Origin of the sequence: Spirillospora sp. NPDC048823, assembly GCF_043198445.1 — a bacterium.
In the GTDB taxonomy this organism is placed as follows: domain Bacteria; phylum Actinomycetota; class Actinomycetes; order Streptosporangiales; family Streptosporangiaceae; genus Spirillospora.
In genome coordinates this window covers 634004-690089 of sequence record NZ_JBICUT010000002.1, presented here as the reverse complement: position 1 = coordinate 690089, position 56086 = coordinate 634004, and the positions used below count along the sequence as shown (strand labels likewise).

Annotated in this window: 54 protein-coding genes (2 of these 54 cut by a window edge); 22 read left to right on the top strand and 32 right to left on the bottom strand. The window is 71.3% G+C overall.

What is annotated here, in order from left to right:
- From ACGFK0_RS06695 to ACGFK0_RS06650, 10 genes are all read right to left on the bottom strand, one after another.
- Positions 1–3056, bottom strand: the 5' portion of a protein-coding gene (locus ACGFK0_RS06695) for a glycoside hydrolase family 38 C-terminal domain-containing protein (protein ID WP_392901158.1). 61 nt of this gene lie to the left of the window's left edge; only the first 3056 of its 3117 coding nucleotides appear in the window; it begins with the start codon at positions 3054–3056; its stop codon lies beyond the left edge, outside the window.
- 30 nt (positions 3057–3086) lie between these two features.
- Positions 3087–3941 carry a carbohydrate ABC transporter permease gene (locus ACGFK0_RS06690; protein WP_392901156.1) on the bottom strand — a complete coding sequence of 285 codons (855 nt, stop codon included), beginning with the start codon at positions 3939–3941 and terminating at the stop codon, positions 3087–3089.
- On the bottom strand, positions 3938–4912 hold the full coding sequence (locus tag ACGFK0_RS06685; protein WP_392901154.1) for a carbohydrate ABC transporter permease: 975 nt from the start codon (positions 4910–4912) through the stop codon (positions 3938–3940). Before ACGFK0_RS06685 ends, ACGFK0_RS06690 begins: the two co-directional genes overlap by 4 nt.
- A gap of 7 nt (positions 4913–4919) precedes the next feature.
- Positions 4920–6191, bottom strand: coding sequence for an ABC transporter substrate-binding protein (locus tag ACGFK0_RS06680; RefSeq protein WP_392901152.1), 1272 nt, complete (start codon positions 6189–6191; stop codon positions 4920–4922).
- 165 nt (positions 6192–6356) lie between these two features.
- Positions 6357–7058: a FadR/GntR family transcriptional regulator gene (locus ACGFK0_RS06675; RefSeq protein WP_392901150.1), complete on the bottom strand. Its 702-nt coding sequence runs from the start codon at positions 7056–7058 to the stop codon at positions 6357–6359.
- A 30-nt stretch (positions 7059–7088) separates the two neighbouring features.
- Complete coding sequence (locus ACGFK0_RS06670) at positions 7089–8051, bottom strand: alpha/beta hydrolase (protein WP_392901148.1); 963 nt, start codon at positions 8049–8051, stop codon at positions 7089–7091.
- A 116-nt stretch (positions 8052–8167) separates the two neighbouring features.
- On the bottom strand, positions 8168–9478 hold the full coding sequence (locus ACGFK0_RS06665) for a DUF5005 domain-containing protein (RefSeq protein WP_392901146.1): 1311 nt from the start codon (positions 9476–9478) through the stop codon (positions 8168–8170).
- Positions 9479–9582: 104 nt separating this feature from the next.
- Complete coding sequence (locus ACGFK0_RS06660) at positions 9583–10380, bottom strand: SDR family NAD(P)-dependent oxidoreductase (protein WP_392901144.1); 798 nt, start codon at positions 10378–10380, stop codon at positions 9583–9585.
- A complete protein-coding gene (locus ACGFK0_RS06655) occupies positions 10377–11426 on the bottom strand; it encodes a DUF4432 family protein (RefSeq protein ID WP_392901142.1) in 1050 nt (349 codons plus the stop codon). Before ACGFK0_RS06655 ends, ACGFK0_RS06660 begins: the two co-directional genes overlap by 4 nt.
- Positions 11427–11436: 10 nt before the next feature.
- Positions 11437–12204, bottom strand: coding sequence for a phytanoyl-CoA dioxygenase family protein (locus tag ACGFK0_RS06650; protein WP_392901140.1), 768 nt, complete (start codon positions 12202–12204; stop codon positions 11437–11439).
- A 149-nt stretch (positions 12205–12353) separates the two neighbouring features.
- On the opposite strand from ACGFK0_RS06650, the gene ACGFK0_RS06645 reads away from it, so the two are divergent.
- From ACGFK0_RS06645 to ACGFK0_RS06635, 3 genes are all read left to right on the top strand, one after another.
- Positions 12354–13328, top strand: a complete 975-nt coding sequence (locus ACGFK0_RS06645) for a sugar kinase (protein ID WP_392901138.1) — start codon at positions 12354–12356, stop codon at positions 13326–13328.
- Positions 13329–13473: 145 nt separating this feature from the next.
- Positions 13474–13902 (top strand): anti-sigma factor, encoded by a 429-nt coding sequence (locus tag ACGFK0_RS06640; protein WP_392901136.1) that lies wholly within the window; start codon positions 13474–13476, stop codon positions 13900–13902.
- 62 nt (positions 13903–13964) lie between these two features.
- Positions 13965–14723 carry an RNA polymerase sigma factor SigF gene (locus ACGFK0_RS06635; RefSeq protein ID WP_392901449.1) on the top strand — a complete coding sequence of 253 codons (759 nt, stop codon included), beginning with the start codon at positions 13965–13967 and terminating at the stop codon, positions 14721–14723.
- A gap of 51 nt (positions 14724–14774) precedes the next feature.
- Here ACGFK0_RS06635 and ACGFK0_RS06630 read toward each other — a convergent pair whose 3' ends face one another.
- Positions 14775–15356, bottom strand: a complete 582-nt coding sequence (locus ACGFK0_RS06630; protein ID WP_392901134.1) for a hypothetical protein — start codon at positions 15354–15356, stop codon at positions 14775–14777.
- A 100-nt stretch (positions 15357–15456) separates the two neighbouring features.
- Here ACGFK0_RS06630 and ACGFK0_RS06625 point away from each other — a divergent pair, with 100 nt between their 5' ends.
- The gene (locus tag ACGFK0_RS06625) at positions 15457–16398 is read left to right on the top strand and encodes a diacylglycerol/lipid kinase family protein (protein ID WP_392901132.1); all 942 of its coding nucleotides are present in this window, start codon (positions 15457–15459) and stop codon (positions 16396–16398) included.
- A 316-nt stretch (positions 16399–16714) separates the two neighbouring features.
- Complete coding sequence (locus tag ACGFK0_RS06620; RefSeq protein WP_358454760.1) at positions 16715–16969, top strand: WhiB family transcriptional regulator; 255 nt, start codon at positions 16715–16717, stop codon at positions 16967–16969.
- Between the two features lie 197 nt (positions 16970–17166).
- On the opposite strand, the gene ACGFK0_RS06615 is transcribed toward ACGFK0_RS06620, so the two are convergent.
- Entirely contained in the window at positions 17167–18822 is a 1656-nt protein-coding gene (locus ACGFK0_RS06615) for a sensor histidine kinase (protein ID WP_392901129.1), read from the bottom strand.
- Positions 18823–18897: 75 nt separating this feature from the next.
- On the opposite strand from ACGFK0_RS06615, the gene ACGFK0_RS06610 reads away from it, so the two are divergent.
- From ACGFK0_RS06610 to ACGFK0_RS06600, 3 genes are all read left to right on the top strand, one after another.
- Positions 18898–20070 (top strand): 8-amino-7-oxononanoate synthase, encoded by a 1173-nt coding sequence (locus ACGFK0_RS06610; protein WP_392901127.1) that lies wholly within the window; start codon positions 18898–18900, stop codon positions 20068–20070.
- A 112-nt stretch (positions 20071–20182) separates the two neighbouring features.
- Positions 20183–20911, top strand: coding sequence for a GntR family transcriptional regulator (locus ACGFK0_RS06605; RefSeq protein WP_392901447.1), 729 nt, complete (start codon positions 20183–20185; stop codon positions 20909–20911).
- Between the two features lie 112 nt (positions 20912–21023).
- The gene (locus ACGFK0_RS06600) at positions 21024–21701 is read left to right on the top strand and encodes a Uma2 family endonuclease (RefSeq protein ID WP_392901125.1); all 678 of its coding nucleotides are present in this window, start codon (positions 21024–21026) and stop codon (positions 21699–21701) included.
- 32 nt (positions 21702–21733) lie between these two features.
- Here the strand turns inward: ACGFK0_RS06600 and bioB are convergent, their stop codons facing one another.
- Positions 21734–22729: a biotin synthase BioB gene (gene bioB, locus ACGFK0_RS06595; RefSeq protein ID WP_392901123.1), complete on the bottom strand. Its 996-nt coding sequence runs from the start codon at positions 22727–22729 to the stop codon at positions 21734–21736.
- Positions 22730–22732: 3 nt separating this feature from the next.
- Positions 22733–23458 carry a dethiobiotin synthase gene (bioD, locus tag ACGFK0_RS06590; RefSeq protein WP_392901121.1) on the bottom strand — a complete coding sequence of 242 codons (726 nt, stop codon included), beginning with the start codon at positions 23456–23458 and terminating at the stop codon, positions 22733–22735.
- A gap of 189 nt (positions 23459–23647) precedes the next feature.
- On the opposite strand from bioD, the gene ACGFK0_RS06585 reads away from it, so the two are divergent.
- Positions 23648–24376, top strand: coding sequence for a hypothetical protein (locus ACGFK0_RS06585; protein WP_392901119.1), 729 nt, complete (start codon positions 23648–23650; stop codon positions 24374–24376).
- A 1-nt stretch (position 24377) separates the two neighbouring features.
- On the opposite strand, the gene ACGFK0_RS06580 is transcribed toward ACGFK0_RS06585, so the two are convergent.
- On the bottom strand, positions 24378–26054 hold the full coding sequence (locus ACGFK0_RS06580) for a carotenoid oxygenase family protein (protein WP_392901117.1): 1677 nt from the start codon (positions 26052–26054) through the stop codon (positions 24378–24380).
- 110 nt (positions 26055–26164) lie between these two features.
- Between ACGFK0_RS06580 and ACGFK0_RS06575 the strand changes: the two genes are divergently transcribed.
- Both ACGFK0_RS06575 and ACGFK0_RS06570 read left to right on the top strand, forming a co-directional pair.
- Positions 26165–27829 (top strand): acetolactate synthase, encoded by a 1665-nt coding sequence (locus tag ACGFK0_RS06575; protein ID WP_392901114.1) that lies wholly within the window; start codon positions 26165–26167, stop codon positions 27827–27829.
- On the top strand, positions 27822–28316 hold the full coding sequence (locus ACGFK0_RS06570) for a GNAT family N-acetyltransferase (RefSeq protein ID WP_392901112.1): 495 nt from the start codon (positions 27822–27824) through the stop codon (positions 28314–28316). Before ACGFK0_RS06575 ends, ACGFK0_RS06570 begins: the two co-directional genes overlap by 8 nt.
- A gap of 10 nt (positions 28317–28326) precedes the next feature.
- Here the strand turns inward: ACGFK0_RS06570 and ACGFK0_RS06565 are convergent, their stop codons facing one another.
- Positions 28327–28524 (bottom strand): hypothetical protein, encoded by a 198-nt coding sequence (locus ACGFK0_RS06565; protein ID WP_392901110.1) that lies wholly within the window; start codon positions 28522–28524, stop codon positions 28327–28329.
- Positions 28517–29881, bottom strand: coding sequence for an acetyl/propionyl/methylcrotonyl-CoA carboxylase subunit alpha (locus ACGFK0_RS06560; RefSeq protein WP_392901108.1), 1365 nt, complete (start codon positions 29879–29881; stop codon positions 28517–28519). Before ACGFK0_RS06560 ends, ACGFK0_RS06565 begins: the two co-directional genes overlap by 8 nt.
- A gap of 404 nt (positions 29882–30285) precedes the next feature.
- On the opposite strand from ACGFK0_RS06560, the gene ACGFK0_RS06555 reads away from it, so the two are divergent.
- The gene (locus ACGFK0_RS06555; protein ID WP_392901106.1) at positions 30286–31239 is read left to right on the top strand and encodes a hypothetical protein; all 954 of its coding nucleotides are present in this window, start codon (positions 30286–30288) and stop codon (positions 31237–31239) included.
- The gene (locus ACGFK0_RS06550; RefSeq protein WP_392901103.1) at positions 31236–31670 is read left to right on the top strand and encodes a DoxX family protein; all 435 of its coding nucleotides are present in this window, start codon (positions 31236–31238) and stop codon (positions 31668–31670) included. The genes ACGFK0_RS06555 and ACGFK0_RS06550 overlap by 4 nt, the downstream gene beginning before the upstream one ends.
- Before the next feature lie 147 nt (positions 31671–31817).
- Here the strand turns inward: ACGFK0_RS06550 and fusA are convergent, their stop codons facing one another.
- Positions 31818–33854, bottom strand: coding sequence for an elongation factor G (gene fusA, locus ACGFK0_RS06545; RefSeq protein ID WP_392901101.1), 2037 nt, complete (start codon positions 33852–33854; stop codon positions 31818–31820).
- A gap of 110 nt (positions 33855–33964) precedes the next feature.
- On the bottom strand, positions 33965–34633 hold the full coding sequence (locus ACGFK0_RS06540; RefSeq protein ID WP_392901098.1) for a GntR family transcriptional regulator: 669 nt from the start codon (positions 34631–34633) through the stop codon (positions 33965–33967).
- 45 nt (positions 34634–34678) lie between these two features.
- Between ACGFK0_RS06540 and ACGFK0_RS06535 the strand changes: the two genes are divergently transcribed.
- On the top strand, positions 34679–35440 hold the full coding sequence (locus tag ACGFK0_RS06535; RefSeq protein ID WP_392901096.1) for a DUF1932 domain-containing protein: 762 nt from the start codon (positions 34679–34681) through the stop codon (positions 35438–35440).
- On the opposite strand, the gene ACGFK0_RS06530 is transcribed toward ACGFK0_RS06535, so the two are convergent.
- The 5 genes from ACGFK0_RS06530 to ACGFK0_RS06510 form a co-directional block, all read right to left on the bottom strand.
- Positions 35437–36384, bottom strand: coding sequence for a catechol 2,3-dioxygenase (locus tag ACGFK0_RS06530; RefSeq protein ID WP_392901094.1), 948 nt, complete (start codon positions 36382–36384; stop codon positions 35437–35439). The genes ACGFK0_RS06535 and ACGFK0_RS06530 overlap by 4 nt on opposite strands.
- Entirely contained in the window at positions 36381–37433 is a 1053-nt protein-coding gene (locus ACGFK0_RS06525) for a 4-oxalomesaconate tautomerase (RefSeq protein WP_392901091.1), read from the bottom strand. Before ACGFK0_RS06525 ends, ACGFK0_RS06530 begins: the two co-directional genes overlap by 4 nt.
- A complete protein-coding gene (locus ACGFK0_RS06520) occupies positions 37430–38134 on the bottom strand; it encodes a 4-carboxy-4-hydroxy-2-oxoadipate aldolase/oxaloacetate decarboxylase (RefSeq protein WP_392901089.1) in 705 nt (234 codons plus the stop codon). Before ACGFK0_RS06520 ends, ACGFK0_RS06525 begins: the two co-directional genes overlap by 4 nt.
- Entirely contained in the window at positions 38131–38871 is a 741-nt protein-coding gene (locus ACGFK0_RS06515) for a PIG-L deacetylase family protein (RefSeq protein ID WP_392901087.1), read from the bottom strand. The genes ACGFK0_RS06520 and ACGFK0_RS06515 overlap by 4 nt, the downstream gene beginning before the upstream one ends.
- Before the next feature lie 270 nt (positions 38872–39141).
- A complete protein-coding gene (locus ACGFK0_RS06510) occupies positions 39142–40356 on the bottom strand; it encodes a YncE family protein (protein ID WP_392901085.1) in 1215 nt (404 codons plus the stop codon).
- A 138-nt stretch (positions 40357–40494) separates the two neighbouring features.
- On the opposite strand from ACGFK0_RS06510, the gene ACGFK0_RS06505 reads away from it, so the two are divergent.
- Both ACGFK0_RS06505 and ACGFK0_RS06500 read left to right on the top strand, forming a co-directional pair.
- Positions 40495–41142 (top strand): TetR/AcrR family transcriptional regulator, encoded by a 648-nt coding sequence (locus tag ACGFK0_RS06505; protein ID WP_392901083.1) that lies wholly within the window; start codon positions 40495–40497, stop codon positions 41140–41142.
- 160 nt (positions 41143–41302) lie between these two features.
- Positions 41303–42193, top strand: coding sequence for an alpha/beta fold hydrolase (locus tag ACGFK0_RS06500; protein ID WP_392901081.1), 891 nt, complete (start codon positions 41303–41305; stop codon positions 42191–42193).
- On the opposite strand, the gene fxsT is transcribed toward ACGFK0_RS06500, so the two are convergent.
- Positions 42179–43459 carry an FxSxx-COOH system tetratricopeptide repeat protein gene (gene fxsT, locus ACGFK0_RS06495; RefSeq protein WP_392901079.1) on the bottom strand — a complete coding sequence of 427 codons (1281 nt, stop codon included), beginning with the start codon at positions 43457–43459 and terminating at the stop codon, positions 42179–42181. The genes ACGFK0_RS06500 and fxsT overlap by 15 nt on opposite strands.
- On the opposite strand from fxsT, the gene ACGFK0_RS06490 reads away from it, so the two are divergent.
- Both ACGFK0_RS06490 and ACGFK0_RS06485 read left to right on the top strand, forming a co-directional pair.
- Positions 43398–43697, top strand: a complete 300-nt coding sequence (locus ACGFK0_RS06490) for an SLATT domain-containing protein (RefSeq protein WP_392901077.1) — start codon at positions 43398–43400, stop codon at positions 43695–43697. The two genes, fxsT and ACGFK0_RS06490, sit on opposite strands and share 62 nt — an antisense overlap.
- Before the next feature lie 14 nt (positions 43698–43711).
- Positions 43712–44209 carry a hypothetical protein gene (locus tag ACGFK0_RS06485; protein WP_392901075.1) on the top strand — a complete coding sequence of 166 codons (498 nt, stop codon included), beginning with the start codon at positions 43712–43714 and terminating at the stop codon, positions 44207–44209.
- A 6-nt stretch (positions 44210–44215) separates the two neighbouring features.
- Here ACGFK0_RS06485 and ACGFK0_RS06480 read toward each other — a convergent pair whose 3' ends face one another.
- The 5 genes from ACGFK0_RS06480 to ACGFK0_RS06460 all read right to left on the bottom strand — a co-directional run bounded on the left by ACGFK0_RS06480 (position 44216) and on the right by ACGFK0_RS06460 (position 49547).
- Positions 44216–45013 (bottom strand): VOC family protein, encoded by a 798-nt coding sequence (locus ACGFK0_RS06480; protein WP_392901073.1) that lies wholly within the window; start codon positions 45011–45013, stop codon positions 44216–44218.
- Positions 45014–45111: 98 nt separating this feature from the next.
- Positions 45112–45666 (bottom strand): hypothetical protein, encoded by a 555-nt coding sequence (locus tag ACGFK0_RS06475; protein ID WP_392901071.1) that lies wholly within the window; start codon positions 45664–45666, stop codon positions 45112–45114.
- Between the two features lie 94 nt (positions 45667–45760).
- Positions 45761–47011 carry an alpha/beta hydrolase-fold protein gene (locus tag ACGFK0_RS06470; protein WP_392901069.1) on the bottom strand — a complete coding sequence of 417 codons (1251 nt, stop codon included), beginning with the start codon at positions 47009–47011 and terminating at the stop codon, positions 45761–45763.
- Between the two features lie 144 nt (positions 47012–47155).
- Positions 47156–48757: an FAD-dependent oxidoreductase gene (locus tag ACGFK0_RS06465; protein ID WP_392901067.1), complete on the bottom strand. Its 1602-nt coding sequence runs from the start codon at positions 48755–48757 to the stop codon at positions 47156–47158.
- 310 nt (positions 48758–49067) lie between these two features.
- Positions 49068–49547, bottom strand: a complete 480-nt coding sequence (locus ACGFK0_RS06460; RefSeq protein ID WP_392901065.1) for a hypothetical protein — start codon at positions 49545–49547, stop codon at positions 49068–49070.
- A gap of 585 nt (positions 49548–50132) precedes the next feature.
- On the opposite strand from ACGFK0_RS06460, the gene ACGFK0_RS06455 reads away from it, so the two are divergent.
- On the top strand, positions 50133–51479 hold the full coding sequence (locus ACGFK0_RS06455; protein ID WP_392901063.1) for a M14 family metallopeptidase: 1347 nt from the start codon (positions 50133–50135) through the stop codon (positions 51477–51479).
- Positions 51480–51507: 28 nt separating this feature from the next.
- On the opposite strand, the gene ACGFK0_RS06450 is transcribed toward ACGFK0_RS06455, so the two are convergent.
- Both ACGFK0_RS06450 and ACGFK0_RS06445 read right to left on the bottom strand, forming a co-directional pair.
- The gene (locus ACGFK0_RS06450; protein ID WP_392901061.1) at positions 51508–53127 is read right to left on the bottom strand and encodes a serine/threonine-protein kinase; all 1620 of its coding nucleotides are present in this window, start codon (positions 53125–53127) and stop codon (positions 51508–51510) included.
- 82 nt (positions 53128–53209) lie between these two features.
- Positions 53210–54178, bottom strand: coding sequence for a TIGR03557 family F420-dependent LLM class oxidoreductase (locus ACGFK0_RS06445; protein WP_392901059.1), 969 nt, complete (start codon positions 54176–54178; stop codon positions 53210–53212).
- 216 nt (positions 54179–54394) lie between these two features.
- On the opposite strand from ACGFK0_RS06445, the gene ACGFK0_RS06440 reads away from it, so the two are divergent.
- From ACGFK0_RS06440 to ACGFK0_RS06430, 3 genes are all read left to right on the top strand, one after another.
- Positions 54395–54733 carry a hypothetical protein gene (locus ACGFK0_RS06440; protein ID WP_392901057.1) on the top strand — a complete coding sequence of 113 codons (339 nt, stop codon included), beginning with the start codon at positions 54395–54397 and terminating at the stop codon, positions 54731–54733.
- A gap of 99 nt (positions 54734–54832) precedes the next feature.
- Complete coding sequence (locus tag ACGFK0_RS06435) at positions 54833–55078, top strand: hypothetical protein (protein ID WP_392901055.1); 246 nt, start codon at positions 54833–54835, stop codon at positions 55076–55078.
- Positions 55078–56086, top strand: the 5' portion of a protein-coding gene (locus ACGFK0_RS06430; RefSeq protein WP_392901053.1) for a hypothetical protein. 353 nt of this gene lie beyond the right edge of the window; the window shows 1009 of its 1362 coding nt (coding positions 1–1009); the start codon lies at positions 55078–55080; the stop codon falls past the right edge of the window. The genes ACGFK0_RS06435 and ACGFK0_RS06430 overlap by 1 nt, the downstream gene beginning before the upstream one ends.

Sequence of the window (56086 nt, the reverse complement as noted above, 5' to 3'; positions counted from 1 at the left end):
TCCCGGACGGGCAGCTCCGCCGGGTCACGCTCCAGACCGCCGCTCAGCAGCGCGCCGGTGACGCCCGGCACGTGCAGCCGCGTCTCCACCGCGTCGGCGGCGAGCGACTGGAGCCGGATGGCCAGCCCGTCGCCGGCGCGTGCGCGGCCCACCGAGGTGACGAGCACGTCCGGGTCGTCCACGTGCAGGAACGTCCCGTTCGCCGGTGCGCTCGCCGCGGGCGGGTCGCCCGTGGCGAAGGTGGCGACGAACGGGTCGGTGAGGCCGGCGGCGGTGCGGGCGCCGAGCCTGCGGCCCGACCCGGCGGCGCCGGACGCGAAGGCGTAGCGGAAGGTGGTCTCGCCCTGCTGCTGGGACGGGAAGTTGGTGTCCCAGATGTTGTTCAGCGCCCACGAGTAGACGGTGCCGTCCTCGTTGTCGAGAGTGGGCGGGAACGGCGCGTACGGCATGTGGATGGAGCCGAACTGGACGAGCGGCGCCTCCAGCGTCGCCCACGCGACGGTCAGGCCGGGGTCCTCGAACGCGACCCAGTGCCGGATGGGGCGCATGTGCTCGGCCGATCCGGGGACGCTCGGGACCGCGGTGCCGCCGACGCCGCCGGTGAGCTCCCAGGCGGCCGGCGGCCCGTCCACGGCGAACGGGAACGCGAAGAACACCGCCTCCTTGGCCGCCGTGGGCTGCTTGCCCAGCTGGTAGCGGACGTCGACGCGCGGGACTCCGGCGTACAGGTCGATGGTGGTGCGCAGCCAGTCGACGCCCTTGCCGTGCTGCTCGATGACGAGCCGTTCGCCGGCGGGGGTGCGCTCGCACGCGGTGACGGTCGCGTGGGTGCCGACGGCCCGGTCGCCGAGCATGGTCTTGTCGTGGACGAGCATGTGCCCGGACATGTGGTTGAAGTGCGGCGCGGTCGCGTACCGGTCGTAGACGTACTGCCCGAACCCGGCGACGGAGCCGGAGTTCACCAGTTCACGGCCGGCGACCTTGTCGAACACCGAGCCGATGTGGCCTTCCCTGACGTCGTAGGCGACGCGGTAGAACTCGTTCTCGATCGTCCCGTCGGAGCCGAGGTCGATCGGCTCGGGCGCGGCGGCCCCGCCGCGGTCGGCGCCGGCGCGGACCACGTCGACGCGGACGTGCCCGTGGCCGGGGACGTCCGGTACCACCGCCTCCAGGTGGCGCCCGATGGGACGGGTGGGCCACTCGTCCGGGTCGACCTCCTCCTCGCGGTGCGGGACGGGCTCGCCGGTGCGGGCGTCCACGAGTGCGACCGGGACGTCCACGGCGACGACGTCGCGGGGCAGGAACGCGCGGGCCACGTCGGTGCGGGCGGCGGTGCCGGGGTTGACGACGAGGAACGACGCGAGCGCGTCAGGCGCCGCCCCGAACGTCGCGCCGAGCCGCCGGGCGCCGGACTGGAGCAGGTCGAGCGCGTCGTCGTGGGCCTGGTAGCCGACCTGCGACTTGCGGGTCCACTGCAGGCCGCCGGAGTCGCCGCCCTCTTCGGCGTCCTCCCACGGGTTCGCGGCGCCCCAGGTGTGCTCGTCGAACAGCGCGGCGCGGTCGTACGCCTCGTCGATCGCGGCGGGTGCGCCCGTGCGGTCGCCGCTGCGGTCGTCGGCGAGGGCGTGCAGCGTCTCGGCGGACCGCAGGATGTTCTGCGCGCGGCGGACGTGGCCGAGGGGGCGGGCACCGGAGCCGAGGCCGTCGGCCCACCAGTCGGTCCAGTCGCCCTCGTGGGTCTGGAGCCGGTCGCCGTGGTGCTCTTCGACGTACTCGAAGAAGTCGGCGTTGGTCGCCATCCGAAGCCGGGGGTACGCCCACGTCTCGTTCCACCGGTGCGCGATGTCGGCGGGGACGATCGACGGCCCGGCGTTGTCGGCGTGCGCGCCCTGCACGCGCAGGTGGACGGCGTCCAGGAAGTCGGGGTCCTTGGCGGCGCCGACCTGGCCGGGCGCGGCGTACCAGCCGAACGTCCCGGGCCCGTACGGGTAGGGGCGGTCGGCGAGGGAGCCGAGGTAACGGGGCAGCAGGTCCTCGGCGAGGTCGTAGCCGTCGACGAGCCCGACGGTGTTGCCCTCCATGTAGGCCATGCCGTGCGGGGTGTCGGTGAACCAGACGATCAGCTCGCCGCCGCCGGGCGACCGCCACCGGAACGGGCGGGCGAGCTTGTCGCCGCCCGTGATGTAGGGGACGGACCGCCCGGCCCAGTTGTGCGCCGCGGCCAGGTAGCGGACACCCGCCGCGTTCAGCGCGTCGACGGTCCCGGCGACCGCGCCCGGGATGTCGGTGTGCATGGCCGAGCGGACCTCGATGCCGTACTCGTGCCGCAGGTGCTCGACGAAGCGGAGCTGCCGGTACAGCTCTTCCGTCGAGCACGCCTCCGTGTGCAGCTGCATCGGGAACGCGGTGACCTCGATGGCGCCCGCGCGGACCCGCTCGGTGAACTCGGCGACCTGGTCGCCGGGTCGGGTCGCGAGCCAGCGCAGCGCCGGCATCGACGACTCCACCGACCACCGGAACCGGGCGTCGTCCGGGCGCCCGTCGGTCTGCCGCGCCAGCCGCAGCGCCGCGTCGAGGTAGTCCAGGTGGTGCCGCAGGACGGTGCCCTGCGTGTCGGTGTAGCCGATGTCCAGGTGCGAGTGGTGGACGACGAAGACGTTCCACTTGCGCTGCGGGAGGATGTCGAGCGGCGCGGCGCCCACGAGACCGTCCGCTCCGCCGGCGCCCGGCCGCCGCACCTCCAGGGTGACGCGGCGCGGGCCGTCCGCCTCGGGGACGAGCAGCGTGACGGTCTCGCCGGCGGCGGCGGTGGCGCTCGCGACGACGGTGTCACCGTCCTTGAGCGCCAGGTCCACGGGGCCGCCGCCGGCCGGTGTCAGCCGGACGGCCTGCCGGAGCTCGCCGGTCTCGTCCCGCTTGAACAGCGGCAGCACGGCGGCGCGGACGGACAGCCCCCGCACCGCGAGGACCTCGGTGGAGGTGTCCTCCCGCAGCGCTTCGCGGATCCCGTCATAGTCGGGCGAACCGAGGCTCGCCTGAAGCAGACGACTCGTCATCGTTATGCGTCACTCTTTCTCTGGGGAGCGTCAGAACTGGGCGAGGGTGAGCCCGCGGGTGAACAGCCGCTGCGTCGCGAGGAACAGCAGGACGGTCGGCAGCGAGACCACCAGCCCGGCGGCCAGCGCGATCGGCACGGGCGTCCCGGCGTACACGTCGGTGGTGAGCGCCGACAGCTCCGCCCACACCGGCCGGACGTTCTCCGACTGCGACAGCGTCAGGCCGAACAGCAGGTCGTTCCACACGAAGGTGAACTCCAGGATGAACACGGCGGCGAGGGCCGCCGAGGACAGCGGGAGGTAGATCCGCCAGAAGATGCGGAACGTGGACGCGCCGTCCAGCCGCGCCGCCTCGAAGATCGACATGGCGACGTTGCCGAAGAAGTTGCGCATCACGAGCGCGGCGAGCGGGACGTTGATCGCCGAGTAGATCAGGATCAGCCCGAGCCTGTCGTCGTACAGCGCGACCTTGCTGTAGCCGACGAACAGCGGGATCAGCAGCATCTGGAACGGCACCACGGTCCCCGCGAAGATCACGATGAACCAGGTGAAGCCGTGCTTGAGCCGCAGCACCACGATCGCGTAACCGGCGAGCGCGCCCAGCAGGACGGCCAGTGCCGGGGAGACGACGCTGTAGAGCAGGGTGCTCAGCAGCGAACTGCCGACGGCGGTCTGCTCCCACGCCTGCGAGATGTTGTCGAACAGCCCGATCGACGACGGCGGCGACACCGAGTCGGACGGATCGTAGTCGCCGGCGGGCCGGACGGCGTTCGCCACGATCAGGTACGTGGGGAACAGCCACACCACGCCGAGCACGGCCAGCACGGCGCGGCGCACCGTCCGGTTCAGCGCGCCCGCTCTCCGGCCGCCGCTTCGCTCCGTCACGACATCTCCTCCTTGCCGATCTGGCGGCGCAGGTAGACGTACGAGGCCAGGCCCGTGATGGTGGTCAGCAGCACCGCGACCGCCGAGCCGTATCCGTACTCGTTGGCGACGAACACGTCGCGGTACATGGTCACGGCGAGCGTCTCGGACGAGCGTCCCGGCCCGCCCTGCGTCATCACCCAGACGATGTCGAAGTTCTTCAGGCCCGCCACGAGCGCGAGGCCGAGCACGACGGTGGTGATGGGCCGCATCAGCGGCCAGGTGACGTGCCGGAACATCGACCATCCGGACGCGCCGTCGATGCGGGCGGCCTCGATGGGTCCCTTCGGGATCGACTGCAGGCCGACGACGAACAGCAGCATGTTGACGCCGAGCTGCTGCCACGTCCACACCACGATCATCGCGAGGGTGTTGCGCGGGCCGTCCTGGAGGAAGGCGGTGTCGCCGCCGGGCATGCCGAGGGTCGTCAGGATCTGGTTCACCATGCCGTCCGGCTGCAGGATGAAGCCCCAGATCACGCCGAGGCCGGCGCCCGACATCGCGTACGGCAGCAGGAACGGCAGCCGGAACCAGCCGCCGCCCCTGACGTCGTAGGACAGCACGGCGACGAGCAGCCCGCCTCCCACCGGCAGCGCGACGGTCCCGACGACCCACAGCAGCGTGTTGCGGATCGAGATGAGCAGGGCATCGTCCTCAAGGAGCCGCCGGTAGTTGTCGAGGCCGGTGAACTCCGGCGACGCGAGCCCGTCGTAGGAGGTGAAGCTCAGGTACGCCGTCCACAGGAACGGCAGGTAGAGCAGGACGGCGACCAGCAGCACGGCCGGTGAGATGTAGACGTGCCGGAACCGGCCGTGCAGCGCGAAACCCTTCCCGGGACGGCCGCCGCGCGAGCCGCGGCGGCCGGTCCCCGGACGGTGCCCGCGCTCCACCGCCGGCGCCGGAGGGTCGGCGGTGGCCTTGTGCGTGCTCATGAATGGATCAGCTTCCGCCCTTGTGCGACTTCCAGTAGTCCTCGTTCACCTTCTGGATGTTCTTGAGGACGTCCATGTACGAGCCGGGCTCGTTGAGGAACTTGTCGAACCCGCTGAGCGCCTCGGTGAGGACGGGCGGGGGCGCCGCCTCGAAGTAGCGCAGGATGAGCCGGTTCTCGTTCGACGCGGCCTCCTTGGTGACCTTGTCCAGCTCGGGGTCGGCGACCTTCACCTTCGGGTTGCCGGACACGTCGCCGCGCGCGTTGGACCACTTCTCCTGCGCCGCGGGCGTGATCCACCACTTGAGGTACTTCGTGCTGGCCTCCGGGTCGGGGGCCTTGCGCAGCGAGCACAGCGGCCCGCTCTCGAAGATCAGTGACCGCTTCTGCAACTGCGGGTTCACGTTCGGGATGAAGAAGAACCCGTAGTCCTCGCCCTGCTTGAGGCCGCGCTGGGTCATGCTCGTGTTGAACCACGTCCCGTTGATGACCATGGCGGCCTCACCCGACTTGAAGTGGTCGGCGGGATCGGACTTGTCGCCCGGCTTGGTGAAGTAGCCGGCGTCGATCATCGACTTCCAGCGCTCCATCACCTTCACCACGCCGGGGTCGGTGTAGGACGCCTCGCCCTTCGACAGCCGGTCGTACAGGTCGGGGTCGCTGCCGGCGAGGAGCTGCTCGAACCAGGCGAAGGAGAACAGCGACGTCGGGGTGGTCTGGTTGAAGGGCACCTGGCCCTTCGACTTGAGCGTCCGCGCGACCTTCTCGAGCTCTGCCCAGGTCGTGGGCGGCTTCAGGTCGTGCTCGGCGAAGAGCTTCTTGTTGTAGAACATGCCCCAGTAGGCGGTGTTCAGCGGGACGCAGTACTGCTTGCCGTCGACCGTGTAGTAGGTCTTCAGTTCCTCGGTCAGGTCGCCGCTCTTGATGGCGTCCTGCCAGAGCTTCGTCGTCTCGGCGACCTGGTTCTGGTCGACGATCTCCTTCAGCCGCCCACCGGTCGTCCAGGTGAACAGGTCCGGTTTGACGTTGGTGCGGAACGAGCTCTTGATGAACGCCGTGTAGGTCGGTTCGTCGGTGTAGCCGACCGGTTTCATGTCGAGGCCGGTCTGCTGCTTGCCGAGCACGGCCATCTGCTCGAAGAAGGGCTTCCATGCGCCCTTGTCGTTGTAGAGCTTCAGTTCGGACTTGTCGCCGCCGCCGTCGCCGGATCCGCAGCCGGCGGCGAGCAGCAGCGCGCCCATGGTGAACGCGGTCACCCGCAGTCGCTTGGACGACAACATGGTGAGCCTCCTTCATCGGGTGGGTGCCCGATCGGGGTGGTCGAAGGATGAACAGACCGCGCGGCGCGTCCGCCGGGCGGCAGGGTGCGGGGGTGCGGGGGTGCGGTGATTACGGGGTGCGGGGGTGCGGGGGTGCGGGCTACGGGGTACGGAGATGCGGCTCGCTCAGCCGAGCCGCTGCTCGATCACGTGTTTGACGTCGGCGAGGTGGGAGCGCATGAGCTCCTCGGCCTCCCGTTCCGCTCCGGTCTCGATGGCACCGAGGATCGCCCGGTGCTCCTCGTAGTCCCGGGTGCGGTCGTCGAAGATCCGTTGTATCTCGCGCTGCTCGGTGGAGTGCACCATCAGCAGCGAGTCGATGACCTCGCAGAGGACGGAGTTGCCGGCGGCGCCGGCGGTGGCCCGGTGGAAGGCCATGTTGGCGTCGTGCAGCCGCGCCTCGGCCTCCTCGCCGGAGGTCAGGTTCCGGGCCGCATCGGCCAGGACGGTGCGGAGCCGTTCGAGGTCGCCGGGCTCGGACCGGTGGGCGGCCTGGGCGGCCAGCGGCGGCTCGATCAGCAGCCGGGCGTCCAGGAGCTGGAGCAGCCGGTCGCCGTCCAGCGTCCGGGCGTTCGGGTTCGGGATGATCACCCGTTCGAGGTCGGCGCCCACATAGATGCCCGAGCCGTGCCGGAGCTGGATCGCTCCGGTCGCCTCCAGCCTGCGCAGCGCCTCCCGCAGCGTCGGCGTGGTCACCGCGAAGCGCTGCGACAGCTCGCGCGCCGACGGCAGCCGGTCGCCGGCGCTCAGGCCGTCCGACCTGATCAGCTCCAGCATCCGCTCGGTCAGCGCATCCGCCAGGCTCGGCCGGGCCACATCGTGTGACATCGCCACCTCGTTCCCAAGAAGTAAAGTCATCTAATCACTTAGCGACTGGTCGTGTCCAGCCTTTCCTGCCAGGTCACCGGCGAGGTTCCGCCGCAGGACGGCCCGCTCCTCCTCGAACGCCAGCCGCCCCAGCCGCGCGGTCATGATGCCGTCGAACCCGTGGCACGCGCCCGGCACATGGTGAACCTCGGTGGAGACCCCCGAGACGATCAGGCGGTGCGCGTAGTCGAGATCCTCGTCCCGCAGCGGGTCGAACTCCGCGACCAGCACGTACGCGGGCGGAAGGCCGCTCAGGTCGGTGGCGCGGGCGGGCGCCGCATACGCCGGGACGCCGGCCCGCCCGCCCAGGTAGTGCCGCCACATGTGCTCGACGTCGGTGCGGTTGAACAGCGGCGGCTCGGTGAACGCCCGCATCGACGGGGTGTCCATGCGGTCGTCCAGGACGGGATAGAGCAGCATCTGGAACACCAGCGGCGGACCGCCCTCGTCCCGCGCGCGCAGCGCCACCGCGGCGGCCAGCGCGCCCCCGGCGCTCCCCCCGCCCACCGCGACCCGCTCCGGGTCGCCGCCGAATCCGGCCGCGTGCTCATGCGCCCACACCGTCGCCGCGTAGCAGTCCTCGAACCCGGCGGGGAACGGATGCTCGGGCGCGAGCCGGTAGCCGACCGACACGACCGCGATCCCGTCCTCGGCGGCGAACTTCACGCATCGGCCGTGCTCGTTGTCCAGGCCGCCGGTGACGAACCCGCCGCCGTGGAAGTACACGAGCACGGGCGCCGGACGCGCGGCACGCCCCGGACTGTAGATCCGCACCGGCACGGGAGGCGCACCCGGCGGCCCCGGGATCATCCGGTCCCGGATCTCGGCGCCCGCCCCGGCGACGGGTTCACTCAGGGCGGCGACGAGGTCGCGCATCGCCGTTCGGGCCTTGAGCGGGTCGGCCAGCCCGACATGGGGCATTCCGTCGAGCGCGGCGGCCAGGTCGGCGTCCATGGGACCTCCATGTCCGAAGGGGATGGACGCGCCCCCGGGCGGGAGGTCACCCGGGGGCGCGTGGGGAGCGGTACCGCCGTGGACGGAACGGCGATGCCGCGGCATTGCGGGCGGTGTCAGCCGGAGACCGGCAGGTTGACGTAGCGCGCCCGGTAGATGGTGACGTCCCGGTAGTTGTCGTTCTCGGGGCCCTTGGTGGCGTCCAGGCTGTTCACGTTGTAGGAGATGACCAGGTTGCCGCTGGACGACAGCGAGGCGTGCTGATGGGCGTTGTAGGTGTAGACGTCCGGGTCCCCGTAGGAGCCCCAGGCGCCGGTCTCGGGCGTCGAGTAGACGGTCTGCTCGGCGGTGAACGGCCCGCCTGCCGAGCAGGACAGCAGCACGTCGATCTCCGCACCGAAGGCGATCTTCGTGTCCTGGTTGACCATGATGTAGTGCGGGCCGCGCCGGGTGACGCTGAACTCGTTGGACACGTCGCTCATCAGCCGCGCCGACGCCGTCTCCGTCCACGACCAGCCGGCCGCCGTCCGGTACTCCCACCTGCCGCGCAGGTCGGAGCCGAGCACCCGCGCGACGTGCAGGTACTTGGTGTTCACCTTCGTTTCGGGGTCGGTGTAGTCCTCGGTGCCGTAGATGTAGGTGTGGCCGCCGTCCTTGAGCAGCGCCGAGCCCCACTGGACGCCGTCCGCCGAGGGCATCGCCCTCACCTGCGTGGGCTCGGACAGGTCGCCGGTGGAGAAGCGTGCGAGGACGTTGCCCTTGAACTTCATGTCCCACCCGGTGCCGTTCGTCGGGTCGGGGTCGTAGTACTCGCGGTAGACCTGCTGGATCTCCGAGCCGCTCTGGGTGAGGTCACCGGCCCAGTACCAGTGGGCCGGCTGCGGGGGCGGCATGACCGCCTCCGGGGCGGCGGCCGTCCCGCCGTGGACGGTGCTGAGCCCGCCGCCGGCGGACTGCACGACGAAGGAGCTGTTGATGAACGGGGTCGTCCCGCCGTCGTCGACGGTGAGCGGGCGGGAGCCGTCCGCGTTGACCTTGCCGAGGAACGTGTCGGAGTAGGCGTAGACGAGGCGCCCGTCCGACAGCTTCAGCGAGTACGTGGTGTCGGCGCCGGTCCAGTCGTCCAGGAGGGCGTTGCTGTTGCCGTAGGCGGTGAACTTGCCGTTCACGGCCGTGTTCGGCGCGGCCGTGCCGAACGTCGGCGCTGGGCGGCCGGAGCAGACCGGCCCGGCGGCGCTGTTCCCGGGGCCTTTGCCGTGCCCCTTCGCGTAGCCGTTTCCGGCCGTCCCGGCCGCGGCCGGGACGGCCGGAACGGTGGCCAGCCCGGCGCCGAGCACCAGGGCGGACGTGATGGCGGCGGCACGCGTCCGCCGCCGGCGTCGTGGCCGGGCGGGAGAGGAGGGCTGGGAGGGGACGGGATCCTGCATGGAAGCCTCCGCGAGCGCACACCGTGTGAACCAGGGGACGGATGGGGTTGGCGGTTCACACGCGGCCCGTGCGCCACATCATTATTCATTAGATGACTTGGTGTCTAGATCTCTGGGAGAGCGGCGGGGTTGCGGGCGAGAAGGCCGCCGTCCACGCGGTGCTCGGCGCCGGTCACGAACGACGAGCGCGGCCCGGCGAGGAACGCGACCATCTCGGCGACCTCGGCCGCGTTCGCCACCCGTCCGAGCGGATGCGCCCGTCCCCACTCGGCGACCTGCGCGTCCTGGCTCGACTCCCCGCGGAACAGGTCGGCGGCCCAGCGCAGCATCGGGGTGTCGACCGACCCCGGGCAGACCACGTTGGCGCGGATGCCGTCGGCGGCGTGGTCGAGCGCCATCGCCCGCGTCAGCGCGTTGATCGCGGCCTTGCTGGCGCTGTAGGCGGCGACCCGGTCCTGCGAGACGAAGGCCTGCACCGACGACATCGTCACGATCGCCCCGCCGCCCCGGCGCCGCAGCTCGGGGACGGCGGCACGGCAGGCGAGGAAGACGCCCTTGACGTTGACGCCGAGCACCTCGTCCCACAGCTCCTCGGAGGTCTCCTCGACCGTCCCGTAGCGCTGGACGCCGGCACAGGTCACCACCACGTCGAGCCCCCCGTGCCGGGACACGGCCGTCTCGACCAGGCCGCTCATCTGCGCGGCGTCGGTCACGTCCGCCACCGCGCCGGTGACCTCCAGGCCGTCCGCGCGCAGTTCCCGCTCCGCCCGCCCGACGCCGTCCGCGCCGAGGCCGCAGAACACCACCGCGGCGCCGTCCGCCGCGAGCCGCTCCACCACGGCCCGTCCGATCCCCAGCGACCCGCCGGTCACGATGGCGACCCTGCCGTCGAACTCCTTCATGTGTCCCCCTCGATCACGCCCGCGCTCAGCCGGAGCCTCCGGGTGCAGTGCGGCTCCAGCCGGAGCGCGGTCCCGTTGGCGGCCGCCGCCGCGAGCCCGTCCGTCGGATATCCGGCGAACGGTTCCAGGCCCATCACGTACGCGCGGCCCCACCACGGATGCCCGGTGGTCGCGCCGGACTCCTGCCACAGCCACAGATGCGGCAGGACGGACACGTCCCAGCGCACCCGCATCCCGAGGCCGCCGTCCGGATCGACGACCTCGTAGCGGCCCTCGTCCAGGCCGGCGAGGTAAACGATCTCACTCGGCGCACCGCGGCCGGGAACGACGTCGAGGTCGACGACCCCGCCGGTGTCGCCGGGGACACGCGGCCACGCGTGCGGCCCGCCTCCCGCGACGCGGCGGCCACCGGGCCCGATGGCGGTCTCGTGCGGGACGACCCGGGCGGCGCCGGGCAGCCTGATCCGGTGCCCCGGGCGCAGGAAGGGCGCGCCGAACACGATGTGGTGCCCCCACATCACGTCCAGCGGCACACCGGACTCGTTGGCCAGTTCCTCCTCGATGACCAGCTCGGGCTCGCCGGACCGGAGCCGGAGCGTCTTGACCAGCCGGAGCGGCATCCGCCTGGCCCGCACGCCGAGCCGGACGGCGACCTCGCCGGGGTCGTCGGCCACGATCTCGGCGTCCCACGGAAGGCCGGCGACCTCGCCGTGCTGGGCGAACGCGGCACCCCGGTAGGTGCTCGGGGCGCCGCCGTTCGGCAGGACCTCCTGCCACCCGCCCTCGTAACCGTCGAGGAACACGGCGGTGTCGTCCGCCGCGCCGCCGGCGACGTCCCGCGGGTTGCGCAGGCCGCCGGGCGACAGCCACACGAAGTCCATGTCGCGCGGCTTGAAGCAGAACTCGGCGATGTCGCCGCCCTTGCCCGCGAGGACGGTCACCCTCAGCAGTTCGTTCTCCAGCACCAGGGCGTCCACGCCCGCCCAGGTGATCTCGTGGACGCGGGCGCCCCAGTTCCGGGACGGCCGGTGGCGTCGATACGTCATCGGCGGCCGGTCAGCCCCAGGTCTCCGCGCCGCTGAAGGCGAAGTGCTCGCCGGGCGTGTAGCGGGGCCGCGGCTGGTACTCGTTCACGCCCGGCTCACCGCGCAGCAGCAGCGCGGACGGGAACGGCAGCGGCTCCTCGGTGATCCGGGTCGAGGTCGGGATGTAGCGGATCGTGAGGCCGCAGCGCCGGTGGGGCGAGTTGTTGGCGTTGCTGCCGTGCATGATGTTCGGGTGGTGGACCTCGACGTCCCCGGGTTCGAGGACGAGGTCCACGGCGCGGGACTCGTCCACCCCGACCGCGCTCTCCACGCCGAAGACGGCGCCGGCGTCGTCGCGCTCCCTGACCTCGTGCAGGTCGTCCTTGTGGCTGCCGGGGACGACGCGCAGGCAGCCGTTCTCCGGCGTCGAGCGGTCGATGGCGAGCCAGAGCGTCACGACGCGCATCGGTTCGAGCGGCCAGAACGCGCCGTCCTGGTGCCACAGGACCGCCTTGCCGGTGTAGGGCGGCTTGGAGATGTAGGCGGAGGCGAACAGGGCGATGTCGGGTCCGATGAACCGCTGCGCCACGTCCAGCAGCCGGTCGTCGGAGACGAGCCGCACCCAGAAGGGGTCCTTGGCGACCAGTTCGGTGGACAGGTCCTCACCGGTCCGGTCGGGGTGGCGCTCCTGCAGCCAGCGGACGTGCTGGTCGGCCTCGGCGATCAGCGCGGAATCGATGACGTTCCTGAAGATCGCGTATCCGTCGTCGTCGTAGCCTCGCATCGGATCGTCGTCCATGGGCGTCCCTTCTGTGTCCAGTCTGTGTCCGGCCGAGGGCGGGGTCTCGCGCGGGTGGTGTGCATCGGCACCCGCAGTCTTAGTCATCAGATCACTTGTTGTCTAGATGTATCGTCGCCCTATCGCGGCCGCCCCGCAGAGAGGACCCCATGAGCACGCTGGACACCGTGGTCCCGGCGAACCCCGGACGACCCGCCCGGATCGCCCTGATCGGCGAGTGCATGATCGAACTGAGCCATGTCGCCCCCGACCGGCTCGCGCTCGGATACGCCGGGGACGTCTTCAACGTCGCCGCCTACCTCGCCCGGAGCACCGCCCCCGGGACGGCCGACGTCCAGTTCGCCACCCTCATCGGCGACGACCCCTACAGCGCCTTGATGGCCGAGTCCTGGGCCGCCCACGGCGTCGGGGCACGGCACACCCGCGCCGTCCCCGGCGGGCAGGCCGGCCTCTACCTGATCCGCACAGACGGTGACGGTGAGCGGACGTTCCACTACTACCGGTCGCAGTCGGCCGCCCGGGGCCTTTTCGGGCCTTCCCAACCGGACGAGGTCGACGACGCCCTCGCCGGTCACGACCTCGTCTACCTCTCCGGGATCTCCCTGTCGATCATGACCGGCCGGGCACGGGAACGGCTGCTCGCCGTCCTGGACGAGACCCGGCGGCGCGGCGGGCTGGTCGCGTTCGACGGCAACTACCGCCCGGCGGGGTGGTCCTCGCCCGCCGCCGCGGCCTCCGCCATGTCCGCGGTCCTGTCCCGCACCGACATCGCGCTGCCGACCCTCACCGACGACCGCGCCGTCTTCGGGGACGCCTCCGCCGCCGACTCCGTTCGCCGTCTGCGAACGGCCGGGGTGGCCGAGATCGCCGTCAAGACCGGCGAGCGCGGGTGCGTGATCGCCGACGGCGACGTCCAGGAGTCCGTCCCGGCCGTGCCCGGCGTGGCCGTGGTCGACACCACGGCGGCGGGCGACGCGTTCAACGGCGGCTACCTCGCGGCCAGGCTCGGCGGCGCCGGGCGGCGGGCGGCGGCCGAGACGGCCTGCGTCCTCGCCGCCCGCGTCATCGCCCACCGGGGCGCGCTGCTGCCCGCCGAGCCCCGTCCGGCCGGGTCGCACACGTGATGCACGCCTCCCTCGCAGGAGGTTTGGAACACGTCGTTTCACGTCGGCGCGGACATTGGTGAGAAAGCCACGCGCGCCGGAGTCTCCCACAGTGCTTCGCAGGCGGTAGTTTCGAAGCAGCGGGACCATCCTGCGAGGGAGTGACGTGACCGAGGAAACCGCTGCGATGCCGACCAGTACGAAGTTGTCCGTCCGCGACGTGGTGACGGTGAAGCTGCCCGCCGCGAGCGCCTACCTGTCCGTCCTGCGGACCGCCACCGCGGGGCTTGCGGCCAGGCTGGACTTCACGCTGGACGAGATAGAAGACCTGCGCATCGCCGTCGACGAGGCGTGCGCGATGCTGCTCGCCCAGGCCGTCCCTGGGACGGACCTGGTATGCGAGTTCGAACTGACCGGGGACGCCATGCGCATCTCCGTGTCGGTGCTCACCGTGGACGGCGAGGAGCCCAGCCGCGACACCTTCGCCTGGACGGTCCTCTCGTCGCTGGCGGGCGAGGTGGACGCCCAGGTGGGCGCCGACGACAGGGTCACCGTGACGCTGCAGAAACGGCGCGGTACGGCGGGGTCCCCGTGACGGAGAAGACGACGACGGAGCAGACGGTCGCCGACGTGAGCACCGAGCGGACCGAGAGCGCGGTGCCCGACCGGGCCCGTGCACGTGCCCTGTTCGAGCGCCTTGCAGTGCTCCCCGAGGGCGATCCGGAGCGCCAGCGCATCCGCGACCAGCTCGTGGAGCTCCATCTGCCGCTGGTGGAGTACCTCGCCCGCCGCTTCCGCAACCGCGGCGAGTGGCTGGACGACCTGATCCAGGTCGCCACCATCGGCCTGATCAAGTCCATCGACCGGTTCGACCTGGAACGGGGCGTGGAGTTCTCCACCTACGCCACCCCCACCATCGTCGGCGAGATCAAGCGGCACTTCCGCGACAAGGGCTGGGCCGTGCGCGTCCCGCGCCGGCTGCAGGAGCTCAAGCTGTCGCTGACCAAGGCGATCAGCGACCTCGCCCAGCGCGAGGGCCGGGCGCCGACCGTCAGCGAACTCGCCGCGCACCTGCAGATGAGCGAGGAGGAGGTGCTGGAGGGCCTGGAGTCGGCGAACGCCTACTCCACCGTGTCCCTGGACGCCCCCGACTCCGGTGACGAGGACGCCCCGGCGGTGGCCGACTCGCTCGGCATGGTCGACGAGTCGCTGGAGGGCGTGGAGTACCGCGAGTCCCTCAAGCCGCTGCTGGAGAAGCTGCCCGCCCGGGAGAAGAAGATCCTGCTGCTGAGGTTCTTCGGCAACATGACCCAGTCGCAGATCGCCGCCGAGCTCGGCATCTCCCAGATGCACGTGTCGAGGCTGCTCGCCCGCACCCTGGCCCAGCTCCGCGAGGGCCTCACCGCCGACGAGTAGCCGACGGTGCCGGACGGTGCCGAGGGGCCTTGCGGCTCCCTCGGCGCCCGATCACTTCTTCGTGTCGTCGACCTTCAAGCGGTCCTTGAGGCGTTGCCCCAGAGAGCGCGATTCCGTGGGCGGCGCCTCCGCGGCGGCGGAGCGTTCGCCGCCCCCGCGGCCTTCGTCCCCGTCTCCTTCGTTCCCGTGGCCGTCGGCGCGGTCGCCTTCGTCCCCGTCCCTCTCGTCCCCCGCGTCCGGTGCGTGTTCCTCGTCGTGGTCCTCGATGAGCCAGGCGGTGCTGGGCGGGCTGAGCACGGCCACCAGGGCGAGGACGGCCATCGCGGCCATCGGGATCGCGATGGCGGGACGTTCGCTCTGCCACAGCGACCATGCGACCGGCAGCGCGAACAGCTGGGTCAGCACCGTGGGCGCGCGGCTCCACTGGTCGGCGCGCAGCAGCCCCCGGGCGCAGGCCAGCATCCCGAGGCCGCCGGCGAGGGACAGGACGGTCACCCCGATCGCGCTGGCCGGATCGACGGCTGCGCCGCGGGCGGTCTCCACGCCGGTGTAGACGCCGAATCCGACGGCGGCGACGCCTTCCGCGGCTTCGAGAGCGGCGGCGGCCTGCACGGTGAAGGGACGCTTCGACACAACCCGAAACCCTACTCCCGTGCCGCGCCGCCCCCGTGCGCACCCGGATCGGAGGCGAACGCCGGGCGAACGCATCCGGAACGCTCGGTACGCTGACGCCGTGCGCGCCATGCTCATCGCCAATCCCAAGGCGACCTCCACCTCCCGGCGGGCCCGCGACATCCTCATGCGGGCGTTCACCGGCGACCTCGACCTCGTCCTCGCCGAGACCGGCCACCGCGGCCACGCGACCGAACTGGCCCGGCGGGCGGCCGTGGACGGCTACGACGTCGTGATCGCGCTCGGCGGTGACGGCACGGTGAACGAGGCGGTCAACGGGCTGCTCGCCGACGGGCCGTCCCCCGATCTGCCGGCCCTGGCGGTGCTGCCGTCCGGCAGCGCGAACGTGTTCGCCAAGACGCTCGGCCTGCCCGCCGACCCGATCGGCGCGACGAAGTCGGTGCTGGAGGCGCTGCGGGCGGGCCGGTACCGGACGGTCGGGCTCGGGACGGCGAGCCATGACGGCGGCGCCGAACGCTATTTCACGTTCTGCGCGGGCGTCGGGCTGGACGCGGAGGTCGTCCGGGAGGTGGAGCGCCGCCGCGCCGCCGGGGCCACGGCCTATACGTCGCTGTACGTCCGGACGGCGATCCGGCATTTCTTCTCCGGTACGGATCGGCGGCGTCCCGCCCTCACTTTGGAGCAGCCCGGACGTCCCCCGAAAACGGGGCTGTTCCTGGCATTTATCTCCAATACCTCTCCGTGGACTTACATGGGCCATGTCCCGGTGAATCCGAGCCCGAGGGCGAACTTCGCGCGCGGCCTGGACGTGTTCGGAATCCGTTCGCTGGAGGTGGGTCCGACGCTGGGGGCGGTGGCGCAGATGCTGACGGCCCGCGCCCGTCCCCTCCAGGGCCGCCACGTGGTGAACGTGCACGACGCGTCGGAGGTGACGCTGCGCGCAGACCGTCCGGTGGCGTTTCAGCTGGACGGCGACTACCTCGGCGAGCAACGCAGCGTGACGTTCCGGTCCGTTCCCAAGGCGATACGCGTCGTCATTTAAGGCGCGTCCTCTCACTCCGCAGGGTCATGGTGTGCCAGGTGAGAGCCAAGTAACACGCCCGTCCCGCGGGTGTGACACATGCGACACCCATACTTTGAGAATCCTTTCTCAAAGGTCTTGCGTCCGCCTGCGCCGCCCTGACAGGCTCAAAGTGCGTTTTCCGAGACAGGAGCCCCAACGCCGTCGGCTTCCCTGCTCGCAAGCGCCGCCGAACATTCACCCCTGGACCTGGCTACCGCCACCCCGGGAGTTCGCGACATGTGAAATCGTTCACAAAAGTGGAGCAACTCCACCACCTGACGAAGGAGTGGACCGCATGGACTGGCGCCACCGCGCAGCCTGCCGTGACGTGGACCCCGAGCTGTTCTTCCCGATCGGCAACACCGGGCCCGCGATCCTGCAGATCGAAGAGGCCAAGCAGGTGTGCCGGCGCTGCGACGTGACCGACGCCTGCCTGCGCTGGGCACTGGAGTCCGGCCAGGACTCGGGCGTCTGGGGTGGAATGGGCGAAGACGAACGCCGCGCCCTCAAGCGCCGTGCCTCCCGCATCCGAGCCCGCACCAGCCTCTGACCCACGCCCGGCCTGCCCCCCGGTCGGCCCCGTAGCGGCGCCGCCTCCGAGCCTCCCGGCCGGAGAGCGAACCGCCCCCATGAGACTCTCCCGAAGCACCCGTGACCACCACCGGCCGCGGGTGCTTCGCCGTCCCCGCCGAGAACGGAGCCGCCTCCCGAGCCCCGGGCCAGGCTCCGGGGAGGAGGGAAAGGCGATCAGACTCTGGGGCGGTGGTGGTCCAGGGGGACGTCCACGACGACCTCCGTGCCGCCGCCGGGGCGGGGACGGAAGTCCAGGCGGCCGCCCAGTTCCCCCACGATCAGGGTGCGGACGATCTGAAGGCCGAGGCTGTCGCTGCTCTCCACGTCGAAGTCCGCCGGGAGCCCGACGCCGTCGTCCGCGACCACCGTGACGAGACGGCGCCCGGCGGGCTCCTCGACGGGGGCCTCGCGGGACTCGTGATCGCCGGCCGCCGGCCATTCACCCCAGACCGCCACACCGCCGCGCTCGCGCGCCTCGCCGCCCTCGCCGTGGCGTTGCGCGACGACCTCCAGGGTCCCGAACCGGCTGGCGAAGCCGTGTTCCAGGGCGTTCTGCAGCAGTTCGGTGAGCGCCATCGCCAGCGGCGTCGCCACCTCGGCGGGCAGGACGCCGAAGCTCCCGGTCCGCTTGGGCGTGACCTTCGTCTCCGGGGTGGACACCTCCGCCGCCATCGTGATCACCCGGTCCGCGATGTCGTCGAAGTCGATCAGCTCGTCGGGGGTGTGCGACAGCGTCTCGTGCACGATCGCTATGGATCCGACGCGCCGGACCGCCTCGTCCAGCGCGGCCCGTCCCTCCGGGACCTGCAGCCGCCGCGCCTGGAGCCGCAGCAGCGCCGCGACCGTCTGCAGGTTGTTCTTCACCCGGTGGTGGATCTCCCGGATGGTGGCGTCCTTGGTCAGCAGCTCCCGGTCCCGCCAGCGCAGCTCGGTCACGTCCCGGCACAGCACGATCGCGCCGATCCGCGTCCCTCCGACGACCAGCGGGATCGTCCGCAGCTGCATGATCGAGCCGCGTGACTCGACCTCCACCTCGCGGGGCGCGCGGCCGGACAGGACGACGCTCAGCGCCTCCTCCATCGGCTCGCCGGTGTCGCACAGGTCGGCGGTGACCTGCCCCAGCGCCTCCCCGACCAGGTCCGCCGGGTAGCCGAGCCGCCGGTAGGCCGACTGGGCGTTGGGGCTGGCGTAGGTGACCCGGCCCGAGCGGTCCAGCCGCATCAGCCCGTCGCCGACGCGCGGCGAGCGGACCATGTTCGGCTCGTCCCCCGGCACCGGGAACCGCCCCTCGGAGATCATCGTCGCGAGGTCGCTGGCGCTCTGCAGGTACGTCAGCTCCAGCCGGCTCGGGGTGCGGGCCGAGCTGAGGTTCGTGCTGCGCTGGATCACGCCGAGGACCTTGGCGCCGCGCCGCACCGGGATCGACTCCTCCCGGACGGGGATGCCGCTGCCCCACTCCGGGTCGCCCTCCCGGACGATCCGCCGCTCCCGCCACGCAACGTCGATCAGCCCGCGCCGTCCCGTCCGGACGACCTTTCCGACGAGGTCCTCCGGGTAGGCGGTCGGCCCGGTCGTCGGCCGCATCTGCGCGATCGCCACCCAGCCCGGCACGGTCGCGCCGGTGTCGATCGCGCCCCGCTGCCCCCGGCCCCCGCGGGAGGCCGCGTCGGCGGGCAGCGCGTCCGCCGACCGCAGCGGCACCCAGAGCAGCAGGTCGGCGAACGACAGGTCGGCGAGGAGCTGCCAGTCCGACACGAGCGCGTGCAGCCACTCCAGGTCGGCCTCGGTGAGGTCGGTGTGATCGCGGACCAGATCGGTCAAGGTAGGCACGCGACCATCATCGCCGATCGCCTTTGGCGCCGGGCCCGGTCCCCCTGCCCGCGGGCGGCCTGACAGGATTCTCGGATGACCGCAGGACGAGACTCTCTGGCCCGGCTCCGGGACGCGGCCGCGCGGCGCGCCGAGGCCGGGCTGCGGCGGACGCTGCGTCCCCGTCCCGCCGGACCCGGCGGACTCGCCGACCTGGCGTCCAACGACTACCTCGGGCTCTCCGGGGACCCGCGCTTGGTCGAGGGGGCCGTCGCCGCGGCCCGCGCCTGGGGCACCGGCTCCACCGGCTCGCGTCTCGTCACCGGGACCACCGAACTGCACGCCGAGCTGGACCGGCGGCTCGCGGCGTTCGCCGGCAGTCCCGCGGGGCTCGTCTTCTCCTCCGGCTTCCTCGCCAACCTCGGCGCGGTCACGGCCCTCGCGGGGCCCGGCGCGCTCGTCGTGTCCGACCAGGTCAACCATGCCTCCATCGTGGACGCGTGCCGGCTGTCGCGATCCCGCGTGGTGATCGTCCCGCACCGGGACGTCGCAGCCGTGGAGCGGGCGCTGGCCGGACGCGAGGAGGACGACGCCGTCGTCGTCACCGACGCGGTGTTCTCCGTGGACGGCGATCTCGCTCCGCTGGGGGCGCTGCACAGGGTCGTCCGTGCGCACGGTGCGCTGCTGGTGATCGACGAGGCGCACGCGCTCGGCGTCGTCGGCGACCACGGCCGGGGTGCGGCGCACGCCGCCGGCCTCGCGGGCGAGCCGGACGTCATCCTCACCCTGACCCTGTCGAAATCGCTGGCCTCCCAGGGCGGCGCGGTCCTCGGCGCCCCCGAGGTGATCGGAACGCTGGTCGACACCGGCCGGTCGTTCATCTTCGACACCGGCCTGAACCCGCCCGCCGCGGGCGCAGCGCTCGCCGCCCTCGACGTCCTCGAGTCCGACCCGGAACTGCCCGCCCGCGCCCGCGGCCGCGCCCGCCGCATCGCCGGGCTCGCGGCCGGTTCCGGCCTGGAGACCCGCGAACCCGGCGCGGCCGTCGTCCCGGTCTTCCTCGGCGAGCCGCACGCCGCCGTCCGCGCCGCCGGGATCTGCGCGGAGCACGGGCTTCACGTCGGCTGCTTCCGCCCGCCCTCGGTACCGAAGGGCCGCGCCTGCCTCCGCCTCACCGCACGCGCCACGCTGCGGGAGTCGGACCTCACACGCCTCGGGGAGGCCCTGGCGGATGTGGCGTCTTCTACCGCCCGTAGTCTTCACGCATAACATCGGGGAAAACCGATGGTGAACGTGAGGAGATGCCGTGACGGAGGTCAGGGGCGGGCCCCGGCACGGGGGCGGATTCGAGCACGGATTCGATCGGGCCTCGCTCGGCGACATCGGTAAGCGCCACCCGAATCAGGCACCCCGTATCCCCAAGTACTACAAGCTCAAAGAGCTCCTCGTCGAGCTGATCCAGTCGCTCCCGCCGGGCAGCCCGCTGCCGCCCGAACGGACCCTCGCCGAGAAGTACGAGACCTCCCGCACCACCGTCCGCCAGGCCCTCGCCGAACTCGTCGTCGAAGGCCGCCTGCAGCGCATCCAGGGCAAAGGCACCTTCGTCGCCAAGCCGAAGGTGTCGCAGGAACTCCAGCTCGTCAGCTACACCGAGGACATGCGGCACCACGGGCTGCGCCCCGAGACCCGCATCCTGGAGGCCGGATACGTCAGCGCGGACGAACAGCTCGCCACCCTCCTGGCCATCCGCCCCGGCGGCCGGGTGCTGCGCATCCACCGACTCCGCCTCGCCGACGGCGAGCCCATGTCGATCGACACCTCCCACCTCCCCGCCCGCCGCTTCCCCGGCCTGCGCCGCGAACTCCCCCGCCACCGCTCCCTGTACGAGACGCTCGCCACGGCCTACGACGTCCACCTGACCGAGGCCGAGGAGACCATCGAGACCGTCCTCGCCACCCCCCACGACGCCCAGCTTCTGGGCGTGGACGTCGGCCTCCCCATGCTGCTGCTCTCCCGCCACGCCTTCGACACCACCGGCCAGCCCGTCGAATGGGCCCAGTCCCTCTACCGAGGCGACCGCTACAAGTTCATCACCCGCCTCCGCCGCTGACCTCCGGCCTCGTCCCGCCTCACCCTCGGCGCCCTCACGATTCTCGACCACAGGTTCGAAGGATCTGGCTACGCTGGGTGCATCCCTTCTCTACGCTGACTGGGAGCAGATCGTGAGGGAGGAGTCACGGATCGTGAGAGTCCTGTCTGAAGACGAATTGTCGAAATTGCCCGACACGCCCTACAACCTGTGGGCACGCGGTGAACTCGATGACTACGTCGACGCCCCCGAAGGATCCCGGATCGAGGTCATCGGAGGAAAGGTCGTCGTGTCACCACCGCCCGGGCTCCCGCACAACGCCATCGCTGGGGACATCAACTACGCCCTGGTTCGTGCACACGTGCTTCAGCCCGACTACGTCTGGAAAACGGACCAGGGGACCGGTATGTCCCTCGTTGGTGTCGGTGAAGGGTTCGTCCCGGACCTGATGATCGCGGACCAGGACGTATATCTGGCCGCGCGACGCTCCGGGGTGCGGACGCTCGTGCCTGACCAGGTCGAGCTGGTCGTGGAAGTGACTTCGCTCAGCAACGCCGAGTACGACCAGCAGCCAGCCAAACGCCGGCACGACAACAACAAATGGAACGGCTACGCCGCTGCCGAAATCCCCTACTACCTCCTGGTCGACCGCTCCCCCAAGGTCGCGCGCTCCATCCTGTACTCCATTCCGGACCAGAGCTTGGCCGCATACCTGCACCAGGAGTCCTGGGAATTCGGAGAGACGATCCATCTCCCCGACCCGTTCGACATCGAGATCGACACCGCCGAATGGAAGCCCTGGGACGACTGAGCCCAGCGGAGGCATCCGACCAGTGACTCGCCCTACAAGGTCTGGCTTAGGGCCTTGATGGGCATTTGCAGGTCGGTGAGGAGTTCCAGGTCCTTCTCTGCGGGGCGGCCGAGGGTGGTCAGGTAGTTGCCGACGATGATGGCGTTGATGCCGCCGAGCATGCCGTCGCGGGTGCCGAGGTCGCCGAGGGTGAGTTCGCGGCCGCCGGCGTAGCGGAGGATGGTGCGGGGCAGGGCCAGGCGGAACGCGGCGATGGTGCGGAGCGCGTCGGCGCCCTCGACCAGCGGGAGGTCGGCGAACGGAGTACCGGGGCGGGGTGCGAGGAAGTTCAGCGGGACCTCGTCGGGCTCCAGTTCGGCGAGCTGTGCTGCGAACTCGGCGCGCTGCTCGATGGTCTCCCCCATGCCGACGATTCCGCCGCAGCACACCTCCATGCCGGCGTCCTTGACCATGCGGAGGGTGTCCCAGCGTTCCTCCCACGAGTGGGTGGTGACCACGTTCGGGAAGTAGGAGCGGGCCGTCTCCAGGTTGTGGTTGTAGCGGTGGACGCCCATCGCGGACAGCTCGTCCACCTGCTCCTGGGTCAGCATCCCGAGCGAGCAGGCGATGTTGATCTCTACGGCGTCGTTGATGGCCTTGATGCCGTCGCGGACCTGCGACATGAGGCGCTCGTCCGGTCCGCGGACGGCCGCGACGATGCAGAACTCGGTGGCGCCGGTCTTCGCGGTCTCCTTCGCGGCCTCGACGAGTTCGGGGATGTTCAGCCACACCGAGCGGACGGGCGACTCGAACTTGCCCGACTGCGAGCAGAAGTGGCAGTCCTCGGGGCAGCCGCCGGTCTTGAGCGACACGATCCCCTCGACCTCGACCTCGGGTCCGCACCAGCGCATCCGGACGCCGTGGGCGAGCGCGAGGAGGTCCCCCACCCGGTCGTCCGGGAGGGTCAGGCATTCGAGGACCTGGTCGGCGGTCAGGCCCCTGCCCTCGTCCAGCACCTGACGGCGGGCTACGTCGAGGATGTCGCTCACGTACTACTCCTTGTCGAGGCCGAAGCTGTCGCGGAACGCGGCGGCGTCGAAGCCGCCGCCGAACGAGGGGGCCAGGCCGCGGTGTGCGGCCAGGAGGAACTCCGCCGGGTCCAGCGCGCCCGCGCCGGCGGGCAGGGCGCCCGACAGCGGCCGGGCCGCGATGGTCTCCAGGTCGCGGATGTTGCTGCGCATCGCGAGGTCCGGGTCGTCCGGCCATTCGCCGATGACGACGCCCGCGAGCTGCACGCCGCGGTGCGCCATCGCCTCCAGGGTGAGGGCGGTGTGGTTGAGGGTGCCGAGGCCGGGGCGGGTCACGACGACCACGGCGGCGCCGAGCCAGCGGGCGAGGTCGGCGATCGTGGTGCCCTCGTCGTCGTAGCGGACGAGGAGGCCGCCCGCCCCCTCGATCAGCACCAGGCGGCGGTCGCCGGACAGTTCCCGCACGCGTTCGGCGACGTGGGGCAGCCGGACGGGTGGGACGCCGGCGCGGCGTGCCGCGGCGGCGGGCGACAGCGGGTCGGGGAAACGCGCGAACTCGTGGACGTCGTCGAGGCCGGCGAGCCTCCGGACGTCGTCGAGGTCGCCGGGCTCCCCGTCGCGGGTACCGGTCTGGCCGGGCTTGACGACGGCGATGGGCGCGCCGCGCGTGGCGGCGACCGCGGCCAGAGCCGCGGTGACGACGGTCTTGCCCACGCCCGTACACGTCCCGGTGACCACGAGCACACTCACAACGCGTGACACTAGCGCGGGGCCGTCGCGCGGACGGTCGCCGAATCCCACAGTCTTCCGCGGCCGTTTTTGTAAGAGGTTCGGTGGGCGGAACCCAGGGGGTGGGGCGGGCGTCCAACTGTCATGGCCGGTCCGTACACGCGTACCCGCCGGGCGCCGTTGCTCGCCTGCACGGCCTTGGCGGCCTGCATGGCGCTGACCGCGTGCGGCGACGACTCCGGGACCGCAGGGCCGCCGCCCCCGTCCCCCGCACCGACCTCGTCCTCGTCCCCCGCCAAGGAGCCCGCCGGTGAGCAGCTCGTGCTGCGCTGGCGGAAGACGGGCGGCATCGCGGGCATCGGCGGTCCGGGAAGCGTCCCCGACTTCTCCCTCTACTCCTCGGGACGCGCGGTCGCCGCGTCCGAGGGGGCGCGGGGCGGGCTGACGGAGTACCGCCTGAAGCCGGAGGCGCTTCAGCGGCTCCTGGACGGGGCCCGCGCGGCCGGTTTCGGCCGTTCTCACACGGTCGGCTCCGACCGGATCGCGGACGCGATCATCACCGTGGTCACGATGGGCGAGGCGAAGACCCGGATCATCCAGCCCGAATCCCAGGCGGGCGCCGAGTCGGCGTTCCTGAAGCGCCTCGACCCGGCGGGCTGGCCCGCGTCCGACCAGGCCGCGCCGCCCGAGCCGTACACGCCGGGGAGGACGGCGGTGCTGGCGGGCGAGACCCTCGGGACGGGAACCGTCAAGGAGTGGCCGCTCGGCCCGCTCGGCGACGGGGTGGAGGCGGCGGGCGGCATCTGCACGCTGGTCCCGTCCGGGAAGGTCCCCGAGACCCGCCCGGGCATCGCCTGGCGCAGCGGGGGCAAGACGTACTCGGTCCGGCTCCGCCCCCTCCTCCCCGGCGAGTCGTCCTGCCGGGACCTGAACACCTAGGTCAGCGGGCGTCGAGGTCGGCGGCCACCTCGTGGGCGGTGGCGGCCAGGTCGGGGTCCAGCTGGTCGAGGCGGGCGTCCAGGTCGTCGGCGAAGCGATGCCGTTCCAGGTCGGGGGCGGGGACGGCTTCGGGCATCCATGCGGAGTGGATCAGGAACGGCATCGTCGTCCCGCCGGGCGGTGCCAGGACGGCGACGGGGCCTCGCCCCACGTCGGCGGCGTCGAAGAGTTCGATGCGGAACCGGTCGTCGTTGTGGACGGCCACGACCAGGTATCCCTCGTGGCCGCCGGGATTCGCGCCGGCATAGCGGGTTCCGCCTCGGCCGCGTGGGACGAACGACGGGGACGTGGGGTAGTCGTCCACGGAGAACGTCCACTCGGACAGGGCCTTGAGGTCTTCGCGGTCGTGGGTGACCAGGACGGCCGGCGTTTCCTCCGCCGGGAACAGCGACGGGTCTATGCGGCCCTCGTAGTTGCTCATGGCCCGCCGGTTGACGGCCTCCGGGTGGAAGCCGAGGTAGACGAGGTGGTGCCGGGTCGGGTCGGTCTGGCCTTCGATGCTCCAGTCGATGGCGGACAGCTCGGCCTGCCACCACCGTTCCGGATCGCGGGCGCGGGCTCGTTCCCGCACCCGGCCGGTTTCGGGGTCGAACTGCAGGACGGTCGTGAGCGCGGGTGTCATGCCGTGGCAGTACATGCCGCGCAGCGCCGGGTCGATCGGGTGGCCGTGCACGTCGATGTCGTCTTCGCGCAGGTACATCCCGATGTCCACGCCTTCGCTGTGCTCCATCACGACCTGGACGCCGTCGGTATCGTCGTAGCGGGCGTAGAAGTGGTTGACCTCGGGGGCGATGCGGAACTCCTTGCAGGTGACGGTTCCGCACCCCGGGGCCAGGTCGTCCTTGCGGATGAGCAGCACGGGACCGTCGGGGTTGTTGGCGACGGTCCGCTCGCCGCCGAACACCTCCTCGGGGTCGATCTTGTAGGCGGTGTCGGCGAGGACGAGCCAGTCGCGGGTCTGGGTGATGGTGTGCGTGGCCTGCGGAAGAGCCGCGTTCTCGACGTCCCAGCGCTGGACGCGGGTTCCCGTGCCGTCGTATCTGATCACGGAGACGGCGCCGGACAGCACGTCCCGGCTGATGCTCCACAGGCATCCGCGCTCGGGGTCGACGACCGGGTGGGCGGTGGTGGAGATCAGCGGCAGGACGGCCTGGTCCATGGCGGGTTTCCAGTCGTCGCGGTGCCCGACCTCGGCGACGAACTCCAGCGTGACGGGGTCGACCTCGACCGGGCGGCCCGCGTCCCAGGTCGCGAAGAGCCGGTCGCCCCACGGCAGCGGCGCGGTGTTGGCGGCGTTGACGAACCCCCACGGTGAGCTGGTGCCGACCGGACCGGCGGTGAAGAGGTCGGGACGTTTGGCCCGCAGCCGGACCGACGGGGTGTCGACGACGCGGGCGCGCCAGGCGAAGCGGCCGGCGGGCGCGCCGTCCGTGCCGGGCCGGAGGGACAGCCTGGCCATGATCCCGTCGCCGAAGAACGCGTGCAGGGGCCGGGTCCGCTGGTCGGACGTGCTGACGACGTAGTGGCCGCGGACGTCGTCCGGCCATGAGCCGGCGACGACGTCCAGGTCCATGTCGGCGACGTCCTGCCTGCCGAGGATCGAGCGCGGGACCGGCATCGGCACCTCCAGGGGGTCGGCTTCCCCGCCAATCAATCGTGGGACGGTGTTGGTCGTCAACCCTCTAACTACTAATGCACGAGTAAGCAACTGCTTGTTACGGTGCGTGCATGACGGCTCGGCACGGCGGCGACACGGCGATCGCGGAGATCCGCAGGCACGGCGTCGAAACGATGTTCACGCTGTCGGGCGGGCATGTGTTCCCGCTGTACGACGGCGCGGTCGGCGAGGACGGCGCCAAGACGGCGGCGGACGCGGCGCCCCGCATCCTGGACGTCCGGCATGAGCAGACCGCCGTGTTCGCGGCGGAGGCGACGGCGCGGCTCACCCGGCGCACCGGCCTGGCCGTCCTGACGGCGGGCCCCGGCGTCACGAACGGTGTCAGCGGGATCACGACGGCCCACTTCAACGGGTCCCCCGTCGTCGTGCTCGGCGGCCGGGCGCCGCTGGGCCGGTGGGGCGCGGGCGCGCTCCAGGAACTCGACCAGCCGCCGCTCCTCGCGCCCGTCACGAAGCTGGCGATGACGGCGGGTGGGCCGGACAGCCTCGCCTCCGACGTCGCCCGCGCCTTCGCGACGGCCGCCGCCCCGCACCGCGGGCCGGTGTTCCTCGACGTCCACATGGACCACCTGTTCGGCCCCGCCGGCCCGGGCGGCGGCGCCGACAAGATCCCCGAGCCGCCGGAGCGCCCGGCCGACCCGGCGGCGCTGGCCCGCGTCGCCGCGCTCCTGAAGGCCGCGCGCCGCCCCGTCCTCGTGCTGGGCTCGGACGTCTGGATGGACGGTGCCGACGAGGCCGCCCGCGCGTTCGCCGAGGAACTGCGGCTGCCCGTGGTCGCCAACGGGCAGGGGCGCGGCATCCTGCCCGCCGGGCACGAACTGCTCGTCACCCGTGCCAGGGGCGCCGCGTTCGGCGACGCCGACCTCGTCATCGTCGCGGGCACGCCGCTGGACTTCCGCCTCGGCTACGGTTCGTTCGGTGACGGGACGGCCAAGGTCGTCCACCTCGCGGACGCGCCCTCGCAGCTGGCGTCCCACCTCCGCCCCGCCGGGTCCGCGGCGGGGGACCTGTCCCTGCTGTTCGCCGACCTCGCCGCCGCATGCGCGAAGGCGGGCGTGTCCCCCACCGTGTACGCGGAGTGGAAGGACGGCCTGCGCGACACCACCTGCGCCGCCATCGCCGACGACATCGACCTGCTCGCGTCCGGCGCCGACCCGATCCATCCGCTGCGGATCTACGGGGAGCTGTCCAAGGTCCTCGACGACGACGCCGTGGTGATCGGGGACGGCGGCGACTTCGTCTCCTACGCGGGCAAGTACGTCGAGCCGCGGCGGCCCGGCGGCTGGCTCGACCCCGGCCCGTACGGCTGCCTCGGCACCGGGCTCGGCTACGCGATCGCGGCGCGCCTCGCCCGCCCGGCCGCGCAGGTGGTGCTGCTGCTCGGCGACGGAGCCGCCGGCCTGTCGCTCATGGACGCCGATAGCCTGGTACGGCACGGCCTGCCGGTCGTCATGATCGTGGGCAACAACGGATCCTGGGGGCTGGAGAAACACCCGATGCGCATGCTGTACGGCTATGACGTGGCCGCCGACCTGCAGCCGCACTGCCGCTACGACGAGGTCGTGAGGGCGCTCGGCGGCGCCGGTGAGCTCGTCACCGACCCGGACGAGATCGGGCCCGCCCTGCGCCGCGCGTTCGACTCGGGCGTCCCGTACCTGGTCAACGTCGCCACCGACCCGGACGTCTCCTACCCGCGCAAGACCACCGGTGTCTGACCCGGTGATCGTCCGCCCGGCCCGCCCGGACGAGTACGGCCTGATCGGCGACCTGACCGCGGAGGTCTATGTGGACGGCGGGCTGGTGTCGCCCACGTCCTCGTACGTGAGCACGCTCCGGGACGCCACCGCCCGCGCCGCCGAATCCGAACTGCTCGTCGCCGAGTTCGGCGGCGGGGTCGCCGGGGCCGTCGCGTACTGTCCGCCGGGCAGCCTCTACGCCCAGGTCGCCGGGCCGGACGAGGCCGAGTTCCGCATGCTGGCCGTCCGGGAGAAGGCCCGCGGCAGGGGCGTCGGCCGCGCCATGGTCCGGGCGTGCGCCGACCGTGCCCGCGCCGCCGGGCTCACCGGCCTGCGCCTGTCGACCGGGCCGGACATGGCCGCCGCGCACCGCCTGTACGAGCGCATGGGTTTCGTCCGCACTCCCGACCGCGACTGGGCGCCCGTCCCGGGCGTGGACCTGATCACCTACGCCCTGGCGCTCTGATCGAGGACGTCTAGGACGCGGTGCCCGGTTCCAGCACGCCGTGCTCGGAGCAGCGGGCCGTCCAGCCGAGCGGCGTGACCTGGACGATCATGCGGCGGCGGCAGCGCGGGCAGTAGCGCGGCGGCTCCATCAGGCGGGCGGTGCGGCAGGCGGCGTGGTCGCCGCCGGCGGCCGGCTCACCGCACCGGTCGCAGTAGCGCTCATCCATCGGCGTGCCCTTCCCGCATGCGGGCCACCAGCCCGATGTCGTAGGTCCCGTCCGCGAATTCGGGACGGTCGAGGATTTCGCGCAGGAAGGGCAGGTTCGTCGCGGGTCCCTCGATGCGCAACGCCTCGAAGGCGGCCCTGGCCCGGCGCAGCGCGTGGTCGCGGTCGTCGCCGTGGACGCACAGCTTGGCGAGCAGCGGATCGTAGTGGGGGGTGACGGTGGTGCCCTCGGTGTATCCGGCGTCGATGCGGATGCCGTCGCCGACGGGCTCCTCCCACACCTCGATACGGCCCGACGCGGGGAGGAACCGCTGCGGATCCTCGGCGCGGACGCGGAACTCGACGGCGTGGCCGCGCGGCGCCGTGCCGGTGAACGAGACGGGCTCCCCGGCGGCGACGCGGAACTGCTGCTCGACGAGGTCGATGCCGGTCACCGACTCGGTGACGGCGTGCTCTGCCTCCAGGCGGGCGTTCATCTCCAAGAAGTAGAACTCCTGCGCGCCGGGGTCGACGAGGCATTCGACGGTGCCGGCGCCGCGGTAGCCGACCGCCTCGCCCGCGCGGACGGCGGCGGCGAGCATCCGCTCACGCAGCGCCGGGGTGACGCAGGGCGACGGGGCCTCCTCCACGATCGGCCGGTGGCGGATCTGGACGGAGCATTCCCGCTCGCCGAGCGCCACGACGGTGCCGTCGGCGAGGCCGAGGATCTGCACCTCGACGTGCCGGGCGCCCGGCACGAACCGTTCGATCAGTACATCGTCCCCGCCGGTGGAACCCGGCCCGAACAGGCGCTCGGCGCCGGCGCGGGCCGCCGTGTAGGCCTCGCGCAGCGTCTCCTCGTCGGCGGCGACGCCCATGCCGATGCCGCCGGTTCCCGCGGCGGGCTTGACCATGACGGGGTAGCCGATGCGCTCGGCCTCCTCGACCGCGGTCCGGACGTCCGGGACGGGCTCCCACACGCCGGCCGCGACGGGGACGCCCGCCTCCTTCACCAGGTTCCGGGAGTTGATCTTGTCGCCCATCCGGGCGATGGCCAGCGGCGGCGGCCCGATCCAGACGCGGCCGTGGTCGGCGACCGCGCGGGCGAACGCGGCGTTCTCGGCGAGGTACCCGTCACCGGGATGGACGGCCTGCGCGTTCGTCCTGCGCGCGGCCTCCAGGATCGCGGGGACGTTGAGGTAGCTGCGCGCGGGATCGGCGGGGCCGATGAGGACGGCCTCGTCCGCCTCGGACACGAACGGAAGGTCCGCGTCGGCCTGCGAGTACACCGCGATGGCCTTGAGTCCCATCGCGCGCGCCGTGTGGATGACCCGGCTGGCGATCTCGCCGCGGTTCGCCACGAGCACCGACTCGAACACCTGCGGACTCCCCCCTCGCGGATCGGCCGGGGCCGGTGCCCCGGTCAGCCGAGACTAGCGGGGGCGGTGTCCCCGCGTCCGGCCGCGTGCCCGGAAGGTCCCGGGTCGCGGACGTGTGCATCCCGGCCGCCCGCCGCCGCCTCCCGGCCCGCGGGAATATCGGCGAAATCACCGGTCTGTTTTCCGGCGTTTCGGTGAACTCACTGCTCAGCGGTCCAGGGCGGCCCGATTGTGCGGGGGCACAATTGACTTCGAGTCGAACCCGGTTCACCGTGTGGACGTCGCGGCCGACCGATTCCGCATTGACGCGGAATGATCTGTGAACCCCTTCATATCGGTCAGCCGCCGCATGCAGAAAATGCGCCGCGGTTCCCCGCTCGGCGCGGCTCCCCAAGGAGGAGACCTTGTCCCTCAGAAGATTCCTCGTCGTCATCGGCGCGGCGACGGCGCTGGCCGGCGCGGTGCTGCTCCCCGCCACCGCCCAGGCGGCACCGGCCACGAAGACCGAACCGGCGGCGGCACAGTCGCAGACCGTGACGGTGCGGTACGGCCCCTACACCATTCCGGGGGCGGCCGACGGCGAGCACGGAATGCTGCCGAACCAGATCGACTTCAACATCGAGAAGCCCTGCGAGAACTGCTATGTCACGGGCTTCAAGCCGAATCTCGTCTACGCGGACGGAAGCAACGCCAACATCAACACCGGGCCGATGCTGCACCATGCGGTGATCTTCAATTCGGCCGCGCGGGACACCGTCTGCATGGGGCCCGAGCGCGTCCTCGCATCCGGCAACGAGCGGGTGGAGAGCGTGTTCCCGGCCGGCTACGGGTTCCGGATCGGGTCCCGCGACCGCTGGAGCCTGCTCGCCGACCTGATGAACCACGCGCACCAGGAGAAGACCGTCTACGTCGAGTTCACCTTCACCTACGAATCCGCGTTCGGCTCGCGCATCACGCCGGTCACGCCGCTCTGGCTGGACGTCGGCGGCTGCGCGGACTCGACCTGGGACACGCCCCCCGGGCAGGAGAGCGAGAACTCCCGGACGTGGCGCTCGACGATCTCGGGTGACCTCGTCCACATCCGCGGGCACGTGCACCACGGCGGCATCGCGGTGCAGACCGAGAACGTCACCACCGGGCAGTTGATGTGCCGCAGCGTGGCCGAGGAGGGCGGCACACCGGAGTTCATCGACCACCACGGCAACACCGAGATCTCCGACATGCCGTCGTGCGGCGGGAGCCCGATCGGCCGGATCGACCGGGGCGACACCCTGAAGATCACCGCGTCCTACCGGGCGTCCGAGGAGGGATTCAAGGGCGTCATGGGCATCATGACCGGCTGGGTGACCGAGAGATGATCTCGGTGGACCGGCTGGGCCAGCCGGTGCTCGCGCTGTTCCGCGCCGTCGTCGGGCTGCTGTTCCTGTGCCACGGAACGGCGTCGCTGTTCGGCGTGCTGGGCGGCAACCGGGGCAGCGGCCAGGCACTCGACTTCGCCGCCTGGCCGGGCTGGTGGGCGGCGCTCATCCAGTTCGTCTGCGGCGCGCTGGTCCTGGCCGGCCTGTTCACCCGCCCGGCGGCCGTCCTCGCGTCCGGTTCGATGGCGTACGCGTATTTCGTCATCCACCAGCCGGATGGGCTGCTGCCGATACGCAACGGCGGCGAGAGCGCGGCGATGTTCTGCTGGGCGTTCCTGCTGATCGCGGTGTTCGGACCGGGCGCGTGGGCGCTGGACTCCCTCCTCGCCCGCCGCCGCACCGAGCCGGCGGGGACCGCCTCGCGCACCTGATCCGCATCAGTGCGGAGGGGCCCGGCGACCCGCCGGGCCCCTTTCGGCGCGTCGTGCGCAGCAGTGGCCCGCCGGTCTGCGTGACCGTCCGAAGCCGACCGGGGCCGCACGGCCGGTATGGCCGGTGCGGCCCCGGCCGGCCGGGGCCTAGCCCGCCGAGATGATCTTCTCGGCGACCGGGGGCGGGACCTCGGCGTGGGCGTCGAACTGCATCGAGAAGACGCCGCGGCCGGAGGTCATGCCGCGCAGGGCCCCGACGTAGCCGAACATCTCCGACAGCGGGACCAGGGCGCGGACGACCCGGGCGCCGGCGCGCTCACCGGTGCCCTCGACCCGGCCGCGGCGGGCGTTCAGGTCGCCGATCACCGACCCCAGGTACTCCTCCGGTGTGGTGACCTCGACGGCCATCACCGGTTCGAGCAGCACCGGACGCGCGCCCCGGACCGCCTCCTTGAACGCCATCGAACCGGCGATCCTGAAGGCGAGCTCGGACGAGTCGGTGGAGTGGAAGTCGCCGTCGAGCAGGATGACCCGCACGCCCGTCATCTCGTGCCCCGCGAGGACGCCGGTCTGCATCGCCTCCTGGCAGCCCGCGTCCACGGACGGGATGAACTCCTTCGGGATCCGCCCGCCGGTGACCCTGTTGACGAACTCGTACCCGTCCTCGATGGGTTCGAGGGAGATCTGCACCTTCGCGTACTGGCCTTTGCCTCCCGTCTGCTTCTGGTGCTTGTAGCCGACCCGGTCCACGGGCCGCCGGATCGTCTCGCGGTAGGCGACGCGGGGCCGGCCCACGTTGGCGCCGACGCCGAACTCCACCTTCATGCGATCGATGAGGATCTCCAGGTGGAGTTCGCCCATGCCGCCGATGACGGTCTGCCCGTTCTCGTCGTGGACCTGGAAGGACGGGTCCTCTTCCGAGAGCCGCTGGATGGCGGCGCCGAGCTTCTCCCTGTCGCCCTTGGACCTCGGCTCGATCGCGACCTCGATGACCGGGTCCGGGAAGTCCATGGACTCCAGGACCACCGGGTGCGCGTCGTCGCACAGCGTCTCGCCGGTCGTGGTCTGCTTCAGGCCCATGACCGCGACGATGTCGCCCGCGCCCGCCGACTCGATCTCCTCGCGGCTGTCCGCGTGCACACGGTAGATCTTGCCGATGCGCTCCTTGCGCGACTTGACGCTGTTGAGCACCTGGGCACCGGACTCCAGCCGTCCCGAGTAGACCCGGACGAAGGTGAGCCGGCCCAGATACCGGTCGCTCATGATCTTGAACGCGAGCGCGGCGAGCGGCGCCTCGTCCGAGGCGGTCCCGGCGTCCGGCTGCTCGACGTCCAGCGGCGACGGCAGGTACCGCACGACCGCGTCCAGGAGGGGCTGGACGCCCTTGTCCTTGAACGCGCTCCCGCAGAGCACCGGGGTGACCGCCGACGCGACCGTGAGCCGCCGGATCGCGGCGTGCAGCTGCTCCTGCGACGGCTCGGTGCCGTCCAGGTACAGGGCCATGACCTCCTCATCGTGCTCGGCGACCGTCTCGATGAGTGTGGCGCGCCATCGCCGGGCGTCCTCGGCGAGAGCCGCCGGGACGTCCACGACCGCGTACCCGCCGTCCGACCAGACGTGCGCCCGGAGGGTGACGAGGTCGGCGACGCCCTCGAACCCGGCCTCGGATCCGATCGGCAGCTGCACGACCAGCGGCACGGCCCCGAGCCGCGTACGGATCATGTCCACGCACCGGTGGAAGTCGGCGCCGGCCCGGTCGAGCTTGTTGACGAAGCAGAGGCGCGGCACGCCGTACCGGTCGGCCTGCCGCCACACCGTCTCCGACTGCGGCTCGACGCCCGCGACGCCGTCGAACACCGTCACGGCTCCGTCGAGGACGCGCAGGCAGCGTTCGACCTCGATGGTGAAGTCGACGTGGCCCGGCGTGTCGATGAGGTTGACGGTGTGCTCGGCGCCGTCGACCGCCCAATGGCAGGTCGTGGCCGCCGACGTGATCGTGATGCCCCGGTCGCGCTCCTGTTTCATGAAGTCGAGCGCGGCGGCGCCGTCGTGGACCTCGCCGATCCGGTGCGAGACGCCGGTGAAGAACAGGATGCGCTCGGCGGTCGTCGTCTTGCCGGCGTCGATGTGCGCCATGATCCCGATGTTGCGAACCTTGGCGAGGGCAAGGAATGTGGCTGTCATCGGGAGTCCTCCTTCGCTCTTGATGACGACCGCCGCCGGACAAGATCGTCCGTTTACGGCAAGCGCGACCGTAGCGGTGCGAGCCACACGAAGGCGAAGGGTTTTCGGGCCTAGGGGGTACGGTCCCGGTCGATCCGGGCGAGGGTCTCGATGACGCTGCGCAGGTGGGCGCGGGCGGCGCGTTCGGCGGCCTCCGGGTCGCGGGCGCAGATCGTCTCGATGATCTCCAGGTGCTGCGGAAGGGAGACCTGCGGGCGGCCCGGGTGCATGGCGAGCCTGAACTGGTGGCGGACGCTCTGGGCGCGCAGCCGTTCCAGGACGCCGGCGGCCGTCCGCTGACCGCTGATCTCGCGGACGCGGCGGTGGAGCCGCTCGTTCAGCCGCGAGTAGCCGAGGACGTCGCCGGACGCGACCGCGGCGCGCATCTCCGCACCGACCGCCTGGAGATCCGCGATGTCCTGGGCGGTGGCGCGCTCGGCGGCCTTGGCGGCGCACAGGCCCTCGACGACCATGCGGACCTCGGAGATCTCGACGGCCTCGGCGAGGGACACCGCGCGGACGCGGGCGCCGCGGTTCTGCATGCGCTCGATCAGCCCCTCGTTGGCCAGTTCGAGGAGGGCCGCGCGGACGCTGGCGCGGCTGGCGGCGAACTGCTCGGACAGATCGGCCTCGATCAGCCGCTGGTTCGGGACGAACTCGCCGCTGAGGATCGCCTCGCGGATCCCCGCCACCACGTCGCTCACGGCCGCTCCGAGATTGTCGCCAATTTTGTCGCTCATCTAAGGTAGCTCAGGCAGGGGATCCGTCGTGAAGAGGAGAACGGTATGCCGACCATCGCGGTGCTGGGGCTCGGCGAGGCGGGCGGCGCGATCGGGAACGATCTCGTCGCGGCCGGGGCCGTGGTCCGCGGATACGACCCGGCCGTCCCCGCCCCGGACGGGATGGTCGCGACCGGCAGCGAGGCCGAGGCCGTCGCCGGGGCCGACCTCGTGCTGAGCGTCAACAGCGCGCACGACGCCGTCGCGGCGCTCAGGGCGGGCCTCGGCGCGGTCGGCGGCGGTGCCGTCTGGGCCGACCTGAACACCGCGTCCCCCGGGCTGAAGCGGGAACTGGACGCCGTCGCCAAGGCCTCCGGGGCCCGCCTCGCCGATGTGGCGATCATGGCGCCGGTACCGGGACGCGGGCTGCGCACCCCGATGCTGGCCTGCGGCGACGGGGCCCGGGACGTCCGCCGGGTCCTCGCGCCGCTCGGCGCGTCCGTCGAGGTGATGGACGCCGGGGCAGGGGCGGCGGCGGGACGCAAGCTGCTGCGCAGCGTCTTCTTCAAGGGCCTGGCCGGGTCGGTCGTCGAGGCGCTGGAGGCGGCGCGGGCCGCGGGCTGCGAGGACTGGCTCCGGCAGAACATCGTCGACGAGCTGACGGCGGCGGGCGCGGGCACCGTGGAACGGCTCGTCACCGGGACGTACAAGCACGCCGCCCGCCGCGCCGCCGAGATGGAGGCGGCCTCGGCGATGCTGGACGAGCTGGACGTCGAGCCGACCATGTCCGCCGCCAGCCGCGACCTCCTGACCCGCCTCTCCCGTTAGCCGACGGGAGGGGTGCCGTGGGTGTGGAACGACTCGATCGTCTTCAGGCCCCATGCCTGGCCCTTCGCGCGCTCCGCCTCCGTCCAGGTGATCGTCTTCCAGTCCGGTGCCAGGACCAGGCGGGCGCACGGGTTGCACAGCTCGACGCGGTTGCCGCCCGGCTCGTAGACGTAGAGGAAGAACGTCTGCTGGATGGCGTGCTTGTGCGGTCCCGTCTCGATGAAGACGCCGTGGTCGAGGAAGATGTCGGCGGCGCGGAGGATGTCCTCGCGGGTGTCGGTCGCGAACGCGATGTGGTGCAGGCGGCCGTTGCCGCCCGTCCGGTCCCGCGTGTAGACGAGGTCGTAGGACTTGTTGGTGAAGGTGACCCAGCGTCCGGCGATGGTGCCGTCGTCGAGGCGGATCTGCTCGGTCGGGTGCCCGCCGAGCACGTCCCGCAGGAAGTCGGTGCTCGGCTCGACCTCGGCGGCCAGGAAGTTGACGTGGTCGAGGCGGCGGACGCACACGCCCATCGCCGGGTACGCCTGCGCCTGGTTCTTCAGCGACGGCGCCAGCTCCGGAGGCGCCTGGTACCACTCCGACTCCCAGTAGATCTCCAGCTCGTGGCCGTCGGGGTCGCGGAACACGTACGTCGGGCCGATGCCGGGGTCGCCGTCGCGCCAGCCGATGCCGAGCCCCGCGTCCTCGATCGCCCTGACGCGCCGGTCGAGCGCCTCCTGGCCGGACGCGCGCAGGCCGGTCCGCCGGATGCCCGACGTGCTGTGCGCGGTGAGCTTGAGGGTGTGGTGCTCATAGTCGTCCCACGTCCGCAGGTACACCGAGTCGCCTTCGGTGCCGTTCTCGGTGAGGCCCATGACGCGGGTGAAGAACCACAGGCTCTTCTCGGGTTCGGGTGTCAGCAGCTCGACGTGGCCGACGTGGGCGATCTCGTGCTTGATGGTCATGGTCTGCTCCGGGGGAAGACTGTTCCGTCGAAAAGCTTGCGGGCCGTCCGGACGACGCCGGCCCGCCGGACGGCCGTGCCGTCCAGCTCGACCCGCACGTCCAGACGGCCGGTGGGGTGCTCGATGCTCATCGGGACGCCCGGCGGCGGGAACTCGGCGAGGTCATGGCCGGCCGCGCCGTCGATCAGGACCGCGGTGGCGACGCTGACCGCGCCGAGCACGCCGATCGAGGTGTGCACGCGCAGCGGGATGAACGTGCGGGTGCAGATCATTCCACCGGCGCGCGGCGGCGCGACGAGGGTGGTCTTGGGCACCGGGGCGGCGCCGACGTCGCCGAGGCCCATCAGCTCACCGGCCTGGAGCCGCAGCGACTGGACGCGGTCGCGCAGCGCGCCCAGGTCGTCCGGGGTCTCGTACCCGGTGACGCCGAGGTCGGACGCGGCGGCCACCACCACCGGCATCCCGTTGTCGACGCAGGTGACCTCGACGCCGTCGATCACATCGCGGAGACGGCCGGTGGGAAGCAGCGCCCCGCAGGCCGACCCCTCCGTCTCCGCGAAGTCCAGGACGACCGGTGCGGCGGTGCCGGGCACACCGGAGACGGCGGTGTCGCCGTCGTAGTCGGCGGCGCCGCCGGGCGTGGGGAACGTCGCGGTAGCGATCCCGCCCGAGTTGAGCATCCTGATGCGGACGCTCGTGCGCTCGTCCCCCGCCGCGACCAGCCCGCGCTCGACGGCGAACGGCCCGACGCCGGCGAGCAGGTTGCCGCAGTTCTGCCGGGCGGAGACGACCGGTTCCTCGACGCCGAGCTGGAGGAACAGGTAGTCGACGTCGGCGGCCGCGTCGGCGGAGCGGGAGACGACAGCGACCTTGCTGGTGAGCGGGTGGGCGCCTCCGATCCCGTCGATCTGCCGGGGATCGGGGGTTCCCATGACGCGCAGCAGCAGGTCGTCGCGTCCGGCCGGGTCGGAGGGGAGGTCGCCGGCCAGGAAGTAGGCGCCCTTGGACGTCCCGCCGCGCATCAGCATGCAGCGAACGCCGGCGTTCACTCGGTGTACTCGACGTACTCGACGTACTCGACGTACTCGATGCCCATCTCGGGCAGCCGGGCGCGCAACCCGTAGCGGTCGAGGCCGAGTTCGCCGCGCCGGAACGCCTCCCGGGTCGCGGCCTCCCTCTCCTCCCGGGCCTTGGATGCGGCGATCGCGTCCGGGACGCCGCCGCGCGGGACGCAGAGCACGCCGTCGTCGTCGGCGAGGATCACATCGCCCGGCCGGACGGCCTGCCCGCCGATCGTCACCGGGACGTTCACCGACCCCGGCGTCGCCTTCACGGTGCCCTGGGCGCTGACGGCGGCCGACCACACCGGGAAGCCCATCGCGTGCAGTTCCGCGACGTCCCTGACCCCGGCGTCGATGACCAGACCGCGCACGCCCCTGTGCTGGAGCGCGGTCGCGAACAGCTCGCCGAACATCCCGTCGGTGGACGGCGACGTGGTCGTCACCACCAGCACGTCACCGGGCCGGCACTGCTCGACCGCGACATGGATCATCAGGTTGTCGCCGGGCCACGACAGGACGGTCACCGCCGTCCCGCCGATGCGAGAGCCCAGGTGCACGGGGCGGATGGACGGCCCGAGGCACCCCGTCCGCCCCATGGCCTCGTGGACGGTCGCGACCCCGTACCCGGCGAGCGCGTCGACCGAGGCGGCGTCGGCGCGCGGCGGGTTCGTGACGACGACCGTCCTCACACCAGGACCCCCGTGGTCTGCGGGTAAAGCCGGACGTACGCCTCGGCCATCGTGCTGTGCGGCAGGCCGAGGTTCGGGCCGGCGTTGCGCTTCAGCTGCACGCCCCGCCGCTTGGCGAGGTCGGTGTAGTAGTCCCACATGTGCTGCTGCGCGGGCAGGCACTCCATGGCCTTGCGCTTGCGGTCGAACACCGCCGTGATGTCGAGCAGCACGTCCGGCTTGAACTCGCACTGCTCCGGCTGGTGCGGCTCGAAGAAGAAGACCGGCGGCGCACCGAGCGGCTCGCCGGGCGCGTCGTATCCGATGGCCTGCGCCAGCACCCGCGCCTGGAGCGCCATCCGCGCCGCCGCCGGGTGGTCGCCGTTGTAAGGGTCGGCGAGGGTGTGGGTGAGCACCACCGCCGGCTCGAACTCCCGGTACACGCGGACGAGCCGGTCCACCAGCTCCGGCGTCTCGACGAGCGGGTAGTCCCCGGCGTCCAGGAACTCGATCTCCGCGCCGAGTTCGGCCGCCGCGGCCTCCGCCTCGGCCCGCCGGATTCCCTTGATCTCCGCCAGGCCCTTGCCCGCACGCCACGCCTTCGCCGACTCGCCGCGCTCGCCGAAGCTCAGGCACACCACCTTCGCACGGTCGCCGCGCTCGGCGGCCAGGGCGATCGCGCCCGCCGCGCGCCAGACGAAGTCACCGGCATGCGCACTGATCACCAGAAGGGGACTGGACGGGGCGTCGCTGCTCATGGCAAACCACTCTGCGACGTGTCGCCCAAATTGTCAACAATCCTGAGAACATTAGCGGCGGCGGCTGCGGACCTGGTCGGGCAGGAGGCGACTGAGCCGCAGCAGTTCCTTGTACGGGTCCCAGAGGCCGCGACCATCATCGCGACGATGAGGACGGCCCGCGATCCCGAGCGTGTGACCCACCATGTATCTGACCACGAGGGCCACCACGTGGCCCGCCGGGGGTGTGGGTGTCCGGCGGGCCGCGCGATGGCCGGTTCGGGTGGCGGGTCAGCCGTTGCCCGGGTCCAGCGAGCCGACGGCCTCGGGGGTGAGCTTGGCGGCGCGCTCTCGCTGCGGGAACTCGCCGACGTCGATGCGCGCGACCTCCTCGGCCGTCCGGTAGTCGATCACCGAGATCTGGTTCTTCTCGGCGAGCGACACGTAGCAGTCGTGGCCGTTCGGGCCGGTCTGCGTCCAGTACGGCAGGGCGTCGGTGTCGTAGTGGACGGTCCCGTCCGTGGTCAGGCCGGGACGGGACACGACGGAGACGTAGTCGTCGATCGTCCCGGCGACGCACAGCTTGGTCTCGCCGGCGTTCATGGCCATGCCGTGGTGGGCGGAGTTCTGCGGGTAGTCGTCGGGGCTCAGCGCGGCGCCCTTGTCACTGAACGGCATCTCCACCGTCCGCGTGATCGCGCCGGCCGTCAGGTCGTACTCGACGAACCCGTTCAGGTAGGACAGCTGCGCGTACATGGTCTTGTTGTCGCGCGTGAAGACCGCCGGGCGGATCCCGTACTCGAACTCGTAGGTCCGCAGATGCTCGAACGTGTTCGCGTCCACCGCGGTGACCGACCTCGCCCCCTTGAGCCCGTTGAGGATCTTGGGCAGCGAGGTGATGCCGATGCTGGAGTTGTAGAGGATCGACCCGTCGGGCGAGTAGTCGTTGGCGTGCGGGTAGCTGCCGGTGGCGAAGACCGTCACCAGCTCACCCGTCGCGGTGTCGATGACCTCGGCCTTGCCGGCCGTGGTGGCGCTGACGACGAACTTCGTCCCGTCCGGCGACAGCGCGGCGTGGTCGGCTTTGAAGCCCTCCGTCTTGCGCCGCCACAGCATCCGCTTGCTCGCGATGTCGAACGCGACGGCGTCCGAGAGCACGCCCCGCGAGACGTAGAGGGTCGTGCCGTCCGGGGACACGGCCATGTCGTCGACGAGCTTGCGGTAGCCCTGGATGTTGTTGACGACCTCGTAGCCGATGCGCTCGACCACGTTCATCGCGTCCAGGCGCTCCTGCAGGTCCGGGACGACGTTGATCGAGCCGAGGTTCTCGTAGGTGGCGGTGTCGATGAAGCTGACGGTGCCGCCCTGGCCGTTGCCGACGGCCATCACGTCGCGCAACTGGACGGCCTCCGCCCTGGGGGCGAGGCCGCCGGCCAGCGCCGTCACCGCCGCCAGGAGGGCGCAGACGAGTATCGCGGCAGGTCTTCGGAGACTGAGGGAGGGCATGACTACCTCCTGTCGGGGGTTGGTCTCCAGTCTGAAAACGGCCGTATTCTGACTTGGTTACTGGACGGTAGGACAAGGGGGCGCTCGACACAAGGCCCATATGCGGGAAAATGCCGTCTCGGGTGTGGAGGGAGCGACGTGGCAGGCAGGCGCACGACGCCGACCGGCAGGTACGGCGGCCGCTCGGCCGCCGAGCGGCGCGCAGAGCGGCGCCGCAGATTCCTGGACGCCGGCCTGGAACTGTTCGGCCGCGGCCCCGGCTACCGGGCCACCACCGTCGCGGCCCTCAGCGAGGCGGCCGGCCTGTCCACCCGGCAGTTCTACGAGGAGTTCAGCACCCTGGAGGACCTGCTGGCCGAACTCCACCTGGAGGTCAACGACACGGCGGAGCAGGCCGTCCTCACCGCCCTCCCCGGCGTCGAGGGCCTCCCCCTGGCCGAACGCACGGCCCGCCTCTTCCGCGCCTACGCCGCCAGCATCACCGCCGACCGCGCCCGCATCCGGATCGCCTTCGTCGAGATCATCGGCGTCAGCCCCCGGATGGACCGCCAGCGCCTCGCCCGCCGCGCCCGCTGGATCGAGTTCATCTGCGCCGAAGCGGCCGCCGCCGCCGAACGCGGCGAGATCGCCGACCGCGACTACCGGATCGCCGCCGCCGCCTTCACCGGCAGCATCACCGGTCTCCTGCACGACTGGGACGCCGGCTGGGTCGAAGCCTCCCTCGACGAACTCATCGAAGAACTCGTCCTCCTACTCCTCGGCCGCCTCCACGCCGCCGACGCCTGACCCGGAATCGACGACCGCGTCTCACCCGTCCCCGTAAGGGATCGATAGAGCGCTCGTCAGCACGCCCTTATCAGGGTTGACGCATAAGGAGCGCTTCGGCTACAAGCGCAACGGGGGCCTTACAGTTTCACACCGGTGGTTCCGGGGACGGAGGACGATCTTGACGAGGGTCGTTTCCGCGGCGGACGGGCGAGAACTCGCCGTGGAGGAATGGGGGGTCCCGACCGGTTTCCCGGTCTTTCTCCTGCACGGCACACCCGGCAGCAGGCTCGGCCCCATCCCCCGGCCCATGGTCCTGTACCAACTCGGTATCCGGCTCATCAGCTTCGACCGCCCCGGTTACGGCCGCTCGGACCGGATGGCCGGACGTGTCGTCGCCGACATCGCCGCCGACGTGCGGCTGCTCGCCGACGCCCTGCACCTGGAGGAGTTCGCCGTCCTCGGACGGTCCGGCGGCGGCCCGCACGCCCTCGCATGCGCGGCACTGCTCCGCGGCCGCACCACCCGCGCCGCGGCGCTGGTCGGGCTCGCTCCCCCGCAGGCGGAAGGCCTGGACTGGTTCGAGGGAATGGCACCGGCCAACACCAGGGAGTACATGGCCGTCCGGGGGCAGGGACCGCTCGTCTCGGCCAGGCTGCGTTCGATCGCCGACCGGATCCGGGCCGACCCCGCCCAGCACGTCGCGAACCTCTTCGCCGGGCTGACCCAGTCGGACCGCCGGGTCATCCTCGAAGCCGGTATGCGCAGGATGCTGCTGGAGACCTTCACCGAGGCGTTCCGCACGTCCGCCGACGGCTGGATCGACGATCTGCTCGCGTTCTGCGCGCCGTGGGGCTTCGAACTCGGCGACATCGTCGTCCCGACGATGCTGTGGCACGGCGCGAACGACACCTTCTCGCCCGCCGGGCACTCCCGGTGGCTGGCCGACCGGATTCCGGGCTCGACCGTCGTCGTCCAGTCCGGTTCGGCGCACTTCGGGGCGTTCAACGTCCTTCCGGACGTGCTGACGTGGCTCACCCGGCCCGAAGGCCACCGCTCAGAGCGGCTGTAGTTCGAGGTCGCGGTCGACGCGGACACCATCGCGCGCCTCCGCGATGAGCGGATGCGGATGCCGCTCGGCGAGGACCAGCAGTCCGGTCACCGCCCGTTCGCGCAACTCCCCCGCTTCCGACACGCGGCCCATCCCCTCCAGCGTGATCGACAGGTTGGACCGGCAGGTATGGGTGTCGGGATGCTCGTCCCCCAGCACCTGGGACAGCCTGGCCAGCGCGTCGCGTTCCGTCGCCTCGGCCTCCTCGTAGCGCCGCGCGTCGCCCAGGCAGTTCGCGTGGTTCCCCGCGGCGAGCGGGACGAACGGGTGCTCGTGGCCGAGCAGCCGGCCGAGCGCCGCGACGGCCCCGGCGGTCAGGTCGCAGGCCTCGTCCAGGTCTCCGGTGCGGCGCAGGTGGTACCCGAGGTTGCTCTCGATCATCACGGTGTACGGGTGGTCGTCGCCCATCTGGGCCCGGTGCGTGGCGAGCGCGGCGCGGGTGCGGTCCCGGCCCCCGACCAGGTCGCCCATCTCCGCCATGCAGGCCGCCACCTCCAGGTCGGCGGGCAACGCGTCCGGCGACGTCGGGAAGTACCGCTGGTAGCGGGCGTAGGTCTCCTCCGCCAGCGCCAGCGCCTCCTCGCGGAGACCGGCCCTGCGCAGCGACCTCGCGAGGCTCTTGGCCGTCCGCAGCGTGTCGAGGATCTGGTCGCCGAGCACCTCCAGGTACCGCCGGTAGACGTCCCGCAGGATGGCGACGGACTCGTCGAAACGGCCGGCCTCCCGCAGATCCCGCGCCACGTTCGCCTCGGAGAACAGCGTGTAGGGGTGGTTCTCGCCGAGCTCGGGGGAGGCGCGGCGCCGCTCCAGGGTCTGCTCGTCGTAGCGGTAGGCGCTGCCCCAGTCGCCGGTCAGCCGGTAGTCGAGCGCCAGGTTGTGCGCGACCATCAACGTGCGCGGATGGTCCTCCCCCCACGGCGTCGCGGCCTGTTCGTACGTCCGCCGGTCCAGCGCGAGCGCCTCCCGGAACCGGCCCTTCGCCCGCAGGTCGGCCGCCAGGTTGCCAGCCGTGATGAGCGTGTGCGGATGAGTCGGGCCGAGCGTCGGCGAGCTCTGCTGCCGCTGCAGCACGTCGCCGTCCAGTTCGTACGCCTCGTCGTAGTGGCCCTGCGAACGCAGCAGCCGGCGCTCGGCCGAGCACGGGCACAGTGTCGCGCGCTGGTCGGTGTTCCTGGCCTCCCTGGAGGCGTTCGGTCTGGTCGCGGCCGTGCTCAACGCGGTGGGCATGCTCGGCCTCGACCTGCCGGGAATCGTGGCGGCCGTCGCGGCGGGCGGCCTCGCCTGGGTGCAGACCCGGCAGCATCAGCAGCTCGCAACCGCGTACGGCATCGCGGCGCAGGAACTCGCCGAGATCGCCTCACGCGTCGAGTGGCCGGATTCGGAAACCGAATGGGCGCACTTCGTCGACGAGGTCGAGGAGGCGATCTCGCGGGAACACACCCTCTGGTGGGCGTCCCACGTATGAACCATCGGAGGCACATGCGAATCGCCGTCACCGGGCACCGGGATCTCGACGGCCCGACCACCGCCATGGTGGACGCCGCGATCCGCGCGCGGCTGCGCAGGCAGCGCACGCGCGACATCGTTGGCGTGTCGTGCCTGGCCGCCGGCGCCGACCAGATCTTCGCCCGCGCCGTCCTCGACCTGGGCGGCCGGCTGGAGGTCATCGTCCCCGCAACCGGCTACGCCGCGGCGCTCGGCGTCCCGGCGCGGCGCGGCTTCGAGGAACTGAAAGCGCGTGCCTCCCGGGTCCGTGCTCTGAGGCATCACGTGCCCGGCCCCGGCCCCTACCGTGACGCCGGGCTGAAGATGCTCGACCGAGCCGACCACCTCATCGCCGTCTGGGACGGGGACCCGGCGCGGGGGACCGGTGGGACTGCGGAGGTCGTCGAGTACGCCCGCAGGGCGGGTGTGGTCGTGCACGTCATCTGGCCCGCGGGCGCTCGGCGCACCGGGACGGCGCGCGGTGGTGGCTGAGGGGGGTCAGAGGCGTCGGCCGACCTCGTACAGGCCGGAGGCGGCCGGGGTGATGACGGCCAGGCGGGCGCCGCCGGGGTCGGTCATGACGGCGAAGCGGCCGGGGCGGACGTCGGTCGGCGGGAGGTGGATCCGCGCCCCCAGTTCGGCCGCACGCTCGGTGGCGGCGTCGCAGTCGGAGACCCAGAAGTACGGGGTCCAGTGGGACGGGAAACCGGGCGGCCACCGTTCGTCCATGACGTGCATGCCCCCCACCGACCAGTCACCGATCTTCCAGTTGGTGTAGTGCGTCACGTAGTAGTCGCGTTCGACGGCCGTCCAGCCGAAGACCTCGCCGTAGAAACGGCGGGCCTCTTCGACGTCGGGGCAGGCCAGCTCGACCCAGCACATCGCGGACGGTTCGTTGAGGGCGCCTGCGCCTTTGAGGTTGTAGGCCTGCCAGAGGGCGAAGTAGGCACCCTGGGAGTCGGAGCACTGGGCCATCCGGCCGAGGTCGGCGATGTCCATGGGCTCGACGAGGACCTGGCCGCCGGCGGCGCTGACGGCGTCGAGCGTGGCCGTGAGGTCGTCGGTGCGGAAGTAGATCGTCCAGGACGAGCGCTGCGAGTCGTCGGCGAGTTCGTACATGCCGCCGATCTCCGGGCCCTGGATGTCTCCGAGGGTGAAGATCTCGTACTCCCCCATGTGGCCGGTCAGCGTGTAGGTGTACCAGCCGAACAGCTCGCAGTAGAAGTCCCTGGACGCCTCCAGGTTCCGGCTGGCCAGCTCGACCCACGACGCAAAACCGGGGGGAAATTCGGTCATCTCGGACATCGCAATCCCCTCGAAGCTCGCATGCCCTTCACGCTAGGAACGCGGGCGCAATCTCCGTTGTCGAAAACCGCCAAGCCCATCTCAATGTTTCAGATGCTGACCACGGTCTGGAGCAGGCCCCAGACGAAGCGGGCGACGAAGGTGCCGCCCGGTGTGGTGACGGTCGCGTGCCACCGGCTCGGCACGTCGCCGTCCTGGTGGGCCGCCGTCCCGAAGCACGCGTCGACGTCGCCGACCACGCACGACCACGGGACGAGGTCGTCGACGGTCTCCAGGCGCGGTACGGGAACGCCGTCGTCGCGGACGAGCCATTCGTGCGTGACCGACCCGTCCGGCGCCATCATGATCTCGAAGCACAGGCCGGGCCACAGGGGCAGCGGCGGCCACCGGGCGACATCGCAGGCGACATCGCCGAGCCGCCGCTCCGCGACCGCGGCGGGCGGGCCGAGGACGACCTCGTAGCGGCGCCGCCCCCGCGGGAACGCCCGCGACCTCAGGATGCGCTGCCAGCGGGCGTTGACCTCCCGCATCTCGGTGCGGGAGGCGCCCAGTTCGCGCATCGCGTCCTCGACGAGGCCCGGCTGGTAGTCGGCCATCCGGCGGAGCAGCACGAGCTGGAACTCCCGCCGCGCGAAACCCTTCATCACCGGTCATTATCGCCGGGCCGCCGCCTGCGGTACCGCGATCGCGGCCCCGGGGCCGGACATGCGGGGTCGGGGTGTGCCGGCTCCGGCGGCGTCAGGACTTGCGGGCGCCGATGGAGGCGGCGATGGCGGGCCAGCTGCGGACCAGCTCACGCCTCCAGTACTTCCAGTTATGCATGCCCGGCCCGTACAGGTTGGAGGTCACCGGGACACCCGCCTTCTTGGCGGCCGCGACGAAGTTCTCGGCCATCGTGCCCGAGAGTTGCTCGCCGATCCGGCCCGCGTCGTGCGGGGGCGCGTCCGGCGGGTCGAAGGGGCCGGGCTTCCCGTTGCCGGACGAGACGTAGACGCCGGTGCCCTTGAGCTTGGACACCATGACGGTCGCGTCGTGGGCGCGCCAGTTCGCCCGCGCGGTGATCGGGTCACCCCAGATCGCGGTGCCCGCTTCCCTGTTCATGGACGTCAGGATGATCGGCATGCCCGGGGCGGTGATGTTGAGGGCACCGCTGTAGGACGCGGCGTACTTGAACATCCCGGCGTGGCGCTCGGCGTAGGTGATGGCGCCCTGCCCACCCGACGACAGGCCGATCGCGGCGCGCACCGATCCGGCGTGGAAGTTGCGCTCCATCAGCGGGATGACTTCGCGGATGTGGAAGGTCTCCCACTCGGGGATGCCGCCCTTGCCGCCGTTGTACCAGTTGGTGTACGAGCCGTTCCAGCCGCCTTCGGGCATGACGACCATCGCGTTGTACGGGCCGATGACCTGCTCGATGTTGGAGTCCTTCGTCCAGGACGTGTACTTGTTGTTGCCGCCGTGGTAGGCGTACACGACAGGCCACGTCTTGGTGGTCTTGGACTTCCAGCTCTCCGGGACCATCACGCGCGTCTTCACCTCGGCACCGAGCGCCGGGGACGCGATCGTCACGTCGAAGATCCGCGAGTTGATCTTCTTGACACCGGTGATGGCGGCGCCGTCGGGGGCCTTGGCGTAACCGCCGGCGCCGGCGCCGGCGGGCAGCTTCGGCTTCTTGCCGCGGTTGGTGGCGTTGGTGTCGGGGTTGCCCGGAGCGGGAGAGCCGCCACCCGTCTTGAACGGGTTGGTGTTCAGCGGCACGGTGGGCAGTTCGGACGTCTTCGGCGACTTCGTCGGGGACGCGGCCCCGGGCGCCGACGGCTGCGTCGCGGGGCCGAACGAGGGCACCGGATCGGTGTTGCCGCTCGCCCCCGACAGCTTCTTCGGCACACCGACGCCGGCCTGCGCGAGGCCGACCATGACGGCGGGCAGCAGCACGGCCGCCGCCGCCGTTCCGGCGATGGCGATCTTCCTGTCGGTACGCTTCTTCATGGACTCCCCAGCCGGCTCAGGCCGCCCTGGGCCCGACGCTCCACTCGAACGTCGAAACTACTGTCCCCGCAGTCGCAGCCGCAAGTATTGTCAATGAATGCAATAAAGGCGAGATGTTCGTGACGCTGCGTCACGTGGCTCCGGTCACACCGCCTGGCCGGGACGGATCGACTGAGCGTGCCGGAACACGTTCAGCGGGTCCCAGTATCGCTTGATCTCCTGCAGTTTCGCGTAGGCGTCCTTGTAGTAGAGCGTCTCCCACGACTGACCGGACTCGTTCCACCGCTCGTCGTTCAGGTCGGTGTCCGGATACCCGATGTAACAGCCGTCCGTGACGTCGCCGCCGGCCACGGGTACACCGCCGGTTTCGGCGAACGTCGCCTTGTAGGTGTCGCGGATCCATGCGATGTGCGTGTCCTCGCCGGCGTCCTGCCTCGTCCAGTAGACCTGGTACTGGAGTTTCAGGATGGAATCGCGTTGCCGTACCGCCGTGTGGTGCAGGGGGCTGTTGATGGCGCTGCCGTACGAGTCGACCTGGATGAGCGCCTGCTTGTTCACGTAGTCGGTGTACTTTTCCTTGCCGAGGTAGGCCCACATCGCGTTCATCTGCTGTTCGGTGAACGGTCTCCGCAGATAAGCGGACTTGTATTTTCCGCAGCGGTTCTCCCCGCTGGCGTTCAGCGCCTGCGTGGCCGTCAGCCACGGCATCACACGGGGAATGTCCAGGTGGACGGAATGCTCGCCCATCACCGACCTCATTCTCGTCGCCGACGGCCCGATCCGGCCATCGACGGCCTTGATGAAGTCGGTCATCGCCTGCGGCCCGTCCGGGTCGTCCACGTCCACCTGCGCCAGCAGCCCGATCTGGCCGTTGCTGACGTGGTTGAGCTTGAGCAGCGCGAAGAGCTTGCCGGCCGCCGCGGACGCGTCCTGATGTGCGTGGAAGTACTCCCCGTACGCGGTCACGAGTGCGGTGAACTCGTCCTTGGTGAAGTCCTTCCAGTCCCAGGCGAGAGCGGTCAGCAGCACCTGCTTCGGCGGCTCGGGCAGACCGCGGAACCAGAACCGGGTCACCACACCGAAGTTCCCACCGCCGCCGCCGGTGTGCGCCCACAGCAGCTCGCGCAGCCGTTCGTCGTCGTCGTCGCGTCCGGCCACGACGAGCTTGACCGTCCTGTCCGCGTTCACCACCGCCACCTCCACGGCGTAGAGGTAGTCGACGGTCAGCCCGTGCTGCCGGGACAGGAGGCCGAACCCGCCCGCCGGTATGTGCCCGCCGAGGCCCACCGAATAGCACGACCCTCCCGGCAGCGCCTTCCCGCTGACCGGATACAGGTGGCTGTAGACGTGCCAGTTGGTCGCCCCGGCCTCGACGCAGTACGCCTGCATCCCGCTGTCGTACGACACTCCGCACATCGGGCTCACGTCCAGGATCACCCGCACGTCGCCGCCGCACACGAAGTCCTCGTAGCAGTGCCCGCCGGCCTTCACGGTGATCCGTGTCCGTTCCGGGTCCGCCGGGACCTCGTTCACCGCCTCGGCGAGCGCCACCCGGACCTCCTCGGGCGTCCGCACGAGCCGCACGTACTCCGGCTCGGCGATCCACCGCTGGTTGAACCCCCGGCTGAGCGCCGGATACCGCTTGTCACCGGGACGGACGACCGTCGTGGGCAGTGAGTGATGTTCATCCGGTCTGTTCCCGGAGACCAGTACGGCCGGATCCCACCGAGGATGAAAGTCATTCATTTGTTGAGATCTCGCTCATGGGAGCATCGCCTCCGCGCGCCTCGGAGCACCAACGCGAAGGTCCCTGCCCATACATCCCGATGAGCAATCAGGCGGTGACACACAGTTGACCTGCCGGAGAGGTCGCCGCCATGCCGGCGAGAGCGAACCTGCCATCGCCCCTCATGCGCCGCGGACGGGCACGGGCCTGGCCGGATCGGGCTCCAGGTTCACGCACCCGTGACCCCGGCGGGGTGGGAAACCGGGGTCACGGGTGCGAGGTCCGGCTCAGCAGACGTCGGGCCGGCCGGTCCTCGGGGTCGGGATGGGATCAGGCGAAGTCGTACGTGGCGGAGACGGTGGCGGAGCCCGGGCAGAGCCAGCCGCTGGTCTTGTTGACGGTCTGGTCGGCGAACTCGACCGTGACCGGCAGGTCGGTGCCGGTGAAGCCACCGCTCAGGTTCCCGCCGTAGGTGCAGCCGATGGCGCTCATCGCGAAGCCGTTGATGCTGGCGACGCCGTTGTCGAGGCTGCCGCTCCAGGGCAGGCCCTGGGGCGTGACCGTGACACCGCAGCCGCTGACCGAGGCCGATGTGATGGTGAGGTTGCCGGCGCTGTCGATGGTGCCGCTCAGCGTGGAGCCGGTGCACTCGGCGGCGATCCCCGCGTCGATGACCATGGTTCCGTTGAGGGTGGCCGTGAAGTCACCGGCCGTCCAGGCCATGGCGGGGGTGGCCGTCGCGGCGATGGCGAGGGCGGCCGCGGCTGTGGTCGATGCGACCGCGGCCAGCTTCTTCGTGGTGCGGGACAAGGGAGTCCTCTTTTCGAACGGTGGGCGTCGCGCCTGCACCCGAAGGAACGGGGTGGGTGATCCTCGACCCATGCGCCGCCTCGCCCGTGGCCAATGGGCTGCGGGCGTCGCGAACCGAGGAACGGGAGCTGGGAAACCGTCGTGTCCGCATCGACGCGAGGCTTCCGAACAGCAAGTAGAACGCGTTCTATCGAGAACAATAGCAAAAGCGACGAGATGGTCAATACCCGGACAGAGATACACTTGGTGAGCCCGAAGAGTGCAGCGCAAACATGAGAACCTGTTACAGAGTCCGGTCGGGGCGCACGACCGGTATCCCGGAGAATGAATCGAATTCGGCCAGCCAGATCCCGCCCTTTCGGACATGTACACGGCGGGCGCGACCGCACAGGGGCGGTCGATCCGGGACTGAAATTTCACAATGGCCCTGATCTGCTTCGAATATTGATGTGCGGTGACCCGCCTTTGGAACTCTGGCCTGGTGTTTCGTGTGCCGGGCGGGCCTTTCGGGCGTTCCGGCGGGTGGCCGGCCGGGCATTGTCAGGCGGGCGGTTTCCGTTCATCGTGACGGCACCGCCAGCGTCCGTGAGCGTCCTTGAGGCCACCCCGCAATGTGACGCCGGGCGCGCAGAGCCGGACGGCAGGTACCCCTGGATGAACATCTCCCGCAGACTGTGCTCCCTACTCACCGTCCCGTCGGCCCTGGCCCTGGTCCTGGCCGGGCCCGCCGCTCCCTCCGCCGCCTCCGCCCCGGGTCCGGCGGAGACCGCCCGGCAGTACGTGGTCACCGGGCCCGCCACCGTCCAGCAGCGCAGCCAGGTGGCGCGAACCGGGGCGGCGATCGACGACGTCCGGACGAGCGGGCTCAAGGTCACCGCCATCCCATCGGAGGTACGGGCGATCCAGAGGCTCGGCTTCACGGTTGAGGCGGCGCCTTCCCCGGCCCCCGCCCCGGCCCCGACCAGGGCGGCGACGTCGTACCACACGTTCGCCGAGATGCGGCAGGAGGTCGACTCCGTCGTCGCCGCGCATCCGCAGATCGCCCGCCGGTTCGTCGCCGGCACGTCCTACCAGGGCCGCGACATCGTCGGCGTGAAGATCAGCGACAACGTGGCGGCCGACGAGAACGAGCCCGAAGTACTCATCATCGCCAACATCCACGCGCGTGAGCGGCTCACCGCCGAGCAGGCCCTCGACTACATCGGGCAGCTCACCGACAACTACGGGACCGACGGGCGCATCACGGACCTGGTGAACGAGCGCGAGATCTGGATCATGCCGATGGTCAACCCGGACGGCCAGGTCTACGACATGACCAGCGACACCTCCTCCGGCCGGTGGTGGCGGAAGAACCGCCAGCCCAACTCGCGGTCGGTGGGGACGGACCTGAACCGCAACTTCGCCTACCGGTGGGGCTGCTGCGGCGGCTCGTCCGGCAACGGCTCCAGCCAGACCTACCGGGGCACCGGCCCCGAGTCCGCCCCCGAGACCGAAGTGCTCGCCGACTTCGTGCGGAGCCGGGTCGTGGGCGGGAAGCAGCAGATCGGGATGTTCCTGGACATCCACTCCGAGGCCGAACTGGTGCTGTGGCCGTTCGGCTACACCTACGACAACACCGTCCCCGGGTCCATGTCCGCGGACGAGGAGGCCGCCCACCGCACGATCGGCCGGGAACTGGCCGGGACGAACGGCTTCGTCCCGCAACAGTCCAGCGACCTGTACATCACCGACGGCACGACCATCGACTGGACGTGGGGCGAGTACCGCATCTTCTCTTACACGTTCGAGCTGGGCGGGGGCAGCTTCTACCCGCCGCCGTCCGCGATCGACCGCGAGGTCGCACGCAGCCGCGAGGCCCTGCTGCGGCTGACCGACTACGCCGACTGCCCCTACCGCGCCATAGGCAAGGAGAGCCAGTACTGCGCCGCGTGACGTCCGACGTCCGCCGCCTGCCGAATTCTCAGCAGACCTTTACCGTGCGGGAGATCTCCTGGTGACTGGGGCTCTGCAGGACGAGACGGTAGGTGTAGGTGCCGGGGACCTCCCCGCGGGAGCCCCCGCTGGCGAAGGAGGGCTCCGCGTACGTTTTGATCGGGTGGCCTCTGCCGAGGCGGCCGTTGAAATAGATGCTGAACGTGATCGGCGTCGGGTTCACGCTGCCGGTGATCTTGTACCTGAGGTCGAAGTAGCCTTCGGGATCCTCGCATGCGGCACCGGAGCCGACCTTGAAGTAGTCGATCCAGGCGGTCGGGCCGCTCGGTCCCGAGCCGCCGCCGTCACCGCCGCCGGCGTCTCCGCCGCCGTCTCCGGCTCCACCGCCGGTCGTGCCGCCGGTACCGCCGGTCCCCCCGTCGGTGCCGGTGCCGGGCTGAATTGCGCCGGGCGAGCCGGTCCGCCCGGCGCCGGGCCGCTTGGACGCGGTGTTCGACGGTGACGGCGTGCCCGACGCGCCCGGCTTCGACCCCGCGCCGGGGCCGTCCACGGTGCCGGAGCCCGTCCGCCCCTGAGGGTTCGCGCCGATGTGCTCGCCCCGTTCGCCGCCGCCCGCGGCGCCGGACGGCTCCGGCCACAGGACCCAGACGGCGACGCTCGTGAGGAGGGCCACCGCCACGGCCCCCGCTCCCGCGCCCAGCAGCACGACCGGGCGCCGGGCGAGGGTCTTCCTCTTCCGGCCGGCGTCCTTGGCCGTCTGCGGGCCGCCGGGCAGCGGCGGCGGGCTCGGCATCGGCGCGGGACGGGGCGGGTCGACCACCGTCTGCGAATCGGCCGGGCCGGCCGCACCGGCCTGTGCGCCGAGGAGGCGCAGGAGCACCGCCTGCATCGTGGGACGCTGAGCCGGGTCCTTGACCAGGCATGCGGCGACGGTGGAGCGCAGCGGGTCCGGGAGGTCGCCGAGGTTCGGTTCACCCTGCAGGACGCGGTGCATGATCGCCGGGAAGGTGTCCGCGCCGAACGGGGGCCGTCCCGTCGCGGCGTAGACGATGACCGAGCCCCACGCGAACACGTCCGCCGGCGGGCCGACCGCCTCCGCCGCGAACTGCTCGGGCGCCATGTACGCGGGCGTCCCGATGATGCTGCTGGTCAGCGTGAGCGGCGACTCGGTGTCGCGGGCGATGCCGAAGTCGATGACGCGCGGGCCGTCCGGGCCGAGCAGGACGTTCGACGGCTTGAAGTCGCGGTGGACGACGCCGGCCTCGTGGATGGCGGCGAGGGCGGTCGCGGTCGCCACGGCGAGGCGCTGCAGCGCGGAACCGTCCCGGGGACCGGCCTGCTGGAGCGACGGCCCCTCGATGTACTCAGTGACGATGTAGGGGCGCCGGTCGCCCAGGGACGCGTCGAGGACCTGGGCGATGCAGAACGGGTCGACGCGGCGGGCGGCGGCGATCTCCTTGGTGAACCGTTCGCGGACGCGGTTGTCGGCGGCCACCTCCGCGCGGAGCACCTTGACGGCGACGGGCTTGCCGTCGGCGCCATGCCCGAGGTAGACGACCCCTTGTCCACCCATGCCGAGCCGTCCTGAAAGCCGGTACGGGCCGACACTGGACGGATCGTCGGGTTCCAGAGGATCGGTTGCCGGCATTGGAGGCGTCTCCTGGTGCGTGGGAGCGGAACGTTTCGCAACCTTATTGGAAGAAAAGGTTCGCTCCCACGCAAATCGCTGATCATCCGAAGCGTTCGCGGAGGGCCGGGAGGAGGTCGGACTCCGCCCAGGTGCGGAAGTCCTTCTGGTGCTCGGCCCCGGACTGGCAGAGCGCGATGTGGGTGAAGCCCGCGTCCGCGAACTTCTGGACGGCCTCGACGTAGTCGTCCACGTCGTCGCCGCACGGGACGGACTCGGCGACGTCCTCGGGACGGACCGTCCGCGTCGCGGCCTCGAAGTTCACGGGCCCCGGGAGCTCGGCCATCACCTTCCACCCCGGTGCCGAGAACCTCCAGATGCGGTGCGCCCGCTCCATGCACTCGTCGGGGTCGGTGCCGTAGGAGACGGGGACCTGCCCGTAGACGGGTCTGCCCGCGCCGCCCTCTTTCCGGAACAGGTCGACGACGTCCCGGACGGGCTGGTCGGAGATCAGCAGGTCGGCGTGCCGGGCCGCCAGCCGCCCGGCACGCGGTCCGTAGCCGGCGATCCCGAGGGGGACGGGCCGGTCCGGCAGGTCGTACACCTTCGCGGCGTCGACGCTGAAGTGCCGGCCCCGGTAGTTGACGTGGCCGCCGCCGAGCAGTGCCCGGATGATCTCGACGGCCTCCTCGAACATCTCGTGCCGGACGTCCACCGACGGCCAGCCGCGCCCGACGACGTGCTCGTTGAGGTTCTCGCCGGAGCCGAGCCCGAGCGTGAACCGCCCGTCCGACAGGACGCCCATCGTGGCGGCCTTCTGCGCCACCACGGCCGGGTGGTAGCGCATGATCGGGCAGGTCACCTGCGTCATCAGCGGGATGCGGTGGGTGGCCTGGGCGAGGGCGCCCAGCACCGACCAGGCGTAGGCGGAGTGGCCCTGGTCCTCCAGCCACGGGAAGTAGTGGTCGGAGATGACCGAGTAGCCGAAGCCCGCCTCCTCGGCCTCCACCAGGTCGGCGACGAGCTGCTTGGGCGGTGTCTGCTCGCAGAGCAGCGTGTATCCGAATTCCATGCCGGCTCGCATACCCGCCCGGACGTCCCGAACCGTCAGGACACGGTCGGCGTCCAGGGTTCCCGGGCCGCGTCAACGCGCACGATGGACGGCCTTGACGCAGCCATTGATCACTCAGGCTTGGCCACGTTCAGTGACATCTGCTATACGTAGAGCTACCTCACTGCGACCCCGCGGTGAGGCAGGGACATCCGGTATCCACCTTGAGAACCGGGCGTGACAAGGAAGAAAAGGAACCACATGAAGTCCTTCACCTACACCGAGCTGGACGAGCTGGTCGGCGAGATCCTGCCGGAGCGCGCCGTGCTGTCCACCCTTCTCGTCGGCGGCGGCGAAGACGACAACGAGAACGAGAACACCAACCTCAACCTCGGCGGCGGCCACGGCCACGGCGGTGGCGGCGACGACGACGGCACCACCATCGTCCAGCAGTCCTGCGTGAGCAAGGTCGACAACCAGAACGCCGGTCTCCTGTCGGCGCTGGGCCTCGCGTCGCAGAACCCGAACGTGGACCACAGCTGCCTGCCGGGCACGGCGATCCACAGCGACCACTGAGTGGCGCCGACGTAACTGCGGGCTTCGGCCCGTACCGGAAGGGCTGGCGTTCTCCCGCCAGCCCTTCCCCCTTCTTCCCGAACGCGCGAAAGCGGTCACATGAGTCTCAACGACCCTCAAGAACTCAGCTACTCCGACCTCGACCGGCTCCAGGGCGAGGTCCTACCGCGGCGGCTGGCGCTGTCGGCGCTGCGCGGGGGCGACGACGGCACCACCGTCGTCATGTACGCCTGCACGGCGAGCCACTCGCCCGGAACCACCGGGCTGCTCGGGACGGGCCTGCTGGCGCAGGCGCCGTACTCCACGCTGACCTGCACTCCCGCCACCGTCGTCCACTCTGACTGATGGACACGCCAACGACGCCGGAGACCCGGGGCGGGGGCGAGCCCCCGGCCCTCCTCACGCTGCCCGCACTGGTCGACGGGGCCGAACTCGTCGGCGAGTTCAAGAACTCCGGCTACCGCGAGCCGCCCCAGCTCATCTGCCTGCCGAACAGGCAGCTCGTGCGGCTGCCGCCCCTGTTGTTCCTCGTCGCCAAGGCCCTGTACGAGCACCGCGACCTCGCGGGCACCGACGTCGCGCGGGCGCTCGACCGGGTCGCCGCCACCGTCAGCGAGCAGGCGGGCGCGCGGCTGACCGCCGAGCAGATCGTCTACCTCGTCGACCGCAAGCTCGCCCCGCTCGGCGTCACCACCTACAGCGACGGCACACCGCCGCCGCCCGACGTCAAGGCCGATCCGTTCCTGGCACTGAGGTGGAAGGTCGCGGTGTTCCCCGAGTCCTTCACCTGGTTCATCGGCGGCCTTTTCGCGTGGCTGTTCCGGCCCGTGGTGATGGTGGCCGCCGTCGCCGGGTTCCTGGTGAGCGAGGGCTGGCTGGTGACCTCGAACCTGCTGACGGGCGCGCTGTCGTTCACGATCCTCAACCCGGTCAGCATCCTGCTGGTCCTCGGGCTCGGGATCGCGTCGTGCGCGTTCCACGAGATCGGGCACGCCTCGGCCTGCCGGTACGGCGGCGTCCGGCCGGGCGTCATGGGCTGCGGCATCTACCTCGTGTGGCCGGCGTTCTACACCGACATCACCGAGTCGTACAGGCTGGGACGCGGCGGCCGGCTCCGCGCCGACCTCGCCGGCGTGTACTTCAACGGCATCTTCATCATCGGGCTGACGCTGGCGTACCTGCAGACGGGTTTCCTGCCGCTGCTCGTCACCGTGCTGTACGTCAATCTCCAGATGGTCCAGCAGTTGCTGCCGACGCTGCGGTTCGACGGGTACTACATCATGTCGGACCTGATCGGCATCCCCGACCTGTTCAAGTACATCGGGCCGATCCTGCGCCGCACGCTGCTGCGGC

Excerpts from the sequence above, each read along its gene's own strand:
- ACGFK0_RS06610 (WP_392901127.1), top strand. The coding sequence starts at position 18,898 with ATGACCGCAGGACGAGACTCTCTGGCCCGGCTCCGGGACGCGGCCGCG.
- ACGFK0_RS06515 (WP_392901087.1), bottom strand. The coding sequence starts at position 38,871 with ATGAGCAGCGACGCCCCGTCCAGTCCCCTTCTGGTGATCAGTGCGCAT.
- ACGFK0_RS06680 (WP_392901152.1), bottom strand. The coding sequence starts at position 6,191 with ATGTTGTCGTCCAAGCGACTGCGGGTGACCGCGTTCACCATGGGCGCG.
- fxsT (WP_392901079.1), bottom strand. The coding sequence starts at position 43,459 with ATGCCCACCGCGTTGAGCACGGCCGCGACCAGACCGAACGCCTCCAGG.
- ACGFK0_RS06660 (WP_392901144.1), bottom strand. The coding sequence starts at position 10,380 with ATGAAGGAGTTCGACGGCAGGGTCGCCATCGTGACCGGCGGGTCGCTG.
- ACGFK0_RS06665 (WP_392901146.1), bottom strand. The coding sequence starts at position 9,478 with ATGCAGGATCCCGTCCCCTCCCAGCCCTCCTCTCCCGCCCGGCCACGA.
- ACGFK0_RS06465 (WP_392901067.1), bottom strand. The coding sequence starts at position 48,757 with ATGAATGACTTTCATCCTCGGTGGGATCCGGCCGTACTGGTCTCCGGG.
- ACGFK0_RS06580 (WP_392901117.1), bottom strand. The coding sequence starts at position 26,054 with ATGCCGGTCCCGCGCTCGATCCTCGGCAGGCAGGACGTCGCCGACATG.
- ACGFK0_RS06675 (WP_392901150.1), bottom strand. The coding sequence starts at position 7,058 with ATGTCACACGATGTGGCCCGGCCGAGCCTGGCGGATGCGCTGACCGAG.
- ACGFK0_RS06650 (WP_392901140.1), bottom strand. The coding sequence starts at position 12,204 with ATGGACGACGATCCGATGCGAGGCTACGACGACGACGGATACGCGATC.
- ACGFK0_RS06550 (WP_392901103.1), top strand. The coding sequence starts at position 31,236 with ATGATCTCGGTGGACCGGCTGGGCCAGCCGGTGCTCGCGCTGTTCCGC.
- ACGFK0_RS06475 (WP_392901071.1), bottom strand. The coding sequence starts at position 45,666 with ATGAAGGGTTTCGCGCGGCGGGAGTTCCAGCTCGTGCTGCTCCGCCGG.
- ACGFK0_RS06685 (WP_392901154.1), bottom strand. The coding sequence starts at position 4,912 with ATGAGCACGCACAAGGCCACCGCCGACCCTCCGGCGCCGGCGGTGGAG.
- ACGFK0_RS06565 (WP_392901110.1), bottom strand. The coding sequence starts at position 28,524 with ATGGATGAGCGCTACTGCGACCGGTGCGGTGAGCCGGCCGCCGGCGGC.
- ACGFK0_RS06670 (WP_392901148.1), bottom strand. The coding sequence starts at position 8,051 with ATGGACGCCGACCTGGCCGCCGCGCTCGACGGAATGCCCCATGTCGGG.
- ACGFK0_RS06575 (WP_392901114.1), top strand. The coding sequence starts at position 26,165 with ATGACGGCTCGGCACGGCGGCGACACGGCGATCGCGGAGATCCGCAGG.
- fusA (WP_392901101.1), bottom strand. The coding sequence starts at position 33,854 with ATGACAGCCACATTCCTTGCCCTCGCCAAGGTTCGCAACATCGGGATC.
- ACGFK0_RS06655 (WP_392901142.1), bottom strand. The coding sequence starts at position 11,426 with ATGACGTATCGACGCCACCGGCCGTCCCGGAACTGGGGCGCCCGCGTC.
- ACGFK0_RS06450 (WP_392901061.1), bottom strand. The coding sequence starts at position 53,127 with ATGCCGGCAACCGATCCTCTGGAACCCGACGATCCGTCCAGTGTCGGC.
- ACGFK0_RS06535 (WP_392901096.1), top strand. The coding sequence starts at position 34,679 with ATGCCGACCATCGCGGTGCTGGGGCTCGGCGAGGCGGGCGGCGCGATC.
- ACGFK0_RS06620 (WP_358454760.1), top strand. The coding sequence starts at position 16,715 with ATGGACTGGCGCCACCGCGCAGCCTGCCGTGACGTGGACCCCGAGCTG.
- ACGFK0_RS06540 (WP_392901098.1), bottom strand. The coding sequence starts at position 34,633 with ATGAGCGACAAAATTGGCGACAATCTCGGAGCGGCCGTGAGCGACGTG.
- ACGFK0_RS06445 (WP_392901059.1), bottom strand. The coding sequence starts at position 54,178 with ATGGAATTCGGATACACGCTGCTCTGCGAGCAGACACCGCCCAAGCAG.
- ACGFK0_RS06510 (WP_392901085.1), bottom strand. The coding sequence starts at position 40,356 with ATGCCCTCCCTCAGTCTCCGAAGACCTGCCGCGATACTCGTCTGCGCC.
- ACGFK0_RS06645 (WP_392901138.1), top strand. The coding sequence starts at position 12,354 with ATGAGCACGCTGGACACCGTGGTCCCGGCGAACCCCGGACGACCCGCC.
- ACGFK0_RS06435 (WP_392901055.1), top strand. The coding sequence starts at position 54,833 with ATGAGTCTCAACGACCCTCAAGAACTCAGCTACTCCGACCTCGACCGG.
- ACGFK0_RS06480 (WP_392901073.1), bottom strand. The coding sequence starts at position 45,013 with ATGACCGAATTTCCCCCCGGTTTTGCGTCGTGGGTCGAGCTGGCCAGC.
- ACGFK0_RS06470 (WP_392901069.1), bottom strand. The coding sequence starts at position 47,011 with ATGAAGAAGCGTACCGACAGGAAGATCGCCATCGCCGGAACGGCGGCG.
- ACGFK0_RS06530 (WP_392901094.1), bottom strand. The coding sequence starts at position 36,384 with ATGACCATCAAGCACGAGATCGCCCACGTCGGCCACGTCGAGCTGCTG.
- ACGFK0_RS06485 (WP_392901075.1), top strand. The coding sequence starts at position 43,712 with ATGCGAATCGCCGTCACCGGGCACCGGGATCTCGACGGCCCGACCACC.
- ACGFK0_RS06585 (WP_392901119.1), top strand. The coding sequence starts at position 23,648 with ATGGCGCTGACCGCGTGCGGCGACGACTCCGGGACCGCAGGGCCGCCG.